We start from the raw sequence: 57,671 nt of genomic DNA on the forward strand, positions 1-57,671 counted from the left end.
GGCGTCTGAATCCGGTTCCGCATCCCATCAGCCGACTCACGCACCGACCCCGAGTCGATCGCCTCCTGGACACTCGCCACGATCAACTGCACGTTGAGCTCGGACACCCGCCGGTCCCGGTAGGCCAGCACCTCCGGGAAGTTGTGCCCCGTGTCCACGTGCATCACCGGGAACGGGATCCGGGCGGGCGCGAACGCCTTCTCGGCGAGCCGCAGCATCACGATCGAATCCTTGCCGCCGGAGAACAGCAGCACCGGCCGCTCGAACTCGGCGACCACCTCACGCATGATGAACAGGCTCTCGGCCTCGAGAGCATCCAGATGGGAGACCCGGTAGGGCGCACGGCCCAACCCCTGATGAGCGGTTACTCCGCTCTGCTTCGTACCGCTCATTTGGGTGGCGGGAACCTTTCAGCTGTTGATCGCGGCCAGCAGTTGCGGCGCCAATGCCTTCCGACACACCACCAGGTCGGGCAGGCGGGGGTCGGGCTGGTTGTATTCCAACGTAGTCCCGTCGATACGGGAAGCATGCAGGCCCGTGGCGAGAGCCACAGCAACGGGCGCGGCGGAGTCCCACTCGTACTGACCGCCGGCGTGAACGTACGCGTCGACGGCCCCGTCGATCACGGCGGCGATCTTGGCGCCGGCCGAGCCCATGGGAACGAGCTCGATCGGAAGCTTCTCCCCCAACGCGCTGAGCAGCGCCGGCGGGCGGCTGCGGCTCGCGGCCAGCCGGATCGGCTCGCCCTGCACGCCCGGCATCGGCGGGAACGGCGGCGGCACGTCGGTGCCGAGCACGCAGTGCTGCGCGGGCAGCGCCACCGCACCGGCGACCAGGCGTCCCGCGTAGAGCGCCACGTGGACGGCCCAGTCGGCGCGCCCCTCCTCGCCGAACTCGCGGGTGCCGTCGAGCGGGTCGACGATCCAGACCCGCTCGGCGCGCAGCCGGGCGGGGTTGTCGGCACCCTCCTCGGAGAGCACCGCGTCGGCCGGGCGCCAGCGTTCGATCAGCTCCATGAGCAGTTCGTGCGACAACCGGTCGCCGGCCTTGCGCAGGGCGTCCGGGTCGGAATGCCCCATCTCCTCGCGCAGCTTGAGCAGCAGATCGCCGGACCGCTGGGCCAGCCAGCGGGCGAACCCGCCGTCGGTGGCGGGTGGTAGGTCGGTCATTCGATACGCTCCAGCCCCTCAGGTCACCGCGCTCGACGTCCGCAGCATGATCACCAGGTCAAGGGACAGCGACTGGTTCTCCACATACTGCGGGTCGAGGCGGACCGCTTCGTCCCACGATAGGTCCGACCGGCCGGGCATCTGCCGAAGACCGGTCATCCCGGGCCGAACGGCCAGCCGGCGCCGGGCGTCGTCCGGATACACGGCGACCTCCTCCGGCAGCGGCGGGCGCGGCCCGACCGGCGACAGCAGAAGCCGCCTGGCGCGGGTCACCCGCGGGTCGTTACGCAGTTTGAACAGCGCGCTGTCGACTTCGTTGAGGTGCCGCAGCTCGGCGAGGCGGGCTTCGGCGCCGATGTGCATGGTACGGACTTGAAGATCACGAACTCGTGACCGTCCTTGCCCACTCTTACCTGACGGAACAGTACCGGGCCGGTGAAGCCCGCGCGAACCACCCGGATGATTCGTTACGGCGGCGTGCTGTGCCTGACGGACCGGGCGGTCAGTCCACGTGGTATCGATTCTGCGCCGGCTCCAGGCCCTGCTCAATGATCACCTCGACCGCGTCCGCGGTCCGGTCGACGAAGTAGTCGAGCTCCTTGCGCTCTACCGCCGAGAAGTCGGACAGGACGAAGTCGGCGGGGTTCTGCCGGCCCGGCGGGCGGCCGATGCCGAAGCGCACCCGCAGGTAGTCCTTGCCGCCCAGCGAGCTCGACATCGAGCGCAGGCCGTTGTGGCCGCCCTCCCCGCCGCCCTGCTTCAGGCGCAGCTGCGTCCACGGGATGTCAAGCTCGTCGTGCACCGCGATGATCTGCTCCCGCGGCACCTTGTAGAACTGCGCCAGGCCGGCGACCGGGCCACCCGACAGGTTCATGAAGGTCAGCGGCTTGACCAGGACCAGCCGGGGCCCACCGACGCGCAGGCGACCCTCGGCCACGTCGGCGACGACCCGGCGGTGCCGGCCGAAGCGCAGCCCGGCGCGCTCGGCGAGTAGGTCGGCGACCATGAAGCCGACGTTGTGGCGGTGGCGCGCGTACTCGGGGCCGGGGTTGCCCAGCCCGACGACGAGCCAGGGCGCGACGTCCGTCACCGGAACCTCCTCATAAGCGAAGGTCGCGGGCCGCCGTTACGGCGATCCGCGACCTTCTCACGAAGTACGGGCTGATCTTGGGCCGATCAGGCCTCGGCCGCCGGCTCCTCGGCCGCGCCCTCGGCCGCGGCCGCCTGGACCGGCGCCGTGGTGACGACCGCGATGACCAGCTCCGGGTCGGCGGCGAGCTCGACGCCCGCCGGCAGCTTGACGTCGGCCGCGGTCACGTGGCTGCCCGCCTCGAGGCCCTCGATCGAGGCCTCGAGGTGCTCCGGCAGCTTGGTGGCGTCGGCCAGCACGGCGAGCGTGGTGCTCTCGTGCATGATGAGCGTGTCCCGGGCCGCCTCGCCGGCCAGCTGGACCGGGATGTCGACGGTGACCTTCTCGCCGCGACGGACCACCAGCAGGTCCACGTGGTCGAAGGTGTCCTTGATCGGGTCGCGCTGGATGGCCTTCGGCAGGGCCAGCGCGGCACTGCCGTCGGAGATCTCGATGTTGAAGACCTGGGTCATGCCGCCGTGGCGGATCGCCGCGGCGAACTCACGGGCGGGGAGGGCGATGTGACGGGGCTTCTCGCCGTGACCGTACAGCACGGCGGGCACCTTGCCGGCCCGGCGCGTGCGACGGGCTCCACCCTTGCCGAACTCGCTGCGGGGCTCGGCGCTGATCTTTACCTCGGACACGACAAACTCCTGATGCGGGTTGTGCGGCGGGCACCGGCCGACGCGACCGGTAACAGTTGTCTTGGTGCGGCGCTCGGGCGAGGGGGGCGCACGGGGCACAGGCCCGGAGCACCGCGTCGATCACGGAGCCCGCTCGGCCGTCATGCCGGTTCCTGTGCGATCGCCGGGGTGCGAACACCCGGCGGTCACACAGGAACCGCATGCCCGGCCCGTGGGAGCACCCTCGCCGTGGCAACCGCACTAGCTTACCCGAGGCGTCGGCACCTTCAGCACCCTCCCCGCCCGTTTGTGCGGATCACGCGCCGGGGTGGCCGAACGGCCAGGCGACCGGCACGGACCGGCGCGTGCTGGTCACGCGCCGGAGCCGGCCGGTCGGCGTACGGTCAGGAAAGGCCGCCGAAGAGGGTCGTGACCGAGCCGTCATCGAAGACCTCGCGAATGGCCCGGGCCAGCAGCGGGGCGATGGACAGCTGGGTGATCTTGTCCACCTTGCGGTCGGCCGGCAGCGGCAGCGTGTTGGTCACCACGACCTCGCTGATCCGGCTAGCGTCCAACCGCTCGCAGGCCGGGTCGGAGAGCACCGGGTGGGTCGCGGCGACCACGACCTCGGCGGCGCCCTCGATGAAGAGGATGTCGGCCGCGCCGACGATCGTGCCGCCGGTGTCGATCATGTCGTCGACGATCAGGCAGACCCGGCCCTCGACCTCGCCGACGACCCGGTTCGCGACCACCTGGTTGGGCTTGCTGGGGTCGCGGGTCTTGTGGATGAAGGCGAGCGGGCAGCCGCCGAGCCGGTCGGTCCACCGCTCGGCGACCCGCACCCGGCCGGAGTCGGGCGCGACGACCGTGATCGGACGGCCCGCGTACTTGGCCTCGATGTGGTCGGCCAGCGCGTTCATCGCGAACAGGTGGTCGACCGGCCCGTCGAAGAAGCCCTGGATCTGGGCCGTGTGCAGGTCGACGGTGAGGATGCGGTTGGCGCCCGCGGTCTTGAGCAGGTCGGCGATCAGGCGGGCCGAGATCGGCTCGCGGCCGCGGTGCTTCTTGTCCTGCCGGGCATACGGGTAGAAGGGCAGGACCACGGTGATGCGCTTCGCGGATCCGCGCTTGAGCGCGTCCACCATAATCAGCGTCTCCATCAGCCAGTCGTTGATCGGCGAGACCATCGACTGGACGACGAACGCGTCGGAACCGCGGACAGACTCACGGTACCGGATGAAGATCTCGCCGCTGGCGAAGTCGTAGGCGTCCATCGGGGTCGGGTCGACCCCGAGCACGGCGCCGATCTCTTCAGCCAGCGCGGGGAATCCCCGGCCGGAGAAGAGCATGAGGTTCTTGCGGTTCTCCGAAGTAATGCTGGCCATGGGGGTCGCCCGCTCCTGATCTCGTCGTTGCGATCATTCTTCGTCGTGGGGCGGGGCTTCGCCCACTTGACCGGCTCCGACGTGGTTTTCTTCACGGCCGGCGGCCTCCCGGGCGGCGCGGGCAGCCTCGGCCGCGGCGGTGCCGACCCGCTTACGCTCCACCCAGCCCTCGATGTTGCGCTGATGGGCCCGGGAGACGCCGAGCGCGCCCGGCGGCACGTCCTTGATGATGATGCTGCCGGCTGCGGTATACGCACCGTCGCCCACCTGGACGGGGGCGACGAACATGTTGTCGGCCCCGGTGCGGGCGTGCGCGCCGATCACCGAGCGCTGCTTGCGCACGCCGTCGTAGTTGACAAAAACGGTGGCCGCGCCGATGTTGGTGTGTTCGCCGATGGTGGCGTCGCCGACGTATGACAGGTGCGGCACCTTCGCGCCCTCGCCCAGCTCGGCGGCCTTGGTCTCCACAAACGTGCCGATCTTCGACTTGCGACCGAGCCGGGAGCCGGGGCGCAGGTAGGCGAACGGCCCGACGGAGGCCTGGGCCCCGATCTCGGAGGACACCGCGTGGGTGCGCACGACCGCCGCGCCCGGGCCGACGACCACGTCGATGAGCGAGGTGTCCGGGCCGACCACCGCGCCCTCGCCAACGCTGGTCGCCCCGCGCAGGTGGGTGTTGGGCTCGACGACCGCGTCGGGCTCGAGCGTTACGGTCACGTCGATCCAGGTGGTGGCCGGGTCGATGATGGCCACCCCGGAGCGCATCCACTCGTCGTTGATCCGGTCGCGCATGATCGCCCGCAGGCCGGCCAGCTCGGCGCGGTCGTTGGCGCCGAGCGTCTCGGTGGCGTCGGGGGCGCGGTGCGCGACGATCGGCGCGCCGGCCGCGGCCAGCAAGCCGATGACGTCGGTGAGATACTCCTCACCCTGGTCGTTGTCCGTGGAGAGCTTGCCGAGCATCTCCCGCAGCGCCGACGCCTCGAAGACGTACGCCCCGGAGTTGATCTCGCGGATGGCCCGCTGGGCCGGCGTCGCGTCCCGCTCTTCCACGATCGCGGCGAACTCGCCGCCCCGGCTGCGCACGATGCGCCCGAGGCCGGTCGGGTCGTCGACCTCGGCGGTCAGCACGGTGGCCGACGCCTTGGTGTTCTCGTGGGTGTGCACCAGCGCGGCGAGCGTGTCGGCGCGCAGCAGCGGGATGTCGCCGTTGAGCACGACCACGGTGCCGCTCAGGTCGGGATTGGCCTCCAGGGCGATGCGCACCGCATGCCCGGTGCCCCGCCGCTCGGCCTGGGTGACGGGTGTCGCCTCGGGCGCGACCCGGGTCAGGTGCTCACGGACCTGATCTCCCCCGTGCCCCACCACCACGGTCACGGTCCCGCTGTCCAGGAACGGCTCCGCGGCGGCCAGCACGTGCCCGAGCAGCGTACGCCCAAGCAGGGGGTGCAGGACCTTGGGAACCGACGACTTCATCCGCTTGCCTTCGCCGGCGGCCAGGATGATCACGTTTCTCACGGAGGGCTCCTCGACGGTGTCGGTGCGCCTCATCGTAGTCAGGTGGCTGGGGTGCCTGGATTCGAACCAGGACTGCGAGGCTCCAAAGGCCTGCGGGCTGCCGTTACCCCACACCCCATTACGCCGCATCCGAAGCCTAACTTGCGCTCGATCCGTTTTGCCCGCAGGGCGCCCCCCTCGATCCGCGCCCGGGTTCGCCCCGGCCGCATTGGGCGACAATCCGATGAAGATCACACCAGACGAGGGGTAATCGGCTTGACACGGGCTTCGTATAGTCAACCTACGCCTCCGTAAGTTACGGTGACGTAGGCGTAGCCCCCGCCGGCGACGATTCCCCTGAGAGGTTCCATGTCCGTATCGGTCCTTGACCCAGCGCCCTTCGAGAGCCCCGACCGCGGGCCGAAGCCGCTCACCGAGGGCAAGCAGCACCCCGGCATCATCGTGGCACTGTGGGGCTTCGTGATCCTGCCGTTCGTCGCGCTGATCGCCGCCGTCCCCGTCGCCTGGGGCTGGGGGCTGAGCTGGCTCGACGTCGTCCTTGGCCTGGTCTTCTACGTCATCGGCGGCCTGGGCATCGGGACCGGTTTCCACCGCTACCTCACCCACGGCTCGTTCAAGGCCAACCGCGGCCTGCGCATCGCGCTGACTCTCGCCGGCAGCACCGCGATCGAGGGCAACCCGACGCAGTGGGTCGCCGACCACCGCCGCCACCACGCCTACTCCGACCGCGAGGGCGACCCGCACTCGCCGTGGCGCTTCGGGGAGTCCTTCGGCGGCCTGGTCAAGGGACTGTTCTACGCGCACGTCGGCTGGCTGTTCTTCCGCGAGCTGTCCAACCGTGAGCGCTTCGCCCCCGACCTGATGGCCGACAAGGACATCCGCATCATCGACAAGCTGTTCCCGGTGATCGTCATCCTGTCGGCGACGCTGCCCGCGCTCATCGCCGGCCTGGTCACCTGGTCGTGGCAGGGCGCGCTGTCCGCGTTCTTCTGGGCCGGCCTGGTCCGCATCGGCCTGCTGCACCACGTCACCTGGTCGATCAACTCGATCTGCCACGTCTACGGCGAGCGCCCGTTCGAGACCCGCGAGGGCGACCGGGCCAGCAACTTCTGGCCGCTGGCGATCCTGTCCTTCGGTGAGAGCTGGCACAACCTGCACCACGCCGACCCCACCTGCGCCCGCCACGGGGTGGACAAGGGCCAGATCGACATCAATGCGCGGCTGATCTGGATCTTCGAAAAGCTGGGCTGGGCGACCGACATCCGCTGGCCAAAGCGAGACCGGCTCGACGCCAAGCGGGTGGCGGCTGGCACGATGAAGGGGTGACCGAGCGCCCGGATGATCTCCAGCAACCGCGGCCACCCGTACCGCCGCCGTCGATCTCGACCAAGTCGCGGGTGCGGATGTCCTCCGCACAGCGCCGTGAGCAGCTGATCTCGATCGGCCGCGCCCTGTTCGCCGAGCGGGGCTTCGACGCCACCTCCATCGAGGAGGTGGCGTCGCGGGCGAAGGTCTCCAAGCCGGTGGTGTATGAGCACTTCGGCGGCAAGGAGGGCCTCTACGCGGTGGTCGTCGACCGGGAGGTCCGCTCGCTGCTCGACCGGATCTCCAACGCGCTCACCGCCGGCCACCCGCACGAACTGCTCGAACAGGCGGCGCTGGCCCTGCTGGACTACATCGAGGCGGAGACCGACGGCTTCCGGGTCCTGGTGCGGGAGTCGCCGGTCATGTCCACGACCGGCAACTTCATGAGCGTGCTCAACGACGTGGCCCACCAGGCCGAGCACATCCTCGGCGCGGAGTTCAAGCGCCGCGGCTTCGACCCGAAGCTCGCCGAGCTGTATTCCCAGGCCCTCGTCGGCATGGTCGCGCTGACCGGCCGCTGGTGGCTGGAGGTACGCAAGCCCAAGAAGGAAGTCGTGGCCGCGCACCTGGTCAACCTGGCGTGGAACGGCCTGTCCAACATGGAGGGCAAGCCCACCCTGGTCACCCGCCACGGGAAGTGAAGAACGGCGCGCGCCGCTGAGATACGAACAGTGCGAGGCCCGGTCCCCAGGGACCGGGCCTCGAAGAGTGTGGCGCCTACGCGGTGCGCGGGCCGTGCCGGAAGTCCTCCTCGGCCTTCGCGGCCGAGGAGGGGCCGACCCGGTCGTAGAGGCTCGCGACGCCGACGACGCCGGACAGGATGAACGTGACGATCACGTTGGTCATCGAGAAGGCGAAGACGTTGGCCTCGGTCTGCAGGACCGCCAGCGACGCCATGCCGACGATCGTCAGGACGATGCCGGCCAGTTGGTTGATCGCGTGCGCCACGTTACGGCCGATGATGTTCGCGCCGAGCACGACCACGCCGGCGACGATCGACAGCAGCGCGAACGCCGGGTTGACGCGCAGGCCGAGCACCCATGCGGTCTCGTCGCGGGTGAAGAACGGGGCACCGGAGGTCTGCACGAAGCCGACCACGCCGAAGACCAGCATGTAGAGGCCCGCCACCCCGGCGAGCAGCCGGTACAGCGGCCGGAGGTGATGGTTGATCGGAAAGTGAGCGGCCATGGGTCAATCCTAAGATGACCTCACCCGGCGATCTCGGCCAGGGCGAGCCATTGCTCCTCGATAACGGCTTTCTCCTGCTGCACCGCGCGCAGCTGAGCGTCCAAATCCGTGATCTTCGCGTAGTCGGTGGCGTGCTCGGCCAGCTGCGCGTGCAGCGCCTCTTCCTTCTGGGTGAGGCGGTCGATGCTGCGCTCCAGCTTGGCCAGCTCCTTCTTCGCCGCGCGCTGGTCCTTCTCGGAGGCGCGCAGGTCCGGCGCCCGATCGGCGAGCGCGGCCCCCGGCCCAGCCTTGGGCTCGGACGCGGCGGCGAAGCCCTCGGAGTCCGACACGTGCGCCAGGTATTCGTCCACGCCACCTGGCAGGTGGACCAGCCGGCCGTCGCCGTACATGCCGTAGACGGTGTCGGCGACCCGCTCGACCAGATACCGGTCGTGACTGGCCACCACGAGCGTGCCCGGCCACGTGTCGAGCAGGTCCTCGAGCGCGGCGAGCGTGTCGATGTCCAGGTCGTTGGTCGGCTCGTCGAGCAGCAGCACGTTGGGCTCGGTGGCCAGCAGCCGCAGCAGCTGCAGCCGGCGCCGCTCGCCACCGGAGAGGTCGGCGACCGGAGTCCAGACCCGCGGGCCGGTGAAGCCGAACACCTCGGCCAGCTGCGCCGCCGACAGCTCGCGGTCGCCGAGCCGGACCCGCTTGGCGACCTCCTCGACCGCCTCCAGCAGCCGCTGCCCGTTGGGCAGCTCGTGCAGCTCCTGGGACAGGAACGCCGGGCGGACCGTGGTGCCGCGCAGCACCCGGCCGCCGTCGGGCTCGCGGAGGTCGGCGAGCACGCGCAGCAGCGTGGTCTTGCCGGCCCCGTTCGCGCCGAGCACGGCGATACGGTCGCCCGGGCCGACGATCCAGTTGGTGCCCTCGAGCAGGGTCCGCTCGCCGGCCTTCAGCCGGACCCCCTCCAGCTCGTACACCCGCTTGCCCAGCCGGGTCACGGCGAGGCGCTGCAGCGACACCGCGTCGCGGGCGGGCGGGACGTCGGCGATGAGCGCGTTGGCCGCGTCGATGCGGAACCTCGGCTTGCTGGTGCGGGCCGGCGGGCCGCGGCGCAGCCAGGCGATCTCCTTGCGCAGCAGGTTCTGCCGGCGCGCCTCGGCCTCGGCGGCGACCCGGACCCGCTCGGCCCGCGCGAGGGTCCAGGCCGCGTAGCCGCCCTCGTAGGAGCGCACGGTCGCGTCGGCGACCTCCCAGGTGGTGGTGCACACCTCGTCGAGGAACCATCGGTCGTGAGTGACCACAATGAGCGCGCCCCGCCGCCGCAGCAGGTGCCGCGCCAGCCAGGAGATGCCGGCCACGTCGAGGTGGTTGGTGGGCTCGTCCAGGATGAGCAGGTCGGCCGGGCGCACCAGCAGCGCGGCCAGCGCGACGCGGCGCCGCTCGCCGCCGGACATCGGGCCGACGGGGGCGTCGAGGCCCAGGTGCGGCATGCCGAGCCCGTTGAGCACCGTGCGCACGCCCGCGTCGCCGGCCCACTCGTGCTCCGCGGCGAATCCGGCGGGCAGCCACGCCGAGCCGATGATGACGTCGCGGACCGTCGCCGCGGGCGGCAGGTCGAGGCGCTGCGGGAGGGCCGCCACGCGCAGGTCGCGCCGGTGGGTGACGCGGCCGGAGTCGGGCTCCTCGGCCTTGGTGAGCATGCGCAGCAGGGTGGTCTTGCCGGCGCCGTTGAGCCCGACGATGCCGATCCGGTCGCTGTCGTCGATGCCGAGCGACACCTCGTCGAAAATGCGGCCCGCGGGGTACGCCTTGGAAACCTTGTCCAGATTGACGATGTTGGCCATTTACAGCACCCTCGCGCCGGGAACGGGGCCGACGGCGGTGCGCACGGCGCGGCAGCACTCGCGCGCCTCAAGTTCGGCGGCGAGCAGCGCGGCGTGGCGGGCGTCCTCGGCCAGGAACACACAGGTCGGACCGGAGCCGGAGATCATGCCGGCCAGCGCACCGGCGTCGAGCCCGGCGTCGAGCACCTGCTGCAGCTCCGGGCGCAGGTGCAGGGCCGCGGCCTGCAGGTCGTTGGCGAGCTGGCCCGCCAGGACCTCGGGGTCACGCTGGCGCAACGCGGCCATCAGCCCGTCGGGCGGGCCGGCGCTGGTGTGCCCGCCGAGCTCGTCGAAGGCCCGGTACACCACCGGCGTGGACAGCCCCTCGTCGGCGACCGCGAGCACCCAGTGCCACGAGTGCCCGCCGGTCAGGATCGGGCTCACCAGCTCGCCCCGGCCGGTGCCCAGCGCGGTGCCACCGAGCACCAGGAACGGGACGTCCGAGCCGAGCGTCGCTGCGATGGTGGCCAGGTCGTCGCGGGAGAGCCCGGTGCCCCACAGCTGGTCGCAGGCCACGAGCGCGGCGGCCGCGTCGGCGCTGCCGCCCGCGAGCCCGGCGGCGACCGGGATCTGCTTCTTCAGGTGCAGCCGGGCATGCGGGTCGTGACCCGTCTCGGTGGCCAGGGCCCGGACCGCGCGCACGACGAGGTTGTCCTCGCCGAGGGACAGCGCGCCGGTGCCCTCGCCCTCCATGGTGAGCGTCAGCGTGTCGCCGCGGCGTGCGGTGATCTCGTCGTAGAGGCCGATCGCGTGATACACCGTGGTCAGCTCGTGATAGCCGTCCGGGCGCGACGGGCCGACGTGCAGATGGAGGTTGATCTTCGCGGGCACGCGGACACGCACCGGTCCATGCGCGGCCAGGCGCGGCCGGTCGAACTCCTCGTCTTCGGAGAAGAGCGGCTCGGTCACTGCTGCACCCTACCCGGACGCCTCCACCCGGCGTCGCTGGCTCGCGATGCGCGTGAAGTCATCCACCGTGAGCTGCTCCCCGCGCAGGCCGGGGTCGACCCCGGCGGCGCGAAGGATCCGTTCGGCCTGCGGCGGTCCCCCGGCCCAGCCGGCGAGCGCCGCGCGCAGCGTCTTGCGCCGCTGGGCGAACGCGGCGTCGACGACGGCGAAGGTATCCGCCCTGTCGGGATTTATCGTATCGTGTACGGCAAATCCGACCAGACCCGACTCGACGTTCGGCACCGGCCAGAAGACCGAGGCGGGCACCCGCCCCGCCTGGCGCGCTGTCGCGTACCAGGCGAGTTTCACGCTCGGCACGCCGTAGGTCCGCGACCCGGGCCCGGCGGTGAGCCGGTCGGCGACCTCCTTCTGCACCATCACCAGCCCGCGCCGCAGCGTGGGCACGGTGGCCAGCAGGTGCAGCACGACCGGGACCGCGACGTTGTACGGCAGGTTGGCCACCAGCGCCGTCGGCCGGAACCCGCCGAGGTCCACCCGCAGCGCGTCCCCGGCCACGACGGTCAGGCGATCGGCGTGATCGGGCGCGTACTTCCCGACCGTCTCCGGCAGCGCCTCGGCCAGCGGCGGATCGATCTCGACCGCGCAGACCGGGTTGCCGTGCTCCAGCAGCGCCAGGGTCAGCGACCCGAGCCCCGGCCCGACCTCCAGCACGACGTCGTCCGGCGCGAGCTCGGCGGCCCGCACGATTCGGCGCACGGTGTTGGGGTCGTGCACGAAGTTCTGCCCGAACTGCTTGGTGGGGCGGATGCCGAGCCGCTCCGCGAGTTGCCGCACATCGGCCGGCCCGAGGAGGGTCATGACCAGCGTCCGAAGGCTCGTTCCCCGTTGGCCGAGATCGCGGCGCAGAGAGCGTCGAGGTCGTGCCCGGTGACCTCGGCCAGCACGCGCACGGTCAGCGGGATGAGATACGAGGCGTTGGGGCGGCCACGATACGGCATGGGCGTGAGAAACGGCGCGTCGGTCTCGACCAGCAGCCCGTCCAGCGGGGTGATCGCGGCCGCCCGGCGCAGGTGCGCGGCGTTGCCGAAGGTGACGGTGCCCGCGAAGCTCAGCAGGAAGCCTCGGTCCAGGCACTCCCGGGCGAACTCCTCGTCGCCGGAGAAGCAGTGCATGACGACCTGATCGGGCGCGCCCTCCTCGTCGAGCACGGCCAGCACGTCGTCGTGGGCGTCGCGATCGTGGATGACCAGCGTCTTGCCGTGCCGCTTGGCGATCGCGACGTGCGCGCGGAAGCTCTCGTGCTGCGCCTTGCGCCCCTCCCCGCCGGTGCGGAAGTAGTCCAGGCCGGTCTCGCCGATGCCACGCACCCGCGGGTGGGCGGCGAGCCGCTCGATCTCGCGCAGCGCGCCGTCGAGGTCGGCCAGCCGCGGCGCCTCGTTGGGGTGCAGGGCCACCGTGGCGAGGACCGCCTGGTGGCGCTCGGCGACCTCGACGCCCCAGCGGGACGACTCGACGTCCACTCCGACCTGCACCAGCCGGTCGATCCCGGCCGCGGTGGCCAGCGCGACGGCGTCCTCGACGGTCGCCGGGCCGCCCGCGCCGTCATCCGCGAGCGTGATGTCGATATGGGTATGGCTGTCCGGCACCGCGACCGGCAGCGGCTCGGGGGCCGGAGGGAACGTGCCCTCACGACTATGTCTTCTCGCACTCATCGGGGTTAAGCATGCCACCCTCGGTTCGTCGTTCACCTTACGTTCACCTTGTGACAACCACCCGGCCCTAGCGTCGCGGAAGTGACAACAATCGGACACGCGGAAGGGTCCGCGACCCGCAGCGTGACGATCGACGGGGTCGCCTATCCGGCCGAGGAGATCGCACAGGGCGCGGCATACGAGGTCTATGCCACGCACGCGGCCCCCGGCTTCCTGCCCAACCCCCGACCGGGCGCCCGCTGGCCGTACCGCCGCTTCGTCCACGCCACGGAGGTCGCCTCGGCCCTCGACGGGCTGGAGGACCAGCCGCTGCTGATGCCGGTCACCCGCACGCTGGACTGGGCGACCGTCCACCGGCTGAGCCAGACCCCGTCGGCCGCCGCCGCACTGGCCCCGATCCGCCACACCGCCCTGGTGCGCCGGGGCACCCGCATGATCAAATTCCTCTCCGGCCGGCAGCTGCAGGGATACCTCAGGGGTTGGCCGATCAGCGGCTTCTGCTACCGCGCCTTCGACGTCGCCCACCTGCGCACCCCGGAAGACCTGGCGATCCTGTCCAGCGATTCCACCGAAGACGTCGTCTTCGCGGTGCGCTGGCGCGCCGTGGACGCCCACGACTACGACGTGCCGCTCGCCGACGCCTACGCCGGGCTCGTCACGATGCCACCGCACGACCGCCTCGGCCCGCCGGTGATCGGCACCGGCTTCGCGCCCAGCGGCCGGCACATCGTCCCCGAGTTCGTCACCGCCGATCTGTCCGAACTGCCGGTGCCGGCGAACACCTCGCTCGTGGCGTACACGGGCGACGGCACCGAGGTCACGCTGTACACGTATCTGCCGGAGCAGCGCGCGTGGACACGCATGCACGGGCCGCAGTGGCGCCACCTGCTGCCGGACCAGTCCGACCAGGAATACTTCCCGGTCAACCCGCCGATGACCCGATACATCGGGACCTATCGCGACAACACCTTCGAGGCGATCGTCGACCCGCCGGGCGAGTTCCGCGTGGCGGCGAAGACCCGGGCCGCGCGGTACCCCCTGGAAACCCTGGCCCGCCGCGTGCCTCGAGCGACCTGGCGCGACGCGCGGTGCACCGTTCTCCGGCAGGAGGGCGACTGGCTGCGGCTACGGTTGTCCCGGCCGGACGGGGACCAGGTCGCGCGTCTCGGGGCGCATTGCGTCGAGCGGGGGCTGTACGAGGCTTGGGCGCCGGCCAGTGAGGTCGTCGACGCTCATGAGAGCGATCACTGGTATCAGCTTTAGCGCGGCGGCGCCCGCGGCCGGCTTTTGTATGGGGAGCGCCTGGCCGGAACTCAGCCGGACCGGCGCTCCCCATATGGGCCTGCGTTGCCGGAGGACTAGGACTGCAGGCGGGCCAGCTCCTCCTCGACGATGGACTCGTCGAGTTTGCGGAAGACGGGAGTCGGCGGGGCCAGCTCGGTGCCGGCGGCGATCGGCGCGTGTTCCCACTTGGCGCCTTGCGTGTAGTCGCCCATCAGGACCGGATACGTCCTGCCGTTGTCCAGGTCTTCGACCTCGCGGATCTCGGGCATCGGGGCGTGCACGCCGGTGCCGCCCAGCAACTCGTGGATGCGCTGCGCGGCGTGGGGCAGGAACGGCGTCAGCAGCGTGTTGCAGTCCTTCACGGCCTGCAGGGCCACATGCAGGACCGTGCCCATGCGGGCCTTGTCGTCCTTGAGTTTCCACGGCGCCTGGTCGGAGAAGTACTTGTTGACCTCGCCGACGACGCGCATCGCCTCGCTGATGGCGGCCTTCTGGCGGTGCTTGGCCAGCAGCTGGCCGACCGAGTCGAAGCCGGACCGCACGCTCGCCAGCAGCGCGGTGTCCTCGGCGGTCAGCTCGCCGGCCGCGGGGATCTCGCCGAAGTTCTTCGCGGCCATCGAGATCGAGCGGTTGACGAGGTTGCCCCAGCCGGCCACGAGCTCGTCGTTGTTGCGCCGGCGGAACTCCGCCCAGGTGAAGTCGGTGTCATTGGACTCGGGGCCGGCCACTGCGATGAAATACCGCAAGGCGTCGGCGTCATAGCGCTCCAGGAAGTCGCGCACGTAGATGACGACCCGGCGGGAGGAGGAGAACTTCCGGCCCTCCATCGTGAGGTACTCCGATGAAACCACCTCGGTGGGCAGGTTGAGCGCGCCCAGCGACTGCGGCTTCGGCCCCGAGTAGCCGAGCAGGATCGACGGCCAGATGACCGAGTGGAAGACGATGTTGTCCTTGCCCATGAAGTAATACCCCTGGGCCTGCGGGTCCTGCCACCACTTGCGCCAGGCCTCGGGGTCGCCGCAGCGGCGGGCCCACTCGATCGAGGCCGACAGGTAGCCGATGACCGCGTCGAACCACACGTAGATCCGCTTGTCGCCGCGGTCCTTCCAGGCCTCGAGCGGGATCGGCACGCCCCACTCAAGGTCCCGGGTGATCGCCCGGGGCTGCAGGTCGTCGATCAGGTTCTGGGAGAACTTCAGCACGTTGGGGCGCCAGCCCTCGCGGGTGTCGAGCCAGGCGCTGAGCTGGTCGGCGAAGGCGGGCAGGTCGAGGAAGAAGTGCTCGGTCTCCACGAACTCCGGCGTCTCGCCGTTGATCTTCGACCGGGGATTGATCAGCTGGTCGGGGTCGAGCTGGTTGCCGCAGTTGTCGCACTGGTCGCCGCGGGCGCTGTCGTAGCCGCAGATCGGGCAGGTGCCCTCGATGTAGCGGTCGGGCAGCGTGCGCCCGGTCGACGGCGAGATCGCGCCGAGCGTGGTCTTGGCGATGATGTAGCCGTTGTCGTACAACCCCTGGAAGAGCTCCTGCACCACCTGGTAGTGGTTGCCGGTGGTGGTGCGGGTGAACAGGTCGTAGGACAGGCCGAGCCCGTGCAGGTCCTCGACGATGACCCGGTTGTACCGATCGACCAGCTCACGCGGGGTCACGCCCTCGGCGTCGGCCTGGACCTGGATCGGCGTGCCGTGCTCGTCGGTGCCCGACACCATCAGCACGTCGTGCCCGGCCATCCGCATGTAGCGGCTGAAGACGTCGGAAGGCACCCCGAATCCGGACACGTGACCGATGTGGCGCGGCCCGTTGGCGTAGGGCCAGGCGACCGCGGCGAGAACACGACTCATGACGTGCAAGCCTAGTGAACCGCCCCGCTGTTCGCGAACAGGATGGTTTCTCCCGACACGCGATCGACGTCCGAAACGTATTCGATCATCCGTTGTCCAATGAAAACGTGAGTGAGCAGCCAGTTCTGCGGGGATGGCGCGGCGAGGCCGCGGGGATTCCGCCGGTCCGCATCCCCGTCCCGTCCGTCGCCGCGGCGCCCACTTCCGCGGCCGGGGCGAGCGCCGAGCCGCCGGACGTCGAGCTGCAGGACGTCGAGCCGCAGGACGTCGAGCCGCAGGACGAGTTTCCGCTGTGGCCCATTACCGGCGCTGTCGCTCTGTACGAGACGCCGGCGCCGACCGGGGCGCCCGCCGTCATCGACGCCCTCGCGCACGAGACGGGCCGGACCGCGGTCCTGGACCACATCGCCGGGCGGCCGGAGCGCGGACGACCCGAATACAGGCGATCAGAGCGCTGGGGGTCGGAGAACGGTCGGCCCGACAACGGACGGGTGGAGCGGTGGCAGCCGCCGGCCATGCGGCCGGTTGGCTGGCCGCGCGACGAGCGCCGGGCCGCACCCGTCCCGCGGCGCTCCCGGCGGATCCGGCCGGCGCGCGGGCCGCTGGCCGGCCTGAGCGCGATGCTGCTCGTGGCGCTGCTGGCCGGCTTCTTCGCGTGGACGAGCGCCGAGCCGTTCTGGCTGGACATGGGCCACGCGGTGCGCGGCACGGCGGAGATCACCTCCTGCCAGGGATCCGGCGTGCTGCGCCACTGCCTGGCCGAGTTCGCCGCGCCGGGGCACGAGCCGGTCGGCGGCGCGCGACTCATGGGCCTCGACGATGTGCCCGGCGCCTCGGTGGCCGCCGCGATGGTGCCCGGCGGCCGCGTCGCCTACGCCGGCGACCCGGCCGGGCTGCGGGTGCGGTGGGCGGTCGGGCTGGGCCTGGTCGCGCTGTGCGGCATCGCTCTGGCATGGCTCACCGGCGCGTGGCGCTTCGCCCGGCTGCGGGACCGCCTGACGGCGTGGACGCTGACCGCCGCCGCGCCCCTGCTCCTGGGCGTGGGCATCGTCCTGGCCGCCTACTGAGCCCCGGCCGGCCGCAGCCAGGCTTGGACCGCCGCCGCCCCTGGTCCTGGGCGTGACCATCGTCCTGGCCGCCTGCTGAGGCCCGGCCGGCCGGTCGCAACCACGTGAGCGGCCAACCGCTACTTGTGGGCGATCACCGCCGCGTAGACGTCCCGCTTGGCCAGGGTGTGGCGCTTGGCCACCTCCAGGGTCGCCTGTTTGCGGTCCACGCCGGCGGCGACCAGGGCGGCCACCTCCGCGGCCAGCGCCGCGTCGGACGGCCGCTCGGCGGCGACCGGCGGCGCGCCCGCCACCACCAGCGTGATCTCGCCGCGGGCCGTCTCGGCGTCGGCGGCCAGCAAGGCCAGCGTGCCGCGGCGGATCTCCTCGTACGTCTTCGTGAGCTCGCGGCACAGCGCGGCCGGGCGGTCATCGCCGAAGGCCAGCGCCATGTCCTGCAGCGTGTCGGCGATGCGGTGCGGCGACTCGAAGAAGACGAGCGTGCGCGGCTCGTCGGCGAGCGAGGCGAGGTAGGCGCGGCGCTCCCCCGGCTTGCGCGGCGGGAAGCCCTCGAAGCAGAACCGGTCGCAGGGCAGGCCGGAGACCGCGAGGGCGGTGACCACCGCGCTCGGGCCGGGGGCCGCGGTCACCGGCACGCCGCGGGCGATCGCCGCGCGGACCAGACGGAAGCCGGGGTCGGAGACGCTCGGCATGCCGCCGTCGGTGACCACGGCAACGGTCAGGCCCTGGGCCAGCAGGTCGGCCAGTTCGGGGGTGCGCCGGTCCTCGTTACCCTCGAAGTAGCTCACCAGCCGGCCGGTGATCTCCACCCCCAGGTGCTGGGCGAGGCGGCCCAGCCGGCGGGTGTCCTCGGCGGCGATCACGTCGGCCGTTTTTAGTGTTTCGCGCAGGCGCGGCGACGCATCGTCGGGATTTCCCAGCGGCGCTCCGAGCAGAATCAATGGCACATGTGCGATGGTGGCATCCCGCACCCTACGATCGCCCAATGACCTCGGGTGTCCTGACGCAAGCTAGCGAGCCGGAGAGCCCCGCCGCCGCACCCGTGCGCGCGGTGCCCGATATCGTCCGCCGCCGGCTCGCCCCGCCGCCGCGCGGGGGCCTCAACTTCTGGCTCGTCGCCGCGCTGATCACCGGCATCGGGCTGCTCGTGCGCATGGTCAACCTCGCGCACCCGAAGGACGTGATCTTCGACGAGGTCTACTACGCCAACGAGGCCTGGGACCTGCTGCAGCGCGGTGTCGAGTGGAACCCCGAGGACAACACCCCGCAATACGTCGTCCACCCGCCGCTGGGCAAATGGATGATCGGGATCGGCGAGCAGATCTTCGGGTACAACTCCTTCGGCTGGCGGATCTCGGCCGTCACGGTCGGCACCATCTCGATCCTGCTGATCATCATCGCCGCGTATCGCTTGTTCCGCTCCCCGATCCTGGCCGGCGTGGCCGGGCTGCTGATGTCGCTGGACGGCATGCACTTCGTGCTCTCGCGTGTGGCCCTGCTGGACATCTTCCTGATGTTCTGGATCGTGGTGGCGTTCTTCTTCCTGGTGCTCGACCGCGAGCAGCGCCGGGCCCGGCTGCTGAAACTGCTGGAGGACGGCTTCGACCCGCAGAAGCCGGGCGCGCGGGTGAAGCTCGGCTTCCGGTGGTACCGCCTGCTGAGCGCCGTCTCGCTCGGCCTCGCCTGCGGCGTCAAGTGGAGCGCCGTCTACTACGTGCTGATCTTCGCCGTCGCGATGGTGCTGTTCGACATGAGCGCCCGCCGCAGCGCCGGGTTCAAGCACTGGGTCGCCGACGGAATCTGGGGCGACGGCGCCGGCTGGTTCCTGGCCACGTTCGCCGTCGCCGGGCTCGTGTACATCAACTGCTGGTGGGGCTGGTTCCTGTCGGACAACGGCTATTTCCGGCACTGGTACGCCGAGACCAACGGCCTGCCGCACGACCGGCTGATCGACCCGCTGGTGAACCTGTGGCACTACCACGTGGAGGCCTACAACTTCCATACCACCTTGGACAAGCCGCACCAGTACCAGTCCTGGCCGTGGCAGTGGCTGCTGCTGGGCCGCCCGGTGGCGTTCTACTGGGACCAGTCCGGGTCGTGCGGCGCGGCCAGCTGCGCCTCGGAGATCCTGCTGCTCGGCACGCCGCTGCTGTGGTGGTCGTTCCTGCCCGCGCTCGTGGCGCTCGGCTGGCTCGGGTTCGCCCGCCGGGACGGCCGCGCCTGGCTGATCATGGCCGGCGCGCTGACCGGCATCCTGCCGTGGTTCAACGAGATGCCCGAGCACCGCACGATGTTCTACTTCTACGCCCTGCCGGCCGAGCCGTTCCTGGTCCTGGCCGTGGTCTACGTGCTCGGCGCGATCATCGGGCCGCCGCGACACCTGAAGCCGGCCAGTGACCACCGGCTGATCGGCTCGATCATCGCCGGGGCGTACGTGCTGCTCGTCGCCTCATGTTTCGCCTATTTCTACCCGATCTACTCAGGTATGGACATTACATATACGGAGTGGTTCTCCAGGATGTGGCTCGGGTCCCGATGGGTGTAGCCGCGGCGGCGGTAGCGGGTATCTCAAAGGTCGGCAAAAGGGCTGCCGCGAGACACGGAGGACAACGTGCGGGCCAGACCCTCACCGCACCCGCCTGGCCACGATGACATGGCCGCCGCGGCGGCGCTGGTCGACGCCGCCGGCCAGGCGCTCGTTCTCGTCACGAACGCGGCCAACGACGACTCGGGCGTGTCCGCGGCGCAGCTGCGGGTGCTCGCCGTGGTCGACCGGGCCGGTTCGGTCAACCTGACCCAGCTCGCCGTCGCCCTGCACACCGCGCCGTCCTCGGCGAGCCGGCTGTGCGACCGGCTGGAGGCCGCGGAGCTGCTGCGGCGCACCGCCGACGAGCGCGATCGCCGCGAGGTGTGGCTCGTGCTGACGCCCACGGCGCGCCGGCTGCTCGACGGACTGAGCCGACGGCGGCAGGCGAGCATCGCCGCGGTGATGCGGCGGATGACCCCCGACGACCGAGCCGCGCTGCTGCAGGGCCTGTCGTCGTTCGCGCGCGCTGCCGGGATCCCGCTCACCGAGGACGGCCCGGCGGCTCAGGTGAGCTGACACCACCCGCCCACCACCGCCCACCACCCCGTCCGCCGACCATTCGCCGCCCTCGACGGTCCCCCGCGCCGCGCGGCGGTCACCGGGACCGTCGGCGGCTGCCGTGCGCTTGATGCGCATCGATCTTCGCCATCATGGGCCCGATTCGCGATCATCGAGTGGTCGTCACCGGGCTGCCCGGCTGGCCGTTTTGCGGGCATATAAGCGTTCTTCATAATTGCAATTTGCAGATTGGCACGTGTTCGAGTAGATGAATGCCGATCTATGAGGAGTTTCACTGATGACAAGCTTGTAATTATAGGCAACTTCTAGCCCGAGCGCGGCCTTGCCCAGAGTAATGATCAGCATTAATCTGAGTAAGATGAGGCAAGACACGCCGAGTGACATCGGTAGCAGAGGCGGTTGCCCACCAGCCGGAGGCCCCCACGGGTGCGTTCATGGGCATGACGGCCGGAGCACGGGCGATGCATGCCGTTGCCATCGTTACGATCCGTAATCGAGAGTCGCTCGACCGCAAGTCATGCCGACAGTAAAACCGGACGAATATCTCCTTTCAGTCCTCGACACGCGTACTCGGCGTTGGCCGCCGGCTTGCGATCAATTGATACATATCGAATGATGTAGCGTTCAACCACCGAACCTGGAGGGTCTTCCACGTCTACCCTGATCGATAATTCTGAATGAAGACCTCCACGAATCGCGGTTCGAGTTCTATGGTGTTCGACGCAGGCAGACGGCCAATCACGCACGGGAAAGGTGCAGACCGGACACGTCGTAGACCCGCGGCTTCGGGAGTGACGGTGCATACCAGCCACCACGGCGAAACCACGCTTGACAGATTGGCGCACAACGACGCCGCCGAGCGGTTCCTCGGCTCGTCCGGCTGGACCGCGACGGTCCGGCCCCTGGAGGTGCGGCCGGCGCCGGCCATGGCGGAACTCGATCACGGGGTTCCGGCGCTGCCTGGAGTACACCTGGAGCGGGGACGGCTGCTCGATCACCTGGACGCGGCGGTGGAGCACCCGGTGACCCTCATCTGTGCGCCCACCGGCTGGGGCAAGACCGTGCTCGCCACGTCGTGGCTGCACGCCGGACGAGCGCTTGGGCGCACCGCCTACGTGCGGTTCGAGCCCAACTGCGGACCGGCCGCCTGGCGGCAGCTCGCCGCCGCGCTCACCGCGGCGGGCATCGCGCTGGACCCGGCCGCCCACGCGTGGAGCGACCGTCTGCCCGGGCGCGCCGTGGTGGTCCTCGACGACCTGCACAACGTCACCAACCGCACGGTGCTGCGCCGGCTCGAGCGCCTGATGACCCGCCTCGGCGAGCGGATCAGCTTCCTGCTGCTGGCCCGCAACGAGCCGCCGCTGTCGCTGTACCGCTGGCGCGTGCGCAGTCAGCTCACCGAGCTGCGCGCCGACCACCTTGCCTTCGCCCAGGCCGAGATCGCCGGGCTCGCCGAGCGCTTCGACGTGCGACTTGCCCAGCACTTCCGGTATGCCCTGTGGCACGTGACCGAGGGCTGGCCCGCTGCGGTCGCGGTGGCGCTGTCGGCGATGGTCGGCCGGCACGAGCCGGAGCGGATCGTCATCGACCTGGTCGCCGGCGAGGCGGGGCTGAACGAGCAGGTCGGCCTGACCGAGTACGTGCAGCGGGAGATCCTCGCGCACATCGACCCGGACGTCTACGACGTCATGCTGCGCACGTCGATCGTCGAGACCGTCTGCCCCGGCCTGGTCGAGGCCCTCACCGGCAGCCGCAACGGCGCCCGGCAGCTGGCCCAGGCCAGCCGGGCCAACGCGCTGGCCACCTTCTACGGCGGCTCGCACTCGTGGTATCGCTACCGCCGGCTGCTGCGCTCGGTGCTGCGCGTCGAGGTGCGCACCACGCTCGCGGCCGAGGAGCGCGGCCTGCACCGGGCGGCGGCCGGCTGGTACGCGGCGAACGGCCTGCCCCGCGACGCCGTCGTGCACGCCGTGCTCGGCGCGGACTGGGTGAGCGCGGAGCGATTATTCCTGCAGTACTGGCCGGAACTGTGCGGGTCGGGACCGTGCGCGATGGCGCCTCGGACCGGCCCGCATCCTCCCGCGGACATCGCCGAGCGCCCGATGCTCGCCTTCGCGCTGGCCATCTGCTGCCGCGACACCGGCGACACGGCCAGCATGTCGACGTTCATCCGGCTGGGCGAGCGCGCGCTGGGCGAGTCGCCGGCGGCGCTCAACGCCGAGATCCTGGCCGCGATGCGGCTCGCGGAGGCGATGACGGTCGAGGACGGGGAGCGCGCGGGCGCCACCGCGATACGGCTGCTGCGGCGCACCGACGAGGCCGACGGCGAACACCTCTACGCCGACGCCGCGGACGCGGCCCGGGCGATCGGCTACCTCGCGCTGTCCCAGTCGTACACCGCCACCGGCCAGCTCGACGGCGCCGACACGGCGCTCGAGCAGGGCGCGGGGCTGGCCCGCAAGTCCGGCTTCAACCTGCTCGTCGTCCAGGCCAACCGGCAGCAGGCGCTGGTACACCTGCACCGCGGGCGGCTGTCGGCGGCTGCGGCCTGCGCGCGGCGGGTGCTCGACGGCAGCCGGGACGCGGGCATCAGCGAGTCGCGCAGCATCAGCTACGCCCGGCAGGTGCTGGCCGCGGTCTGCCGGTTGCGCGGCCAGCTCGACGAGGCCCGCTACCACCTGGACGAGAGCATCACCGCCGAGGTACCACCCGACCCGTACGGCTGGGTAAGCGGCTCGATCAGCCTCGCCCTGCTGCTGCACGACCAGGAGGATCTGGCGGGCGCCGCGGAGGCACTGGAGCCGCTGCTCGGCAGCCGGATCGGCACCATGCCTCCGGTCGCCGAGGTCACCACACGGGTGCTGCACGCCGACCTGTGCCTGGCCGAGGGCCGCCTGGACAAGGCCCGGGCCGTGCTCGACGAGGTCGCCCGCCAGTGGCCGGACGCCCCCGAAGTGGCCCTCGCGAGGGCCCGGCTGAGCATCGCCCAGGGGCGGCCAGCGGCGGCGGCGCGCACGCTCGAGGGCATCCTCAACCGGCAGCCCGACTCCCTCGTGACGGCGGTCGCGGCGGCGGTACTGCTGGCGCAGGCCCTCCGGCAACTCGGCGACCTCGTCGGCGCCACCGAGCAGATCGAGCACGCGCTGCGCCTGGCCGCGCCCGAGGGCATCAGGGGCCCGTTCCTCGGCCACGGCGCGTGGATCACCGAGCTGCTCGAGCCCCCGCCGCAGGTGACACAGGCGCCCGAGGCACACCGGCAGGTCGGGCCGCGCCCGCCCGACCCCCGTTCCGAGTCACCATCCGAGTCACCATCCGAGCCGTCGTCCGAGCCGTCGTCCGAGCCCCTGGCGGCCCCCGCCACGGGGCAGATCACCGAACCGCTGACCGAACGGGAGACGTTGGTGCTGCAATACCTGCGCAGCATGCTCTCGGTCGCCGAGATCGCCACGGTGCTCAGCGTCTCGTCGAACACCGTCAAGACCCACGTCCGGCACGTCTACCGCAAGCTGGGGGTGAGCCGCCGGCGTGACGCGGTGCGCCGGGGAAGGGAGTTGAGCCTCATCTAGGCTCTCACCCGCCTTAGGCGAGCCGCAGGGTGCCCCGGTGGAGACACGATATGCGACATGGCGATGGCGGTGCGGGAGCAGATCAACGGGGTCCGGGTGGGCGTGCGGTACGCCGTCGCGGACCACGCCTCCAACGTCGGGGGCGACTGGTATCTTTCCACCCCGCTGCCCGGCGGGGACGTGATGCTCGCGGTCGGCGACGTGATGGGCCACGGCCGGGCCGCCGCCGCGACGATGCGGCAGTTGCGCGCGGCCATGAGCCGGCTGGCGCTCGCGGGTGACGAGCCCGGTGCGATCCTCGCGGCGCTCAACCGGATGCTGTGCCGACGCCCGAACACCACGCTGGCGACCGCCGTCTGCGGCCGGTTCCGCCCAGCCGACCACTCGCTGACCTGGTCGCGTGCCGGGCACCTGCCGATTCTGCGGGCCACCGCCGCCGGGGTGAGCGCGCTGGCCCAGCCCTCCGGCATGGCGCTGGGCGTCGACCCGGCCGCCCGCTATGCCACGGCCCGCGTCACGGTCGATGCCGGCGACCTGCTGCTGATGTACACCGACGGCGTCGTCGAGCAGCGCGACCGCGCCATCGACCAGGGCGTGCAGAGCCTCGTCGATGACGTCCGGCTCGCCATGCGCACCTCGGCGCCGGGCGAGCGGCTGCGCACCGCGCTCGACTTCGCCCACCGCAGCAACCCCGACGACGACGCCTGCCTGCTGGCCGCCGAGCCCGTGTAGCGCCGCCGGCCGCCGGTCCGCCACCCGGCCCTTCACCCATCGAGGGTGATCCCCATTCACCCGGCTCGCTCGAAAGATGTTCTCAGGCACGACACGTTGCCGACTGAGGCAGGCGCCGATGTCCGGGAACCGGGGAGGCCGGGGGATCCACCCATGTCCGCGGGAGGGATCAACCGATGCCCCGCAACCGGCGCGGAGGGGTCTGCGCCGGTGTCCGGTGCCGCGGGCGGCGGGACCGGACACCACGGGTCGGGCCTGTTCCGGGGGGAACAAGTAACGGGGGATATAGGCCGTGCCGGTCTTCGGTCTTCGACCGGGGACCGGCACGGCCTCACGCATTTCCCGGTGAATCAAGGATTTCCGCAGCTAACGCGAGGGAGAAGACGGGCGGATGCGGGTGACGGAATTTCGGATGTTCGGCACGACGATGCTCACGCTGGTGGGCACGCTGAACGTCTCGCAGGGTCTGCTGGTGGCTTTCGCCAGCGGCGGGGTCGGTTTCAACCGTAACGACGTGGCGTTCACCAGCGCCGGCACCTGGGCCGCGGCCACGGTGACGCTCGGTGTGCTGCTCACGGTCACCGGCCTCGCGCTGAGCGCCCGCAAGCACAGCGCCAAGCTGGCCGCGGTGAGCGTCGTGGCGCTGCACGCGATCTCCCAGCTGGCGATGCTGCGCGCCTACCCGGCGTGGTCGCTGCTGATGGTCACGCTGGACGTGATCATCCTGTTCATCCTCACGATCCCGCGGGGTAGCGTCGTCGCCCCCGAGGACCTCGAGCCCGAGGAGCCTCGCCGCCCGGTCTCGACGGCGAAGCTGGCCCTGCGCCGCAACAGCCGCTCCGACTCCTACCGCGGCCGGCACAAGAGGGGCCACCCGGTGGTGCGTCACAGCGCCGAGCTCAACGACATCATCATGATCGATATCATGGTCGACCCGGACGAGGACGACGTCCCCGTCACCGCGCCCGCCGTCACCGTGCCCTCGATGCAGGACACCGTCGTCGTCACCGCCTCGGTCGGCGCCCCGGTCGACTTCGTCCTGGCCGAGGAGACGATCGAGGCGGAGCTCGTCGGCGACCCGCCCACCACCTGGGTCCGCGCGATCGGCCAGGCGACTGTGCCGGTCGTGCTCGACGACCCGACGGACGAGTCGCGGGTGCCGGTCCAGCGCGCGTCCCTGGAGTCGCTGGACCCGCTGATCGACCCGCTGCCGATGGTCCTCGCGAGCGAGGCGGCGATCGCCCGGGCCGCCGTGGACGGCGAGGGCGAGAAACTGGCCGCGATCGGCGCGCGGCCCTACGTGAACCACTGAGCCACCCGCCCCGCCAGCAGCGGCGGCGTCCTCGTGGAGGACGCCGCCGCTGCTCTTTGTCTTGGCCCCGCTTATCTGCCGCGTCCCGTTCGCAGTGCCACAGCACGAACTGCCACAGCACGAACAAAGGGACAGCACAAAAAGGAGCGCGGCCCGGTTCGGGTCGCGCTCCTTAATCCTTGCGGCTGTTACAGCAGATTGAGCTCACGAGCGCGCTCAATCACCTCCCGCCGCCGACCCACGCCGAGCTTGCGGTAGATGTTCTTCATGTGCGTCTTCACGGTGTTGACGGACACGTAGAGCATCGAGGCGATCTCGCCGGCCGACAGGGTGCCCTGCAGGTAGCGCAGCACCGCCAGCTCCCGCTCGGTCAGCGGCTCGGCGAGCTCGCCGGCGGCCGCGGGCGGGCGGCCGAAGCCGTTGAGCTCCTGGGCGATGTCCTCCGCCAGGCCGCGGTAGCCGCTGCCCGCCGGCAGGTACGTGACGAGCAGCTCGCGCACCGGCTGGCCGCCGGCGACGAAGGGCCAGCGGATCGTCTCGTCGTCGGCGAAGCGCAGGGCCTGCTCCAGCCCCCGGCCGGCCTTGGAGCGGTCGCCCAGCGCGCGCAGGGCGCGGGCACTGGTGAGGTTGGCGTCAACCGTCCACACCAGCGACCCGGTCGTGGGCTCCAGGTAGGGCTGCACCGCGCCGAGGGCCGCCGCCGGGCGGCGCTCCGCGAGGTGGGCCTTGGCGCGCACCACGCCGAGCCAGGGCGCCAGCATCTCGACCGGTTCGAGGGTGAGCAGCCGCTTGGCCGCCTCCACGTCCCCGGCAGCCAGCCGCAGCTCCGCCTCGGCGAGAGTGACACAGTGCTGCATGCGCGGCGTGTATCGCCAGTCGGCGAGCTGCCGGCGGATGGCCGCCAGCTCGGTGCACGCGGCCCGCGCGTCGCCCGCGGCGGCGCGGATGTGCGCCCTCGTCATGGTCGCCACGGCCACCAGCGCCGGGTCGGCGAGCCCGCCCCCGTCCAGCGCACGGTCGAGGTAGTGCTCGGCCGCGCGGACCCGGGCCTGCAGGTAGCAGACCTCGGCGACGGTCAGCTGCGCCCACACCACGTCGCTGCCCTGCGTCTGGCCCTCGCGATCGGCCAGAGCCAGGGTCTCCTTGCCGTACCGCATCGCGGCGGTGAGCCGGCCCCGGGTCGCGTTGAGCTGGGCGAGCTGGCGCAGCGCGGCCAGCTGCGACTGGACCCCGCCACAGCGGCGGGCCAGGTTGAGCGACTCCATCAGCGCGTGCTCGGCCGCGACGAGATCGCCCTGGATGAGCCGCGCGCCGCCGACCGCCACGAGCGCCAGGGCGCGCATGCGCGCGGCGTCCTGGTCGTCGAGGCCGGTGTCCTCGCGCAGGAGGAGCGGGGCCGTCGCGAGGATCAGCTCAGGCTTCTGGCTCTGATGAGCCTCAGCCATCCGAAAGCTGTCCACGATCGGGCGGAGCGCCGCCCGCGCCGAGTCGACCAGGGTGTGCTGCGATCGGTCGACGAGATGCAGGAACGTCTCGGTGCCCTGCGGATCGCTCGCGTCGAGGCGCTCGGCCGCGAAGGCCAGGGCCAGCTTCGGATCGTTGCGGACCTCCTGTGGAGGCGGCGGCACCAGCTCCTTGATGGTGCGCATCCGGGCGCCCGGCACCAGCTCCTGCCAGCTCGCGGCCAGCAGGTCCGAGGCCTGGCTCCAGTTGCGCGCCGCGAGCGCGTGGCGCAGCGCGTCGGCCGGTTGGTCGTGCGAGGCGAACCAGTCCGCCGCCCGCCGGTGCAGCTGGCGCACCTGCTCTGGTCGGCGATGTCGGAGCTCGTCGTACAGCATGAGCCCGAATAGCGGGTGGCACCGGAACATGCCGGCGTTGCCGCTGCCCTGCACCACGAAGAGGTTCGAGTGCTCCAGCTGGGCCAGGATGCGGGCGCCGTCGACGCGGCCGGTGAGCGCCTCGACGAGCTCCGAGCTGACCTGGTCGAGGACCGACGTGCACAGGACGACTTCGCGGACGTCCTCCGGCAGCGTGTCGAAGACCTCGCCGACCAGGTACTCCCCCAGCGCCCGGTCCTGCAATGCGAAGCGGGGCACGAGGCTGTCCGGCTCCGGATGACCCTGCACCGCCAGCGCGGCCAGGCGCAGGCCGGCGGCCCACCCCTTCATCACCGCGTGCAGCTCGACGAGCGCCGACTCGGCCAGCCGCACGCCGTGCGCGTTGAGCATCTGTGCGGTCTCGTCGAGCGTGAACCCGAGCGGCCCGGTCCGCAGCTCGCTCAGCGCGCCGCGGATCCGGAATCGGTACAGCGTAAGCGCCGGATCGGTACGGCACGCGATGACGAGACGCAGGCGTTCACCCGACTGGGAGAGCAGCGTCTCCAGTTCCCCCCATACGCGCGGTACCGAGAGCTCCTGAAGGTCGTCGAGGACCAGGACCACGGGCGGGCCTGCCCGGCGCAGCAGGGTGACGAGCTCTTCCAGGGCCTCACCCGGGCCCTCGCCGGCCTCCTCGGCCGGGTGCTCCCCGGTCGCCTGAGTGACCGCGTCGACCACATGCTCCCAAAAACGTGGGCCGTGGTGTGCCTCGACCGTCAACCACGCGAGCGGCCAGGGCGCTCGCCCTGCCGCCACCCACTCGGCCAGCAGGGTGGTCTTGCCCCACCCCGCCGGAGCGGAGATCAATGTCAAAGGCCCCGCCACGGCGCGATCCAGAGCGTCCAGAAGACGCGGTCGCGGCACGTGATAGCGGGGCGGCTCGGGCACTGCGAAGTGCAGTGCGGGACGGGTGATGGTGTCAACGAGCGTTTTCTGCCCCAACGTATTTCGCCCCCTCCCACCCACCGCAGCACGGCGGATGACCACGGGATTGTGAGGCGACAAAAGGTGATGTCGCCTCACCCGTAGGGGGTGAACAAATGACGGTGCGTGATCACCCGGTTTTCGGGGCTTGCCTGCGCACACAGCGGAAGCCGACATGACAACTGCCGTTGTCGATCGCTTCAGGCTGCCGAGCCGCAGGCCGGAACCGGTGGTCGTAGTCTGTGGAGCACAGATACGAACCGCCCTTCAGCACCCGGCTGGCGAACACCGTAGCGCCGGGCGGCAAGTCTACACGGGGGTTCTCCGGGATCTCACCCTCGAGCTCACCGAACCGCGCGTTGCCCGAGCGATAGTAGTCCGACGTCCACTCCCACACGTTGCCGACGACGTCGAAGAGGCCGTATCCGTTGGCCGCGAACGCGCCGACCGGGCTCGTCCCGTGGCCGTCATCGCTGCGGTCCAGCCAGGGGAAGATCCCATGCCAGATGTTGGCGCGCCCGGGTTCGGGCTTGTCACCCCACGGGTACGGCGCCCCGTCCAGCCCGCCGCGCGCGGCGAACTCCCACTCGGCCTCGGTGGGCAGGTCCTTGCCGGCCCAGCTCGCGTACGCCATGGCGTCCTCGTAGGCGACGTGTACGACCGGGTGGGCGGACCGCTTGCGGATGTCCGAGCCCTCTCCGAACGGGTGACGCCAGGACGCGCCGGGCCGCAGTTCCCACCAGACACGCCAGTCGCGCAGCGGCACCGGACCCGGCGGCTGCACGAATACCATCGAACCCGGCGGTCCCTGATCGGTGGCCCGCTCGGCCACCGTCTGGTATGCGGTCTCCTGCACGAACAAGGCGAACTCCGCGTTCGTCACGGGGTGCGAGTCGATCCAGAAGCCATCGACCGCGACCTTGCGAACCGGCGCCTCTTCCGGATAGAAGCCCTCGGCACCCATTGCGAAGGTGCCACCGGGGATCCAGGCCATCTCCACGAGCGCATTGTGCGGACGGGCGCGGGTGACTAGTCCTCACCCACCCCGGGTGAGGGCCCGGGTCGCAGAACTGCGGGTATCAAGCCCCATTCGATCCCCATTCGAACCCCATTCGACGCTGCCGCGGGGGCTTTCACACGGGCTGGGTGATGCTCGGTCATCCGGGCCGGCCGAACGATCGCATCCAAAAGCACCGGTTCAACGCATTCGCGAGGGAGGGAGGTCGCCACACGAGCTTCGCCGGATTCGGCCGCGGCGCCTCCTCTCTTGTCCGCCGCGGCCGGTCGGCGAATCCGTGACCTCCCGGGATACGTGTGTCGGTTCAGGAAAAAGGGAGACAGAGGTCATGGCTGAGACCGCTACCACCCGCAAGAGCAGCGCCTGGTCCGGCTGGGTCACGTTCGCCGGCGTGCTGCTGGTCGTGCTCGGGGTGCTCAACATCCTCGAGGGCCTGGTCGCGCTGCTGCAGCGGCAGGTCGCCTTCATCGACGGCAGCAGCCTGGTCGTGGTAAACCTGACCGGGCTGGGCATCGTGATGATCGTCTTCGGCGCACTCCTCACCGCGTGCGGGATCGGGCTGCTGGCCCACAACAACGTGGCCCGGATCGCGGCGATCGTGATCGTGTCCCTGCATGCGCTCGCGCAGATCGGCTCGCTCGGCGCCTACCCGGTGTGGTCGCTGCTGATGATCACCCTCGACGTGATCATCCTGTACGCGCTCACCGTGCACTGGGCCCCGCTCGAACTCGAAACGGCGGCGCCACCGCCGGGCGGCGTACACCGGGCCGACCGGGATCAGCAGCGCGAGGCCGTCGCTTTCCCGATGAACCCGGCACGGGGCGGCCCGGCCCATGCCGCGCCGGACACGCCCGACGTTTCGGAGAAGGCCGCCGGGGGCTACGAGGGCCAACCGGCGCAGTATCAGAGCCAGGCCGAGGAGTACCAGGGACCGCGGCGCGGCGAGCACCAGTCGTATCAGCAGCCGGGGTCTGAATACTGATGCAACCGGCAAAGTCCGGCGACTCGCGTTGTCGCCGGACTTTTCGGCTGCTCGGCTACGTGTGGCGGTGGTGGTCCAGCGAGGCGTGGGCATGCGGCGCCGCCGGATCCGGGTGCACCGTGGCGGCCGTCAGGCGGGGCACGGCGTGCAGCAGGCGATGTTCCGCGTCGACCGCGATCGCGTGTGCCTCAGCGAGTGACAGGTTCGGACCTACCACCAGGTCGGTCTCGGCGTGCAGGCGGTGGCCGATCCAGCGCATCCGCAGCGCCGCCACGCGCAGGACCCCCGGCGTGCCGGCCAGCGTGTCCTCCGCCGTGGTCATGAGGGCCGGGTCGACGGCGTCCATCAGCCGCTGATACACCTCGCGCGCCGCGTCCTTCAAAACGAACAGGATCGCGACGGTGATGAGCAGGCCGACCAGCGGATCGGCCCAGCGCCAGCCGATCGCCACACCGCCCGCGCCGAGCAGGACGGCCAGGGACGTGAAGCCGTCGGTGCGAGCGTGCAGGCCGTCGGCGACCAGCGCGGCCGAGCCGATGCGACGGCCGACGCGGATCCGGTGGCGCGCGACGAGCTCGTTACCGGCGAAGCCGATGAGGCCGGCGGCGGCCACGAACGGCAGCCGGGTCACGACGGCAGGATGCACGAGCCGGTCCACGGCCGCGTACGCCGCGAGCGCCGCCGAGGCCGCGATGGTGAGCACGATGGCGATGCCGGCGAGGTCCTCCGCCCGGCCGTAACCGTAGGTGTACCGCCGATTCGCCGGCCGGCGGCCCAGGACGAAGGCCACCCCCAGCGGCACCGCCGTCAGTGCGTCGGCCACATTGTGCAGGGAGTCGCCGAGCAGCGCCACCGAGCCGGACCACACCGCGACGAGCGCCTGCGACGCGGCGGTGGCCCCGAGCACGAGCAGCGAGAACCACAGCGCCCGGATGCCCTCGCGGGAACCTTCCATCGCCGGGTCGACCTTGCCGGCGGCGTCGTGCGAGTGCGTCGCCACGACGTGCCGGAGCCGCCGCAGCAGCGCAGGACGAACGTATTCGTGATGCCCGTGGCCGTGATCATGGCCGTGGAAGTCCCGCGCCATGCGAACACCATCGCAGAAAAGGCGGAAGAATCGCGGACGCGTGCGGCGCCGGCGCGGGCCTGGGAGCGCGCCGGCGCCTAGGCGCCGTCCTGGTGGAGCAGGAACGTCTCAGAACGTGACTTGCGATGGGTGGGCGGCCTCCTCCGGATCAGCCGCCCACCCATCGGCTCCCGCCGCCCTCGCTGAAGATCGACCGGTGCTCAGGACGCGGGCCATACTCACCGCTGCCCCCTGAACCGTTGAGTACCCCCTGCTCAACGGTTTTTCACCGAGCGACCCAGCTAGGTCTGTCGCGCCGGGGACCACCGACGACGCGACGCCCGCGGCTGGCGGGACCGGACGGATCACTGAGGACGATGCAGCAGTCATCGAGTCAGTTCCGTCCGTCGCTTGACTTGTCACGTTAGGAATCCTGTCGTGGCCCGGAGTGATCCGTCGTCACCCGGGACGGGTGAAGCACCTGCCTGATCGACATCATGCGGAAGAGAGGTTGGCCATCTCCTTCTCGGCCATCTCCACCTCGGCCAGGAGCTTGGTGTGCTCCGCGATGAGCCCGTCCAGCAGCCGTCGTGTCACCTGGACACTGTCGTTGCCGACCGAGCGCGTGGTCGCCAGCAGGTTTTCGGCCGCCTCGCGCTGGCGCTGGCGGCGGGCGTCCCACTGGGCACGCCGGTTGGCCTCCGCCCGGGCCTCCTCGGCGCGGCGCTGAGCCAGGGCCGTCTGGAAGTCCCGCATGGTTTCCTCGGCGTGCTTGCGGGCGTCCGCGAGCAAAGCCTCGCCGGCGGAACGCGCGTTCTCGAGGTCCTGCCGGGCCTCGGCGCGCAGGGCTCCCGCCTCCTCCTCGGCGAGGTCGATCATCTGCTGGATGCGCCCGCCTACGACCTTCGCCGACTGGTCGGCGCAGGTGCACTTCTTGAGCTCAGTGCCGAGCTTCTCCACCCGGCCGGTGAGCTGCTGCTCCCGGTAACGCGCCGCGGCGAGCTCAGTCTCCGCCGTCGTCAGACGCATCTGCAACGTCGCGATGTACCTGTCGACCTGGGCCCGATGATAGCCCCGCAGGCTCAACTCGAAGCCGTTCTCGGGGCGAAGCTCGATCTCGCCCGCAACCGCGCTCATGCTGTCTCATCCCCCTCCCCGGCCCGTTCACGTGACGGGCGACAGCGCGAACGCTGCCGAGGACTGTGGTGACCACGCTTCATCCTTTCCGGGTGAGCCTTCGGCGGGTGGCGTGGCGGTGGAATGGTGTCGATGGAACCGTTGGCACGTAAGGGAAATCGCGGTGCCAGGGGCGGGCAGACCACCCAACCAGGGTGAGGCGCCGCAGCGTGCGGCGGTGCTTTGCTCGTCTCGTTTGACCCGGATGAAAGACCAGTGGAAAAACGCGGCCGGGAAAGCGATTTCGGGGGGCACGGGTGTCACAAGCGTTGGTACAGCAGGATCGCCGAGGTTTCGCACCGCCGTCACTGGCGGTGCCGGATCTCCCGCCGGGCTACGTGATGCGGGAGCGGGTGGTCGCCCAGTTGGACACCGCGGTGCGCTCACCGCTGACGCTGGTGACCGCGCCGGCCGGCTGGGGCAAGACCGCCGCGCTCGTCGCGTGGGCGCGCACGGTGCGCATCGGGGACAACGCCGAGATGCCGGTGGTGCGCTGGGTGACGTCGCATTCCGAGCACGGCGCGGACGTCCCCGGCCTGCTGCTCGGCGCGCTGTCGGCCCAGTCCGAGAAGAGCGACGGCGACGATCTCCTGCGCGCGGTGGACGCGCTGCAGCAGCCGCACGTCGTGGTGGTCGACGACGTGCGGGAGATCAGCGACGCCGACGCCCTGGCCGAACTGGAGGCGCTGGTACGCCACGGCATGGGCCGCCTGCGCCTGGTGCTCTCGTGCCGCCGTGACCCCGCGTTGCCGCTGTACCGCTGGCGCGTCAACGGCTCGCTCACCGAGATGCGGACGAACGACCTGTCCCTGACGATCTCCGAGACGGCGCAGCTGCTCGCGGCGCACGACGTGGTGCTGCCGAGCTCGACCCTGTACGCGCTGCACTCGATCACCGAGGGCTGGCCGGCCGGCGTGCGGCTCGCCGCCATGGCGATGCGCGGCCACCCGGAGCCGGAGCGGGTGCTCGACGACGGCGGCGCGTTCAGCACCGCGGTCGGCGACTTCCTCACCGGCGAGGTCATCGACCCGCTGCCGCCGGAGACCCGGCGGCTGCTGCTGGAGACCGCGATCGCGCCGCGGCTCAACGCCGGCCTGGTCGAGGCGATCACCGGCCGCGACGACGGCGCCCGGGTGCTCGCCGAGCTCAAGGGCTCCAACGCCTTCCTGACCCGCAACGCCGGCCCGGGCGGCTGGTACCGCTTCCACCCCCTCTTCGCTCGCACCCTGCACGCGGAGCTGCTTCGCCGCAGCCCGGAGCGGGTCGCCGAGCTGCACCGGCGCGCGGCCGCCTGGCACGGCACATACGGCATCCCGGCCGAGGCGCTGCGCCACGCGCTGCTGGCCGAGGACTGGTCCAGCGCCGTGGAGACGCTCGAGAAGTACTGGCCCGACATCGTCGGCGGGGTCCGCTACGACCGGCCGCACGAGGCCGCACCGCACGCCCCGGCGTCGGAGGAGAGCACCGACCCCCGCCTGCCGCTGGCGTTCGCGGCCGAGCGGCTGCGCGTCGGCGACCTGGAGGGCACGCGCGATTTCCTGCGCCGCTGCGGCGGGGACCGCTCGGCACCGATGTTCCGGGCGTTCACGGCCGCCGAGGCGTGGCTGGCCGGCGACGCCCGCCGGATGATCACCGAGATGTCCGAAATATCGGTCAATACCGATGAATCTCGCGCTTTGGCGCTTCTCGATGAGGGCGAGGCCCGGCTCCGCCTCGGCGAGCTGGGCGCGGCCGGCGCCCCGCTGCACGGCGCGCTGGTGCTGGCGCAGCGGGCCGGCATGGCCCAGGCCCAGGTGTGCGCGGCCAGCCAGCTGGCTGTGCTCGAGTCGCTGCGTGGCCGGCTGCGCGCCGCCGCCCGGCTGGGTCGCCAAGCGCTGGTGACCGCCGACCGGTTCGGCATCACCGACGCCACCGACCTCGGCTGGGTGCGGATGGCCCTGGCCGGCGTGTACGGCGAGTGGGACCGCATCGCGGAGGCCGACCGCCTGCTGGACGAGGCGCTCGACCTCGCCGCCGGCGACCCCGACCTGCTGGTCTCGATCGCCACGGTACGGGCGAAGCTGCGCCACGGCTCGGGCCGGCTCGCGGCCGCCCTCGAAGTGCTGCACACCGCCCGCCGCGAGCTCGGCGGTGCGCCGCTGGCGCCGGCCGTCGAGCGCGCGCTCGCGCTGACCGAGGCCGAGCTGCGCATCAGCGGCGGCGACCTCGGCGCGGCCCGGCGTCTCGTGGCCACCGGCGGCGACCCCGACGTGTTCGCGGGCTGGGCCGCATGCGTGGACGCCTCGGCCGCGCTCATCGAGGGCAAGGCGGCGGCCGCCGCGACGACCGCCGCGCAGTTCGCCACGCCGTCGGTGGACGCCTCGCTGACGTGGACCGTGCAGGCCGCCATCCTCACCAGCCTCGCCGGGCGGGCGCTCGGCGACCGCAACCGGGTGCTGCGCGGCCTGGAGGTGGCCCTCGACATCGCCGAGGAGGAGAGCTTCCGGCGCCCGTTCCTGGTCGGCGGGCACCCGGTGCGCGACCTGCTGGCGAACTTCGCGCCGCTGCTGCCGGTGTACCACCCGCTGGCCGCGGAGCTCGCGGCCGGCTCGTCGCCGCTGGCCGGCGGCTCGCGTAGCGGCACGGACGGCAACCTCGTCGAGCCGCTGACCGAGCGGGAGCTGACGGTGCTGCGCTACCTGCAGGGCACCATGTCGAACCTGGAGATCGCCTCCACGCTCTACGTGTCGGTCAACACGGTGAAGACCCACGTGAAGAACATCTACCGCAAGCTGCACGCCGGTCGTCGGCGCGAGGCCGTCGAGCGCGCCCGGGAACTGCGACTGCTGTGAGCGCTGCGCCGGCGACCCTGGTGAAGGCCGTCGACGCCGGGGCGCGCCCGGGAGCGGCGAGCGCCGCCACCCACCGCGCCCTGTGGGGTGCGCTGGCCGCCGCGGTCGCCTGGCCGGTGCTCAACGTCTGCGGTGTCGCGCACGCGGAGGTCGCGGCGGCCGCGGTCGGCCTGCTCACGGTCCTACCGTGGCTGGGACCCCTGCTGGGGGTGCTGCTCGCGGCGGTCCTCGCGGCGCTGGTGCCGCAGCCGTACGCCCCGCTCGTGGGATTGGCCGCCGCCGCGCTCGTGACGCTGGCCGCGGCGCCGGCCCAGCACCCGCCCGGCTGGCTCGGCCCGCTGTCGATCCCGGTGGCCTCGGCCGCGGTGGTGCTCGGCGGTGCGGTGGGCGGCGTGTTCGGCGCGCTGGCCGCGCTCGTGCTGGCCAGCGCCGGGGTCCGGCTGCGCCGGCGGTTCCGGCCCGGGACCGCTTCATGATCGAATACCTGCGCGGGCTCCGGGTCGGGATACTGCGATGGGGCGGGACCGCCGTCGAGCGCGGCCTCGCGGCCGTCGAGGACGAGACGCCGACCGGGCGCGGCTCCCGCGCTCCCGATGCCGGGCCTTTCTGGCCTGTCGACAAATGGGTCCATGCGCTCTACGCGGCCGGTCTGACGGCCGCCGCCGCGGTCGCGCTCGCGATCAACTGGCTCGGGCCGCCGGCGGTGGTGCGCACGTTCCTGGCGGTCGTCGCGGCGACGATGTTCCTGCTGGTCGGCTACATGCTGGTGCGCACTCCGACCCGCCGGGGACAGGCGATGCGGCGATACCTCACCGACCCTCGCGACCGCACCGAGTTCGAGACCGCGGCCGCGAACGCCGACCGGATCCGGCTGACCTGGCCGGCGCTGGAGCGGCTGGGCGAGCCGTCCGACCCCACGGCGACGCTGGAGCGCGCGCTGTGGGACCTGGCGCAGGCCCTCGCCGAGCGCGGCGAACTGCGCGCCGCCGACCGCGACCTGCGCGCCTCGGTCGGCGACCCGATCGGCGCGGGCAGCCTGTTCAGCGCGGTCACCGACCGGCAGGCGGAGATCGCGGGCCGGCTCACCGAGGTCGACGCGGAGGTGCGCCGCCGCTCCGGACAGTTGCGCAAGCTGGCCGTGCTGTGCCAGGACTTCCTGGACCAGCGCGCCGCGCAGAGTCGCGCCCGGATGCGGGTCACCGCGGCCGACGCGCTGCTGGGCTCGCTGCGCTCGCGCCCGGAGCCGGACCTGGTCGAACGCACCGAGGTGGTACTCGCGGCGTATCAGGAGCTAGCCGACGAATACGGCTGATCCCGGTTGATCGGCTACCCTGCCGAGGTGCGGCAGAGGCTGGTGATCGGGATCGGATGCGTGGTGGCGGCCGTCGGGCTGTTCCTCGCATACCTGCGAATGGCCCGCGCGTTTCCGATCAACGGCGACGGCGCGAGCAACGCCCTGCAGGCCTGGGACATGTTCCACGGCAACCCGCTGTTGAAGGGCTGGGCACTCTCCGACGTGTCCTTCTACCCGACGGAGCTGGTGCAGTACGGCATCGTCCAGTGGTTCACCGGCCTCACCGCCGACCAGGTCCACGTGACCGCCGCCATCACCTACACGATGATCTTCTTCCTGGCGGCCGTGCTGGCGAAGGGCCGGGCCACGGGCGTGGAGGGCTGGCTGCGCATCGGCGTGGCCGTCGCGATCCTGCTGCTGCCGGTGCCGGGCACCGGCTACCAGACGCTGCTGTCCTCGCCGAACCACACCGGCTCGGCGGTGCCGCTGCTGCTGGCCTGGCTCGTCCTGGACCGCTCGCGGCAGCGGGTCTGGACCCCGGTCCTGGTCGCCGCGCTGCTGGGCTGGGGCGCGATGGGCGACCCGCTCATCACGTTCGTCGGCGCGGTACCCCTGATCGTCGTCTGCGCCTACCGCGCCCTGCGTTCCCGGGGCGCCGAGCGCCTCTTCGAGCTGAGCCTGGTGCTGGCCGGCGCGGCGTCGGTGGGCGTGTCGCGCGCGTTCCGCCACCTGCTGGACTCCCTCGGCGCGTTCCAGTCTCCGCACCCGCCGATCGAGCTGGCGCCGCTGTCGGACTGGCCCCACCGCGCGTGGATGACGGCGCGGATGCTCGGCGTCGTCTTCGGAACCCACCGCCCCGGCTGGCACCCGCCGGCGTTCGAGCTGGCGCTCTCGGCGCTGCACCTGATCGGCTTCCTGGTGGCGCTGGCCGCGTTCGCCGTCACGGTCGTACGCGCGCTGCGCGGCACGGCGGACCGGGTCGACTCGGTCATGATCGCCGCGATCACGTGCAACCTGGGCGCGGAGGTCGTCTCCACGATCTCGGTGGACCTGATGGCGGCCCGGGAGATCGCCCCGGTCCTGCCGATGGGCGCGGTACTGGCCGCGCGCCTGGCCGGCCCCTGGCTCGCCGCGCGCCACCCGGTCCCGGCCGCCGCCTCGCACTCCGGCCCTGGCGCCGCCTCCCGCGCAGCCCTGGACGCCGCAAGAACCGCAGGCGATGGTTCGCGAATACCCGCGAAGGCGCCTCGCCCGGTGTGGATCGGGCGCGGGGTGCTCGCCGGCGTGCTGGCCGTCTTCGCGATCACGCTGGTCGCCTACGCACCGCCGCGGGCCGAGCCGTCCGAGGCCCAGGAGGCCGCCGACTACCTGCGCTCACGGGGCCTGAGCTACGGCCTGGGCGCGTACTGGGCCTCGAACAACATCACCGTCACCACCGAGCGCGGGGTCACCGTCGCGCCCGTGGTCGGCGGCGGCGACCGGCTCGTCCCGTTCTGCTGGCAGTCGAAGGCCGCCATGTACGACGCCGGCGCGCACGACGCACGGTTCGTCGTCTTCGAGAAGGACCGCCCGTTCTACGGCACGCCCGAGCAGGCCGAACACATGTGGGGCCCGCCCGTGCAGCGGCACGACGTCGGCAAGTACGCGATCCTGCTGTACAACGTCAATCTCCTGGACGGCTTCCCACCGCATTGCGGGTAGCGATCCGTCGATACGATCGCAGCTGTGCGCAAGTTCGTCGTCTGGGGTGACAACGCACTGGCTCGCCGGCTCGTCGGCGAGCTGATCAACACGTACTCGGCACAGGTCACGGTCATCGTGCCGGACCTGACCGCCAACCAGGCGCCGGAGATCGCCGACATCCACGCCGACGACGATCCCGCCTCCCGGCCGGTCGTGATCGCCGCGCGGAAGCTCACCCGGGCCGTGTTCGAGACGGCCGACCTGACCGACGCCGACGCGATCGCGTTCGTCGACACCGACGACGTGGCCAACGTCGACGCCGCGCTCATCGCCCGCGAGGTCGACCCGACGATCCGGGTCGTGCTGCGCATGTTCAACACCGTTCTCGGCGCCGGCGTCGTCGAGCGGCTGTCCAACTGCGCGGTGCTGTCGGCTTCCGAGATCGCCGCCCCCGCGTTCGTCGCCGCCGCGCTCGGCGACAGCAACCCGGCGACGATCCGGCTCTCCGACGGCCAGCAGCTGATGGCCGTCGACCGGTCGTCGGCCAGCCCCGCCGACATTCGCTGCGGCCTGGCCGTCACGGCGCAAGCGCAGAGCCTGCCCGCCGACGAGGACCGCGCCGACCTGGTGCTCACCAGCGTCTACGGCCAGCGAACGATCGAGCGGCGCCGCCCGCGCCGCCATCCGCTGCGCGCGTCGCGGCTGCTGCTCGGCGGCGGGCTCCGGCGAATCCTGGCCGCCTCGGTCGCGATCCTGGCCCTGGGCACGGTCGCGGTGGCGGCCGCGCGCCACGTCGGGGCGTGGAAGGCGTTGTACCTCGCCGTCCTCACCGCCCTCGGCGGCGCCAATCCCGACGCCGACGCCCCCGTGTCGGCGCAGGCAGTGGACCTCGTGCTGGTCGTCGCGGGCGTCGCGATCATCCCGGCCCTCACCGCGGCCGTCGTCGGCATCGTGGTCAAGGCCCGGCTGGCGATCGCCGCCGGCGGGCTCAGCGAGCCGGTCTCCGGCCACGTCGTGGTGGCCGGCCTGGGCAACGTCGGCACCCGAGTGCTGCGCGAGCTGCACGACCTCGGCATCGACGTGGTCGCGGTCGACCGCGACGAACAGGCCCGCGGCGTGCAGGTGGGCCGGGACCTCGGCCTGCCGGTGATCATCGGGGACGTCACCAACCCGGACACCCTGCGGGCCGCCTCGGTGGCGACCGCGCGCTGCCTGGTCGTGGTCACCACCGCGGATGTGACCAACCTGGAGGCCGCGCTGCTGGGCCGCGACCTGGCCCGCCGCGCCGACCCGGACATCCAGCTGCGGGTCGTGCTGCGGCTGTTCGAGGAGGACTTCGCCCGCCGGATCAAGACGGCGTTCGACATCAACCTGTCCCGCAGCGTGTCGTACCTCGCCGCGCCCGCCTTCGCCGCCTCCATGGTGGGCAACGAGGTCATCGACACGATCCCGGTCGGCCGCCGGGTGCTGCTCGTGGCCGAGGTGCCGGTCGGGGCCGGCTCGCAGCTGGAGGGCAAGTACTTCCGCGAGGTCAGCAAGCCGGGCCTGGTCCGCCTGGTCGCGGTGCAAACGGGGCGCGCCGGGCTGGGCGTGGGGGTGCAGACGTTCTGGGCTCCGGAGCGCAACCGCTGGCGCACCCTGGACCGCACCCACACGATGGTCGTCGTGGCCACCCGGGCCGGCCTGGTGGCGCTGCTGGAGCGGGCCGCGGGCGTGGACGACCCGCCGCCGTTCCATCCGCCGTCGGCGCCGCCCCTGCTGAAGCCGCAACCCCGGGAGTGATATCGGTCACGACCGACGTCGCCGGGCGACACCGTGGCATGAGTGTGCGGGTGATCCGGCGGCGGCGCATGAAGGACCCGGCCCGGGGTACGCACGGCGAATGAACGAAGAGCGGTTCCGCGCCGTGGTGCGGCGCGAGGCGGGCGGCGACCCCGCCACGGTCACGCGCACCGTGCTCGAGACGCTCGCGGAGCGGCTGATGCCGGGGCTCGTCCACGCGCTGCGCGACCGGCTGCCCGCCGGGATCGCACGCGAGCTGATCACCGGGGTGTCGCACGAGACGTTCGGCGCGGACGAGTTCGTGCTGCGGGTCGCCGTGCGGGCCGGCGTGGACCGGGAGAGAGCCGAGCGCTACGCCCGGGCCGTATTCACGGCGCTCAGCCGCGCGCTGGAGCCGGCGGACCTGGCGGTGGCCCTGGCCGAGCTGCCGCGCGACTACCGGCCGCTGACCGAGGGGGCCACGCGGTCGGCGCGGGAGCTGGACGAGTTCGTGCGGCGGGTCGCCGACCGCGCCGGCGCCACCCCCGAGCGGGCCCGCAGGGCGAGCGAGGCGGCGATGGAGACGCTGGCCGAGCGCATCAGCGGCGGCGAGGTCGACGACCTGATCAGGGAGCTGCCGCTCGAGCTGCGCCCCGTGCTCGAGCGGGGCAGGGCGCGCTCCGGCGGCCGGGGCCGCCGGATGAACCTGGAGGAGTTCCTGCGCCTCGTCGCCGAGCGCGCGGACGCGGGCCCGGACGAGGCCCGCGACCTGACGCGGGCCGTGCTGGTCACGGTCCACGACGCCGTCACCGACAAGGAGTTCGGCGACCTCCTCGCGCAGCTGCCGAGGGAGTACGCCGAGCTGGCGCACGCCTGACCTAACGGCTGTAGAACTCCACGATCAGCTGCTCTTCGCACAGGACCGGGATTTCCCGGCGCAGCGGCAGGCGGATCAGACGCGTCCGCAGGCCGGGCAGGTCCGTGTCCAGGTAGGGCGCGGTGCGCTCGCCTGCGTGGGCGCCCGCGGCGGCGACGACGAACGGCGTCTTCGTGCGGCTGCGCTCGGCGACCTCGATGACGTCGCCCGGGCGCACGCGCGCGGACGGGCGGTCGACGCGCCTGCCGTTCACGTTCACGTGCTGGTGGGTGACGACCTGGCGGGCCTGGTAGATGGTGCGCGCGAAGCCCGCCCGCAGGACCAGGGCGTCGAGGCGGGTCTCGAGGTCGACGATGAGCTCCTCGCCGGTCTTGCCCGGGCGGCGCACGGCGCGGTCGAACGCGGCGCGCAACTGCTTCTCGCGCACGTTGTACTGCGCCTTCAGCCGCTGCTTCTCCAGCAGGCGCACCTTGTAGTCGCTCACCTTGGGCCGGCTGCGGCCGTGCTGTCCGGGCGGGAACGGGCGGCGCTCGAAGTACTTGACGTCCTTGGGGGTCAGCGGGATGCCCAGCGCGCGCGAGCGCCGGACCTTGGGGCGTGACTGGTTCACTTTGCTCCTTTCAACTAAGGTAAGGCTAACCTTAGGAGGTCGGATGTCAAAGCTGCCCACCCCGGCCGAGCGGCTGCGCTCGCTGATCGCCACCGCCGGCTCACTGACCCTGCACGTCCCCGGCGGCCGGTGCGACCTGATCGGCGCCCACCGGGTCGAGGCCGGTCGCATCCTTCTGGACAGGCCGGATGTCGTACCGCTGGAGCCGGAGGTCGCCGCCGTGCTGGAGCTCACCGACATCGTGCCGACCCCGGCCCGCACCCGGGTGCGGGCGAGGGCGACCTTCGCCGGCTGGCTGGGCGAGTGCGACGGCGGCACGATGGCGCTCGATCTGGCGGAGGCGACGCTGCAGGATCCGGCGTACGGCGCCGACAGCGAGATCTCCGTCGACCCCGACGACTTCGCCGCCGCGGCGCCCGATCCGCTGGCCGAGCTCGAGGCCGACCTGCTGTGCCACCTCGACGCGTCGCACCCGGGCGCGATCGACCGGCTGGCGCGCCTGATCCCGCCGCACCACCTGCACGGCGTGCGCCGGATCGTGCCCGTCCGGCTGGACCGCTACGGCGTGGTCCTGCGGCTGGAGTTCGCCGCGCGGGCCCGGGACGTACGACTCCCGTTTCCGACCCCGCTCGACAAGGCCGAGCAGGCCGGCGAGCGGATGCAGGAGCTCTACGCCCGGGCCCGCTGCTGCCGGGGCGGCCACTGAGCCGCACGCACGGCGAGGGCCGCCGCCCGACTGACCTACGGGCGGCGGCCCTCCGTACCGGTGCGGCTCAGCAGGCGCCGTTGTCGGTCCAGACGTTCTGCGAGTTGTTGCCGGGGATGTCGCCCTGGGTCCACCACTTGGCGGTCCACTTGTGGCCGTTGTACGACACCGTCGCGCCGCCGTTGTAGGCGGTCGACGACGACCAGGCGGGCGGGCAGGTCGGCGGCTGGGTCGTCCCGCCGCCGCAGGTGCCCTGGTCGACCCAGACACCCGCGGTGCCGGGCGTCTCGCCCTGGGTCCACCACTGGGCCCGCCAGGTGTGGCCGTTGTACGACACGAGGGCACCGCCGGTGTAGGCGATGGACGACGACCAGGCCGCGGCGCTGCACACACCCGTCGACGGCGACGGCGAGGCCGAGGTCGGCGGGATGCTGGTGGGCGGCGTCGCGCCGGCGAAGCGGGCCGTGTACTTCGTGAACTCCCACGCCGTCTGCGGCACGCTGCTGCAGGTGCCCGACGTGGTGCTCTGGTTCGGGTCGGCACACTGGCGGTCACGGTTGACCGACCAGTACGTGTAGCGGGCCAGGCGGTGCGAGGTCGCGTAGTCGAGGACGGTCTGGAAGTCGGCCTGGCGGAAGTACTCGCCGGCGTCGCTGCGTCCGTTCATCATCGACACGCCCTCGTGGGCGTACGCGGTGGCGCTGTCCCAGCCGAACGTGTTCATCAGGATGCCGTGGAACGCCTCCAGCGCGCTGGTCTGCGCCGACGCGCCGTTGAAGCCCCCGTCGAACGGCATGATCGAGTAGTTGTTCGGCGTGAAGCCCAGGCTCTTGGCGTCGTTGAGCATCTGCTGGCCGAACCAGCCGGTGCCGGCGGCGGTGCCCGCCGTGGTCACCGAGATGTACAGGCCGGGGTTGTTCTGCTGCAGGATCTGCGCGGCACCGAGCTCGTTGTGCACCGCCGCGGCGTTCTCGTACTCCGGCTCCTCGAGGTCGAAGTCGATCGCCTTCAGGCCGTACTTCGTGACCACCTGCTGGTAGGCGGCGGCGGTCGCGGCCGGCGTGCCGCAGGTCTGTCCGAGCTTGGTGCCGCCGTACCCACCGATGGAGACGCTCACGTCGCCGCCGTTGGCGCGGATGCGCGCGATGACGTTGGCCGCGTCGGTGTCGGAGGAGACCGCTCGGGTGCCGTCCCACGTCGGGGTACATCCGCCGCCGTTGGGCGCCAGGATGAACGCGAGCTGGAACGCCTTCTGCCCGGTCGCGTTCATGACCTCGATGGGGTCGGGCGGGCTGTTGTCGAACGGCATGAGGTAGGGGGCCGAGGCATACCAGTTGCTGGTAAGCGCGGCGTTGGCGGACTGGGCGCTGATCACGCCGAGGGTCGTCGCGCCCAGGGTGGCGGCGGCGGTCAGCGCGAGGGGGATCAGGGATTTGCGTTTCATGGACCCCTCCACGAACACGTGCGGACGTGACGCTAACTGTTAACAAAGTTAAGCGTTGAAGGGAACGTACAACTTCATCGATGTCCGTGCAAGTGCTCTTAAGGCTCCGCTCACCTATCGGCGCGGCGCCCACGGCGTTGCGGAAATGCCGGTCGCCTGCCCGCTACGCCCGGCCCCTCGCCAACGCGTCCACCCTCCGCAGCGCGTCAGGCAACCGATACGCCCCGCCCATCCGGAGCACATACGCGGCGGCGGTGGCGAGCGGGAGGCCGGCGGCGGTGACGTACAGCGGCTTCGCGGCGCCGCCCCGGCGGACCTCGGCGGCGTGGGTCGCGGTGCGGAAGGCCGTCTTCGCCACGCCGATCACCGGCAGGCCCAACTCGGCGTGAACGTGCGCGCCGAGGCCGGGGCGGCCCGCCGGGTCGAGGTCGACGTACCCGTCGACGACCAGCAACTCCACGGGCTCGACGCCGGCCAGGACGGCGCGGATCGCGGGCAGCTCTCGCTTGTAGAAGCTGCCCGGCTCGTATGCGGCCACGTCGTCCAGCCAGCACACACGCTCCTGCAGGATCGACGGGAACGTGGGCGCCCCGCCGACGACGAGCGCCGCCCGGGCGCCGCCGGTGTCCGGATAGTGCACGTCGACGGCCCCGGTCCGATCCATGACGACCAAAATAGCGACCCCGAGTTCCCGGAGCCGCATGCGCTACGCCACGCGGCTCGCCGTCTGCTTCCTGCCAGCACTCTCGGCCCTGTTCTCAGCGGTGGCCTCGGCCAGCCTGGACAGGTCGAGGTCGAGCACCCGGGCGAGCGCGGCGACCGTGAAGAACGCCGGGGTGACGATCGCCCCGCGCTCGATCTTGCGCAGCGTGTCGAGCGAGATCCCGGCCTCCAGCGCGACCGCCGCCGCGCTGCGCGGCCCGCGCGCCTCCTGCAGCAGCCGGCCCAGCACCAGCCCCCGGTGCCGCTCGTCATCGGTCAGCGGGTTGCGCACCATGCGAACGATGATAATCCTGGTATGAGAATATTCGGCATGGTGGCACCGAAGAGTGCGGCGGAACTCGCGACGATGCGCGAGGCCGGCCGGACGGTGGCCCAGACCCTCAAGGCCGCGAGCGAGGCCGCGGCGCCCGGCGTGACCCCGCCGAGTTGGACGACCTGGCCCGCGAGATGCTCGCCGCGAATGGCGCGAAGTCGTCGTTCCCGCACTGCCACCTGAAAAGCTAGGTTGCATTTCGATAGAATGCATTTTTACAAAAAGCGGATTGCCGTACTCGGGTGTTACCGCGCAGCGTGAGCAGTGCGGCGAACGCGATCGCGCTCGGCCGCGCGACGCGGCAGGAAGCCCTTAGTCAGCGTTCGGGCTGACAGGGCTACCGGTGATTGGTGAACAGAAAAAATAGGCGTTTCAGACGGGTATCGAACATCCGCCGTACAGCCGAGTGAAATTCGACCGGGCACACCAATAAGATCTCCGCGCCCCATTCAGAACAGGGGTCACCCCCCTTTTTCGCAGGAGGCCAGGATTTGAACTCCCGGTTGCCCAGGTACGCCCTGTTCGCCGCGACAGCGGCGACGACCGTCGTGGCGGGCGCAGCACTCGCGCCCGTGGCCGCGATGGCCGAAACGGCCGGCCCCAACCTCAGCTACGTCGTCAACGCGGTGAGCAAGGAGCGGACGGCGGACGCCGCCGCCGCTGTCACCGCGGCCGGCGGCACGGTGACGGTGTCGTACGCCCAGATCGGCGTGGTCATCGCACGCTCCACGAATCCCTCCTTCGTCCAGGCGGTGAAGGGCGCCGCCCACGGCGACGCCGTGCACTCCGTGGGCGCGACCCGGACCGCGGCCCTGCCCGCCATGGCCGAGGACACCGAGGCCGTCGAGGCCGCCGATGCCTACACGCCGGACGCGATGGAGAACGCGACGCGCCAGAGCGACATGATCCTCATCGGTGCGCGCGCGGCGCACGAGGTCAGCCTCGGCAGTGCGACCGTCACGGTCGGTGTCCTCGACGACGGCATCGACGCCAACCACCAGGACCTCGCGCCGGTGGTCGACCAGTCGAAGTCCGTCAGCTGCGTCGGTACCGGCGCTCCCGACACGACGCCGGGCGCGTGGCGACCCACCAGCCTGACCGCCGACTACCACGGGACGCACGTGGCCGGGACCATCGCCTCGGCCAAGAACGGCGTCGGCATCGTCGGCGTCGCGCCCGGCGTGAAGCTGGCCTCCATCAAGGTGGTCAACTCCGACGGCTTCATCTACCCCGAGTACGCGATCTGCGGCTTCGTCTGGGCGGCGGAGCACGGCATCCAGATTACGAACAACAGCTACTACATCGACCCGTGGCTGTACTGGTGCGAGAGCCAGTCCGACCAGGCGCCGGTCGTCGAGGCGGTCCGTCGAGCGGTGGGCTACACCACCGCCAACGGCGTCCTCAACATCGCGGCGGCGGGCAACGAGAACCACGACCTCGCCAACAAGACGGTGGACACGACGAGCCCCGACGACACCAAACCGGTGCGCCGCACGCTCGACCCGAGCTGCCTCAACCTACCGGGCGAGATGCCCGGTGTGGTGACGGTCTCCTCCACGACCCAGCCGACCGCTCCGGCGGCGGCCGTCGGGCCGTGGGCGCCGGGCCTGACCACGCAGCCGGCCCGGTCGTCCTTCTCGAGCTTCGGTCTCGGGGTCGTGGACGTCACGGCACCCGGCTCGAGCATCTACTCCACCTCCCCGTCGACCGGGGTCAGCAGCTACCGGACGCTCTCGGGCACCTCGATGGCGTCGCCGCACGTCGCGGGCGTCGCCGCGCTGCTGGCGTCCAAGCACCCGGGTGCGACCCCCGACTACATCGCGGAACTGCTGCGCAAGCAGGCGATCCCGCTCGCCTGCCCCACCTCCGGCACCGACTTCACCCAGGGCCGGTGCAAGGTGGATCCCGCCAACCCGTCCGTCAACGGCTTCTTCGGATACGGGATGGTCAACGCCTACAAGGCCGTCACCGAGGCGGAAGACGTGACCCCACCGACCGTGGCGGTCACCGGCGTCGCCCAGGGCCAGCAGATCACACTGGGCACGCCCGTGGCGCCCTCCTGCACGACGACCGACGGTGACAGTGGCGTGGCGAAGCCCGCGACCCTGTCTGTTACCGGCGGTCCGAAGGTCGGCTACTTCACCGCCACGTGCGCCGGCGGCCGTGACCGCGCCGGCAACACGGCGGCTCCGGTCAGCGTCACCTACCAGGTGGTGTTCGGCTGGCGCGACTTCGGCTCGCCGATCAACGTCGACAAGCTCAACGTCGTGAAGGCCGGCAGCGCGGTCCCGGTGAAGTTCGGCCTCTCCGGCAACCAGGGTCTGGACATCCTCGCCGGCGGCGCCCCGTCGATGCAGACGGTGGTGTGCGACACGTCCGCACCGCAGGACCCGGTGGAGGCGACGGTCACGGCGGGGTCGAGCTCGCTGACCTACGACGCCACGTCCGACCAGTACAACTACGTCTGGAAGACGCAGAAGACCCAGGCGAAGACGTGCGGGCGGCTCGTCGTCACGCTGATCGACGGCACCACCCACACCGCGAATTTCATGTTCAACTGACAGCTGACTGAAAAGCGGCGGCCCGGAGGCACATGCCTCCGGGCCGCCGTCGTCAGGACAGCGGGGTGTTCATCACCGTCTGGACCTCGGCCTGGGTCAGCGCGCGGTTGTACACCCGAGCCTCGTCGATGAGGCCCTTGAAGTACTCGCCGTACGGGCCGTTGCCGCCGATCGACAGCGGGTTGGAGGTCTGCTGCAGCGCGCCTGCGATCGGCTTCGTCGAGACCTGGACTCCGTTGACGTACAGGCGCAGGTCCGTGCCGTCATAGGTGAGCGCGATGTGCGTCCACGCGTTCACCGGGCTGGCCGAGGTGCCGGAGCAGTACGACGAGGCGCCGGTGCTGGTGGTGATGCCGCCGGCCGGGTAGAGCGCCCCCGTGGTGTTGCTGGCGTTGAGGAACCAGGCGTCGTTCTCCTTCTGCATGACCGTGCGCCAGCCGTTCTGCGCGGCCGTTGGCTGGATCCATGCGGCCAGCGTCAGGCCGGTGCTCGGCAGCAGCGTCGACGAGGCGGGGATGCGCACGATGTCGCTGGTGCCGTTGAAGGACAGCGCGCTGCCGTACTTGCCGGTGACCCACGTGGCGCCGGTGATCGTGCCGGCGTTGCCGTTGCCGGACAGGTCGGCGACCGTGGTACCGCTGCCCGCGTCGAAGTTGTAGCCGGCGATCAGCCCGGTCGGCTGGGTCGGCGCGTTCGTGGTCGTCGCGGACGCGGTCGGCGACCAGCCGCTGACGTTGCCCGATGGGTCGACGGCGGCCACCCGGTACAGGTACGTGGTGTTCGCGACCAGGCCGGCGTCGGTGTACGCGTTCGTCGTCGGCGTCGCCACCTGCGCGAAGTCGGTGCAGCCGGAGCCGGTGCAGCGCTGGACGCGATACCCGGCGACGCTCACGTTGTCGGTCGAGGCGGGCCAGGACAGCGCCACCTGGGTGCCGTTCGGCGTCGCCGTCAGGGAGGCGGGCGTCGACGGCGGGGTCGAGTCGGGCAGGGCCGGCGTGGTGGCCGACACGACCGACGAGTAGGCGCTGAGGTTCCCGGCGGCGTCGGTCGCGCGGACGCGGTACCGGTACGTCGTGCTTGGCGAGCGCCCGGTGTCCGACCACGTGGTGCCGGTCGGCTGCGCGACCTCGGCGTAGCTCGTGCAGCTGGCACCGGTGCAGCGCTCGACGCGGTACCCGGTGACGCCCACGTTGTCCGTCGACGCCGTCCAGGAGAGGTCGACCTGCGTGGGGCCGGCCGCGGTCGCGCTCAGGGCGGTCGGCGCGGTCGGCTTGGTCGTGTCGGTGGCCGTGGTCGTCGCCGAAGCGACGTTGGAGTACGCGGACAGGTTGCCCGCGGCGTCGGCGGCCCGCACCCGGAACTGGTAGGCGGTGCCGGCGGTCAGGCCGGTGTTCGCGTACGTCGGCGTGGTCGCCGTCGCCACCTGCGCGAAGTTCGTGCAGCCGGCGCCGGAGCAGCGTTCGATGCGGTACTGCGTCACCCCCACGTCGTCCGTCGAGCCGGTCCACGTCAGGTTGATCTGCGTGTTGCCGGCGACGGACGCGGTCAGGCCGGCGGGCGCGCTCGGCGCCGTGGTGTCGGCCGCGGCCGCCGTCGTCGCGCTCGCCGCCGGCGACCAGCCGCCGAGGTTGCCCGCGGCGTCGGTGGCGCGCACCCGGTAGGTGTAGGTGGTGCTGGCCGTCAGAGCACCGTCGGCGTATGAGGTCGTGCCGACGGTGCCGACCGCGGCGAAGTTCGTGCAACCGGCGCCCTGGCAGCGCTCCAGCTGGTAGCCGGAGACGGCGACGTTGTCGCTCGCCGCCGGCCACGACAGGTTCACCTGGGCCGCGCCGTTGGCGGTCGCGGTCAAGGCCGTGACCGTGGACGGGGGCGTGGTGTCGGCGACCGGTGGCACCAGTGGCGAGTTCATGATCGTCTGTAGCTCGGTGTCGCTCAGCGCGCGGTTGTACACCCGCACGTCGTCGAGCAGGCCGGCGAAGTACTCCCCGTAGGGCGTGTTCCCGCCGATGGACAGCGGGTTGGACGTCTGCTGCAGCGCGCCGCTCTTCGGGTTCGTCGCGACCTGCGTGCCGTTGACGTACAGCTTCAGCGCGGTCCCGTTGTAGGTCATCGCCACGTGGGTCCACTGGTTCAGTGGGCTCGCCGTCGGCCCGGTCACGATCGCGTTGGTGTTGTTGGCACCGGTCACCCCGCCGGCTGGCCGGAGCGGCCCGGCGCCGCTGCTGGCGTCGAGGAACCAGGCCTCGTTCTCCTTCTGCATGATCGTGCGCCAGCCCTGCTGCGACGCCGCCGGCTTGACCCACGCCGCCAGGGTGAGCTCGGCGGAGAGGTTCAGCGACGCCGACGACGGGACCTTCACCGCGTCGCTCGACCCGTTGAACTTCAGGGCACCGCCGAATCGGCCGCCGGCGTCCCACGTCGCCCCGCTGATCGTGCCCGTGTTGCCGTTGCCCGACACGTCGGTCACGGTGGTGCCGGTGCCGGCGTCGAAGGTGTAGCCGGCGACCAGCCCGGACGGCTGCGCGGGCGCCGCGCTGATGGTCACGGTGGCGGTGTTGGAGTACGCGCTGACGTTGCCCGACGGGTCGGCCGCCGCCACCCGGTACTGGTACGTGGTGCCCGGAGCCAGCCCGGGATCGGTGGCCGTGGCGCCGGTCGGGGTGGCGATCTGCGCGAAGTTCGTGCAGTCCGCGCCCTGGCAGCGCTCCAGGCGGTAGCCGCTGACCTTGATGTTGTCGGTCGAGGCGGCCCAGTTCAGGCTCACGTTCGAACCGTTGGCCGTCGCCGTGAGGTTGGCCGGGGCGGTCGGCGGCGAGGTGTCGGAGCCGACCGGCAGTAGCACGCTGGTGCTGGAACTCAGGCCGCTGCTGTCCGTGGCGGTCAGGATCACCTCGTAGGAGAACGTGCCGATCGGGCCGTGGTCCTCGACCACGAAGCTGCCGTTCGCTCCGGTGCCTCCGACGAACTTGTGGATGTGCGTGTCATGGTGCAGCAGTACCGTCCAGGACAGTGCGCTGGCCGGGAGGGGGCCCTGGTCGGGGTCGGTGGCGGAGCCGGCGTAGTTGATCGTCTGGCCCGGCAGCACGGCGGTGTTGTTCAGCGGTGCGCTGATCGTCGGCACCGGTGGCGAGCTGCCGACCGTCACCGTCGTGGTCGCCGTCGAGGTCAGCCCCCCGGCACCGGTGACGGTCAGCTTCGCCGTGAAGGTCTGCACGCCGGCGGCGGTGTAGGTGTGCGTCGGGTTGGCGGCCGTCGACGTCGTGCCGTCGCCGAAGTCCCACAGGTACGACAGGGTGCCGCCGCCGGCGTCGACCGAGCCGGCGCTGGAGAAGGCCACCTGCAGCGGCGAGTAGCCGTACTGCGGGGTCGCCGTCGCATGCGCGGACGGGCCGTTGAAGCGGATCCGGCGGACCTGGCCGGTGGTGAACGACAGGTAGTAGATCATCCCGTCGGGACCGACGACGAGCGAGACGGGCGCGTCGACGTTCGTGGCGAACGGCTGCACGCCGATCGGGTTGTTGTTGCCGTCGAAGACGACCCGCTTGATGTAGTTGCCCGAGTAGTCGGCGAAGAAGAAGTTGTTCTTGTACTGCGCCGGGTACACGTCGGCGGTGTAGAACGGACCGCCGATCACGGCCGAGCCGACGGTGTGGTTGTAGGTGTAGTACGGCGCGGTGACGGAGGAGGCGGCCAGGGCCTGGCACTGCGAGTACTGCTGCTGGAACGTCGGCTGGGGGTTGGTGCCCTCGTAGCACGGCCAGCCGTAGTTGGCGCCGGGCACGCCGTCGTTGATCTCCTCCCACGTGTTCCACCCGACGTCGCCGAACCAGAGGTGGCCGGTGCCAGGCTGCAGCGCGAACCGGAACGGGTTGCGCACGCCGTAAAGGAACACCTTGGACTTGACGCTGTTGGTGCCGTCGTAGAACGGGTTGTCGGCGGGGGCCGTGCCGTCCTTGTTGATCCGCAGGATCTTGCCCCGGTAGCTGTTGAGGTCCTGCGCGCCCAACGAGAGCGCGTTGGCCTCGGCGCCGTCGCCGTTACCCAGGAACAGTTTGCCGTCGGGGCCGAACAGCAGCCCGCCGATCGAGTGGCTGCCGCCGTCGGCCGGGATGCAGTCCGCACCGGCGGGCTGGTTGCTGCACGGCGCGGTGCCGACACTGCCCAGGATCACCGTCTCACTACCGGGCAGCGCCACGTCGGGGTTGTTCGGGTCGGCCGTCACCCGCACCAGGCGGGAGGTCTTCGGCCCGGCGGCGTCGGGGTTGGCGGTGTTCTCGTAGACGTAGGTCAGGTAGACGTAGCCGTTGGTGGCGAAGTCGGGGTCGAGCGCGAAGCCCCACATGCCACGGTCGTCGTAGGTGTTCACCTTGCCGGTCAGGTCCAGGAACGGCGTGGGCAGCAGCTGGCCGTTCTTGACGATCCGCACCACGCCCGGCTTGGTCCACACGAACATCCGCCCGTCGGGCGCGAACGCCGTACCGACGACCGAGTACTGCGGGAGCGTCGCGACCACCTCGGTGGTGAACCCGGCGGCCGCGAAGGTGTCGGCCACGGCCGGCGCGGGCTGTGCAACCAACACGAACAGGCCCGACAGCAGCGAAACGACGACGCCTATCGCCCGATTCTTGCGCTTCCTGGACATCAGCATGCCCTACCTCCGCTTCGGCTGGCGGGGACTGTATCCACCTGTCCGCCAGCAAGGAATCAACCAAACGAGCGAACGCATGCCCATACATGAGTGTCTGTCAGGTTTCCGCACCATTTGTCCGGCCCGTTACGTCGGCAATCAGTCACGCCGCTTCGCTCGTCGCGGAGTCGACGTCCGTGGCGCCGGTCCGCGGGCCGGGCGATCGGCGGGCGCGTACGGTTGCCCGGTGGGTTTTGCGGAAACGGGGATCGTGGCCTCCCTGGAGGTCGTCGCCGGGCTGGGCGAGGCGGCGTGGCGCGCCACCCTGGAAGGCGCACCGGTCGTCACCGCGGAGCGGCTCGCCGACGTGTTCCTCGGGCGGCTCGGTGCGTCCGACATCCGCTGGCAGGTCGCGCCCGGGTTCGGGGCCTCGGGAGAGGCGGTGCCGGGCGAGGCCGAGGAAGAGGTCGACGCGACGCTGCGGCTCGGCGAGTGGCTCGCGCGCGGGCGTTCCCGGCGGCCGATCGGCGCGCCCGTCTGGGACGAGCGGGTGCGGGTCGCGTTGGGGCGGGCCCTCGCGGCGGCCGCCGAGGGGGACATCCGGTACGTCGGGTTCAAGCTGACGCTGCGCTCGCTCCTCGCCGAGTGCGACTCGCCCGGGGAGTGGATGGAGTTCGTCCGGCGCTTCCACCTCCGCCCCGACGAGGAGTTCCTCGCCGACGGCACGCCGGACGCGGCGATCTGCCTCGCGGTGCTCAAGGCCGCCGGGCTGGTCGTCGGGCCCGTGCTCGGGTTCGAGCGTGGTCCGGCCGTGAAGACCGCGGCCTGGGCGGGCCGGCGCCGCGGGAGCGACCCGATGGAGTCGGCGCTGCGCGACGAGGCGACCAGGCAGGCGGTCCGCGGGGGCTGCGCGCTGGTCGGGCAGGCGCACCTGGTGATGGCGATGTGCGCGCTCGACTGCGCGCTGGAGCGGACCGGCAACCGGTTCGCCGCGGCACCGCCCAACGGCGGGGCGCGGGCCCTGGCGCGGCTGGGACTCGGGTACGCCCAGGTGAAGGACTTCGCCGAGGACCTCTCCACCGAGCCGGCCGAGAACGCGAAGGGCCCGTACGCGGCGGACCTGGTGCGGGCGTTCGACGAGGCGGCGCGGCTGGCGGCCGACCTCGGACAGGGGCGCGCCGGCACCTCGCACCTGCTGTACGTGATCGCGGCGGACCACGAGGGCACCGGCGTTCGCATGCTGCGCTCGTTCGGGGTCGACCCCGGCACCCTCGCCCGGTCGCTCGGCGGCGAACTGGCGCTGTAGTCCGGTGGCCGGGCTCGCATAGGCTTCAAGGGTGAGCGGGCGACTGCTGGGTATCAGCGATCTTCATGTCAGCTATGCGGAAAACCGGGCGCTCGTCGAGCAGATGCGGCCCACCCACGACGAGGACTGGCTCATCGTGGCCGGCGACGTGGCGGATCAGTTCGCCGACGTCACCTGGGCACTGCGCACGCTCGCCGAGCGGTTCGCCAAGGTGATCTGGGTGCCCGGCAACCACGAGCTGTGGACGCCGCCCAAGGACCCGGAGCAGGCGCGCGGCGTGGCGCGGTACGACCTGCTCGTCGCCGCCTGCCGCGAACTCGGCGTGGTCACACCCGAGGACCCGTACCCGCTCTGGGCGGGCCGGGTCACGATCGCGCCGCTGTTCGTGCTGTACGACTACTCGTTCTGGCCGAAGGGGGCGACCTCCACCGAGGAGGCCCTGGCCAAGGCGCACGCGGCCGGCATCGTCGGGACCGACGAGATGCTGCTGCACCCGGACCCCTACCCGGGGCGCGCGGACTGGTGCCGCGCGCGCGTCGCGCTGACCGAGCAGCGCCTGGCCGCCGTCGGCGGGCCGACCGTGCTGGTCAACCACTTCCCGGTGGTCCGTGAACCGACCGACGTGCTGTGGTACCCGGAGTTCGCGCTCTGGTGCGGCACCACCCGCACCGCCGACTGGCCCACCCGCTTCAACGCCGAGGCGGTCGTCTACGGCCACCTGCACATCCCGCGCACGACCTGGCACGACGGGATCCGGCACGAGGAGGTGTCGGTCGGCTACCCCCGGGAGTGGAGCGCCCGCTCGGTCCCGCCCGCGCAGCTGCGCCAGGTGCTGCCGCCGCCCGCGTAACCTCGGCGAACACGTCACTCCCGCTCGGGTCACTCGGGCCAGGCGCTGTTCTGGATGACGTCGACGAAGTTCCCGCGCTTGAAGGCGGGGTCGAAGTGCGCGAGTACGTCGTCGTTCACAGTGCCGAAGGTGGTGCCGGGACGGTCGGCCATACCGTCGTAGAAGCGCCGAAGGATCTGGTTCTTGAAGTCAGGGCGTGGGTGCGCGGCGATCACGGCGGCGCGGTCGGCGGGGCTGATCTGGTCCAGATAGAAGCCGAGGACGTCGGTCTCGACGCCGAGGGTGACGACGGCGACTTCCGGGGCGAGGTGGAGGGGCACCTCGGGGGTGGTGTGCAACGCGATGGCGAGCCAGACGTTGGTGGCTTCTTCCTCGGTGCGGCCGTGGTCGCGCAGGAAGGATTTGGCGGCGTCGGCACCGTCGATCTCGAAGCGCTGGCCGGTGGTGCGATACGCCGCTGTGAGGCCGAGGTCGTGGAACATGCCGCCGACGTACGCGAGCTCGGGATCGACCTGCAGGCCTCGAGCCCGCGCCTTGAGCGATCCCCACAGGAAGACCCGGCGAGAGTGGTCGTACAACGTGTCGTCGGCGGCCTCCCGCACAAAAGCGGTGGCTTCGTGAATGAGCGCGGTGTCAGGAACCTCAACGGTCCCAATCGTCTCCGGCACAGGGTCCTCCTTACTCGTTCCCGGACAGTCGCCCAGGTCCTTCCACAAGGCTGACCGCGCTGCCTGCCCTTCGGACCCTCCGCCCGGGACGGATATCGCAAGGATGCGGACGAGTTCCGCGGTGACCCGTTCGCGCGGCCGCCAGGTCGCCTTCGCCTGCGACTCGGTCCGGGGAGGAGTCGTCGCGAAACGGGCGCGATACTGGCTCGGTGACACTCCGAGCCGAGCGACGAACAGTCGTCGCATCGACTCGGCCATGCTGTGCCCGGCGGCGCCGGCCCGCCGCTACGTGCCCACCACCGCCGAGTCGGACCTGGCAGTCGCCTGGCAGCGCTGCACCGCGGAGTCGGGCCTCAGCACCACCCTGCAGCCGATGGCCCGCGACGCCCAGATGGCGGCGGTGCTCAAGCACGAGGACCAACTCACCGAGTACGCCACCCGCACCGCCGAAGCCGCACGCCGCCTGGCTGCGATCGGCTGACATCCAGCCTGGAGAGACCCGCCATGACGAGAACCCGCAGCCGGGCGCTGCTGGCCGGCCTGACCGCCGTCGTCGTCGCCGCGACCGGCTACGCAGTGCACGACCGAATCCAGGAGTCCGGCCTGCACTTCGCGGACCTGGCCGGACAGGCCCACGTCCGGCTGACCGCCGACTTCTCCTCGGCGGACGTGACGACGCTGGCCGACCTGCCGGACACTGACCGGGCCGAGTGCAACGAAACGGTCTACGAGGTCGACGTCGCCGGGCCGAAGGGGACGTACCCGCGCGCGACCGCGGTCACCGCCACCGAGGACGAGCGGCTGCGCGCGTTCCAGCTGCGCACCGGCCGCATGCCGGCCGGCGACGCCGAGGTGCTGCTCGACGAGGGCACGGTGAGCAGCCAGGGCCTGCAGCTCGGCGACCGGCTGACGCTGAGCCACGGCAGGCGTAAGCTGACCGCCACCCTCGTCGGCAGCGCCAGCCGACCGGACACCCGCGCGGTCGGCCCGAACGAGACGGTGGTGATGCTGCCAACCGCCGCGATGGCGAAGGTGACTGGCGGCGACCCGGGCGGCTGCGCCCAGATGCTGGTCCGGCTGCGTGACCCCGGCCATGCCCTCGCCTACCGCGATGCGGTGCTAAAGGCGCTTGGCTTCAACCCGGGCCTCACGTTCGACGAGGACCTGCGCAAGCACATCTGACGCACCGCCAGGGGTTCGTTCTTCGACCGCGGCCTGCTCTAGGACCCACGGGAACGCGGGTCGTCGGCGCGGCGAACCCGGAAATGCTCGCCCCGGCGTGGGCCGGGTAGACGCCCGCGATGGCGCCGAGCAGCAGGCCGATGGCCGGCGCCATCGCGGCCGGGTTGTTCGAGGGCATCTCCCCGGCCTGCGGTGGGTCTTCGCCACCAGGAAGTGGATGCTCTCCGGGTTGCCGCAGATCTCCTTGCCGGCAAAGTCATTCGCCGGGTCGCAGAAGCGGACCCAGTCGCCACCTCAACCAGTTGGTCCCGCATCAGATTCGCCAGGTCATGCAGCCACGGCGCCTCGTCGGCACCGCAGTTGCTCGCCGCGGACTGAGCCTGTGAACAGATTGCGCCAATTGGTGGAGGTAACGCTCGCTTACTTGAACCCTTGATCGATGAACACAAATCAGCTTCAGGATAGTAGCCATGTGGCCCTATACTGGACTCGTGCTTACCCGCCGGACCAGGACTCAACAGGCCAGCGATGACCTGGCGGCCGGTACCATGAGGCGATCGAGACTGCAGAAGGGCAGGCACGACATGACAGTCGCATCGAACCTGCCCGACCGGCCGCTCACCCTGGACGACGTCACCCGCCTCGCCGAAGCCGACAGCAACCACCGCTTCGAGTTGAGCGAAGGGAACCTCGTCGTCATGCCGCCAGGCACGTGGCGCCACCAAGAGATCAGCCTGCTGATGAGCGCGTGGCTTCTCAACCATGGCTATCGAGGGCGCGTGAATGTCGCGCCCGGCGTGCGTACCGCAGCCGACGACCTCAACGGCCGGATCCCGGACCTCGTGGTCACCAAGGGCCCCGTGCCGGACGAGACAGTCTGGCTCGACCCGGCATCGGTCGCACTCGCTGTGGAGATCGTCTCCAAGGGCTCAGAACGCATGGACCGCTGGCTGAAGCCGGTCGAATACGCCGAAGCCGGCATCCCGCTCTTCTGGCGCGTCGAGCCCAACGACATCGTTGTGCAGTTCCGCCTGAACGGCACCCGCTACGCCGAGTACGGCTCAGTACCGTTGGAAACCCTGCTCGAAGGCACAGTGCCCGATCTCGGCTGACTAGCGCGAGCGCGACCCACGCCACACCAAACATCCTGACCACATCCACATACCAATGGTCGGCCGTCCCGAGAAGCGTGGGAATACCGACTTGGTGTTCGACCTTGCGTACCGACCTACGGTCCGACTCGTGCCTCACCAGGGCGAACAACAGCCATCGAACCGATCGGCCCCATTAATTGCGACGGCCGAGTGTGGCGGGCGGCCTCGGCGACGGGCCAGCCCGCCGCGCCAGGTCAGCCCGTCAAGCGCAAGGCAGCCTGCCAAGCGCTGGCGGAGGCGGCATCGTAATAGCGAGTGAAGCCGCAGGTC

47 protein-coding genes, 1 tRNA gene and 1 pseudogene (1 of these 49 running past the window's edge) are annotated in these 57,671 nt (G+C 71.3%); 23 read left to right on the forward strand and 26 right to left on the reverse strand.

What is annotated here, in order from left to right; translation table 11 throughout:
- The 8 genes and pseudogenes from AB0367_RS12855 to AB0367_RS12890 form a co-directional block, all read right to left on the reverse strand.
- Window positions 1-392, reverse strand: a 392-nt coding sequence (locus tag AB0367_RS12855; RefSeq protein WP_366226443.1) for a phosphoadenosine phosphosulfate reductase family protein, incomplete at its 3' end; no start/stop codon positions are given.
- Window positions 393-410: 18 nt separating this feature from the next.
- Window positions 411-1,169 (reverse strand): 3'(2'),5'-bisphosphate nucleotidase CysQ, encoded by a 759-nt coding sequence (locus tag AB0367_RS12860; RefSeq protein WP_366226444.1) that lies wholly within the window; start codon window positions 1,167-1,169, stop codon window positions 411-413.
- Window positions 1,170-1,187: 18 nt separating this feature from the next.
- Window positions 1,188-1,603, reverse strand: a pseudogene (locus AB0367_RS12865) (sugar transferase); the annotation flags it as partial.
- Window positions 1,604-1,671: 68 nt separating this feature from the next.
- Entirely contained in the window at window positions 1,672-2,259 is a 588-nt protein-coding gene (gene pth / locus AB0367_RS12870) for an aminoacyl-tRNA hydrolase (protein WP_366226445.1), read from the reverse strand.
- 86 nt (window positions 2,260-2,345) lie between these two features.
- A complete protein-coding gene (locus AB0367_RS12875; RefSeq protein ID WP_366226446.1) occupies window positions 2,346-2,942 on the reverse strand; it encodes a 50S ribosomal protein L25/general stress protein Ctc in 597 nt (198 codons plus the stop codon).
- Between the two features lie 383 nt (window positions 2,943-3,325).
- The gene (locus AB0367_RS12880) at window positions 3,326-4,306 is read right to left on the reverse strand and encodes a ribose-phosphate diphosphokinase (RefSeq protein WP_366226447.1); all 981 of its coding nucleotides are present in this window, start codon (window positions 4,304-4,306) and stop codon (window positions 3,326-3,328) included.
- 33 nt (window positions 4,307-4,339) lie between these two features.
- On the reverse strand, window positions 4,340-5,854 hold the full coding sequence (gene glmU, locus AB0367_RS12885; RefSeq protein WP_366226448.1) for a bifunctional UDP-N-acetylglucosamine diphosphorylase/glucosamine-1-phosphate N-acetyltransferase GlmU: 1,515 nt from the start codon (window positions 5,852-5,854) through the stop codon (window positions 4,340-4,342).
- Between the two features lie 10 nt (window positions 5,855-5,864).
- A tRNA-Gln gene (locus tag AB0367_RS12890) sits at window positions 5,865-5,939 on the reverse strand.
- Between the two features lie 230 nt (window positions 5,940-6,169).
- On the opposite strand from AB0367_RS12890, the gene AB0367_RS12895 reads away from it, so the two are divergent.
- Window positions 6,170-7,147 carry an acyl-CoA desaturase gene (locus tag AB0367_RS12895; RefSeq protein WP_366226449.1) on the forward strand — a complete coding sequence of 326 codons (978 nt, stop codon included), beginning with the start codon at window positions 6,170-6,172 and terminating at the stop codon, window positions 7,145-7,147.
- 77 nt (window positions 7,148-7,224) lie between these two features.
- Window positions 7,225-7,827, forward strand: a complete 603-nt coding sequence (locus AB0367_RS12900) for a TetR/AcrR family transcriptional regulator (protein WP_366226789.1) — start codon at window positions 7,225-7,227, stop codon at window positions 7,825-7,827.
- Window positions 7,828-7,903: 76 nt separating this feature from the next.
- On the opposite strand, the gene AB0367_RS12905 is transcribed toward AB0367_RS12900, so the two are convergent.
- From AB0367_RS12905 to AB0367_RS12925, 5 genes are read right to left on the reverse strand one after another with little or no spacing between them, the layout of a single operon-like run.
- The gene (locus AB0367_RS12905; protein ID WP_366226450.1) at window positions 7,904-8,374 is read right to left on the reverse strand and encodes a DUF4383 domain-containing protein; all 471 of its coding nucleotides are present in this window, start codon (window positions 8,372-8,374) and stop codon (window positions 7,904-7,906) included.
- Window positions 8,375-8,394: 20 nt separating this feature from the next.
- Window positions 8,395-10,203, reverse strand: coding sequence for an ABC-F family ATP-binding cassette domain-containing protein (locus AB0367_RS12910; protein ID WP_366226451.1), 1,809 nt, complete (start codon window positions 10,201-10,203; stop codon window positions 8,395-8,397).
- Complete coding sequence (locus tag AB0367_RS12915; RefSeq protein WP_366226452.1) at window positions 10,204-11,151, reverse strand: 4-(cytidine 5'-diphospho)-2-C-methyl-D-erythritol kinase; 948 nt, start codon at window positions 11,149-11,151, stop codon at window positions 10,204-10,206. It lies immediately after the preceding gene.
- 9 nt (window positions 11,152-11,160) lie between these two features.
- Window positions 11,161-12,009, reverse strand: a complete 849-nt coding sequence (gene rsmA, locus AB0367_RS12920) for a 16S rRNA (adenine(1518)-N(6)/adenine(1519)-N(6))-dimethyltransferase RsmA (protein ID WP_366226453.1) — start codon at window positions 12,007-12,009, stop codon at window positions 11,161-11,163.
- On the reverse strand, window positions 12,006-12,863 hold the full coding sequence (locus AB0367_RS12925) for a TatD family hydrolase (protein WP_366226454.1): 858 nt from the start codon (window positions 12,861-12,863) through the stop codon (window positions 12,006-12,008). Before AB0367_RS12925 ends, rsmA begins: the two co-directional genes overlap by 4 nt.
- A gap of 81 nt (window positions 12,864-12,944) precedes the next feature.
- Between AB0367_RS12925 and AB0367_RS12930 the strand changes: the two genes are divergently transcribed.
- The gene (locus AB0367_RS12930) at window positions 12,945-14,126 is read left to right on the forward strand and encodes a hypothetical protein (RefSeq protein ID WP_366226455.1); all 1,182 of its coding nucleotides are present in this window, start codon (window positions 12,945-12,947) and stop codon (window positions 14,124-14,126) included.
- A gap of 95 nt (window positions 14,127-14,221) precedes the next feature.
- Here AB0367_RS12930 and metG read toward each other — a convergent pair whose 3' ends face one another.
- Window positions 14,222-15,985, reverse strand: coding sequence for a methionine--tRNA ligase (metG, locus tag AB0367_RS12935; protein ID WP_366226456.1), 1,764 nt, complete (start codon window positions 15,983-15,985; stop codon window positions 14,222-14,224).
- A gap of 107 nt (window positions 15,986-16,092) precedes the next feature.
- Here metG and AB0367_RS12940 point away from each other — a divergent pair, with 107 nt between their 5' ends.
- Complete coding sequence (locus tag AB0367_RS12940; RefSeq protein ID WP_366226457.1) at window positions 16,093-17,052, forward strand: hypothetical protein; 960 nt, start codon at window positions 16,093-16,095, stop codon at window positions 17,050-17,052.
- Window positions 17,053-17,171: 119 nt separating this feature from the next.
- Here the strand turns inward: AB0367_RS12940 and rsmI are convergent, their stop codons facing one another.
- Entirely contained in the window at window positions 17,172-18,008 is an 837-nt protein-coding gene (rsmI, locus tag AB0367_RS12945) for a 16S rRNA (cytidine(1402)-2'-O)-methyltransferase (RefSeq protein ID WP_366226790.1), read from the reverse strand.
- 29 nt (window positions 18,009-18,037) lie between these two features.
- Between rsmI and AB0367_RS12950 the strand changes: the two genes are divergently transcribed.
- From AB0367_RS12950 to AB0367_RS12970, 5 genes are all read left to right on the forward strand, one after another.
- Complete coding sequence (locus AB0367_RS12950; RefSeq protein ID WP_366226458.1) at window positions 18,038-19,597, forward strand: phospholipid carrier-dependent glycosyltransferase; 1,560 nt, start codon at window positions 18,038-18,040, stop codon at window positions 19,595-19,597.
- Between the two features lie 66 nt (window positions 19,598-19,663).
- Entirely contained in the window at window positions 19,664-20,155 is a 492-nt protein-coding gene (locus tag AB0367_RS12955) for a MarR family transcriptional regulator (protein ID WP_366226459.1), read from the forward strand.
- An 839-nt stretch (window positions 20,156-20,994) separates the two neighbouring features.
- The gene (locus tag AB0367_RS12960; RefSeq protein WP_366226460.1) at window positions 20,995-23,724 is read left to right on the forward strand and encodes a LuxR C-terminal-related transcriptional regulator; all 2,730 of its coding nucleotides are present in this window, start codon (window positions 20,995-20,997) and stop codon (window positions 23,722-23,724) included.
- Between the two features lie 57 nt (window positions 23,725-23,781).
- Entirely contained in the window at window positions 23,782-24,456 is a 675-nt protein-coding gene (locus tag AB0367_RS12965) for a PP2C family protein-serine/threonine phosphatase (protein ID WP_366226461.1), read from the forward strand.
- 391 nt (window positions 24,457-24,847) lie between these two features.
- A complete protein-coding gene (locus AB0367_RS12970) occupies window positions 24,848-25,768 on the forward strand; it encodes a hypothetical protein (RefSeq protein ID WP_366226462.1) in 921 nt (306 codons plus the stop codon).
- Window positions 25,769-25,956: 188 nt separating this feature from the next.
- Here AB0367_RS12970 and AB0367_RS12975 read toward each other — a convergent pair whose 3' ends face one another.
- Entirely contained in the window at window positions 25,957-28,746 is a 2,790-nt protein-coding gene (locus tag AB0367_RS12975) for a LuxR C-terminal-related transcriptional regulator (RefSeq protein ID WP_366226463.1), read from the reverse strand.
- The gene (locus tag AB0367_RS12980) at window positions 28,700-29,563 is read right to left on the reverse strand and encodes a formylglycine-generating enzyme family protein (RefSeq protein ID WP_366226791.1); all 864 of its coding nucleotides are present in this window, start codon (window positions 29,561-29,563) and stop codon (window positions 28,700-28,702) included. The genes AB0367_RS12975 and AB0367_RS12980 overlap by 47 nt, the downstream gene beginning before the upstream one ends.
- Window positions 29,564-29,915: 352 nt before the next feature.
- On the opposite strand from AB0367_RS12980, the gene AB0367_RS12985 reads away from it, so the two are divergent.
- Complete coding sequence (locus AB0367_RS12985) at window positions 29,916-30,569, forward strand: hypothetical protein (protein WP_366226464.1); 654 nt, start codon at window positions 29,916-29,918, stop codon at window positions 30,567-30,569.
- Window positions 30,570-30,624: 55 nt separating this feature from the next.
- Here the strand turns inward: AB0367_RS12985 and AB0367_RS12990 are convergent, their stop codons facing one another.
- Complete coding sequence (locus AB0367_RS12990; RefSeq protein WP_366226465.1) at window positions 30,625-31,656, reverse strand: cation diffusion facilitator family transporter; 1,032 nt, start codon at window positions 31,654-31,656, stop codon at window positions 30,625-30,627.
- A gap of 474 nt (window positions 31,657-32,130) precedes the next feature.
- Window positions 32,131-32,772: a hypothetical protein gene (locus tag AB0367_RS12995; RefSeq protein ID WP_366226466.1), complete on the reverse strand. Its 642-nt coding sequence runs from the start codon at window positions 32,770-32,772 to the stop codon at window positions 32,131-32,133.
- Between the two features lie 353 nt (window positions 32,773-33,125).
- Here AB0367_RS12995 and AB0367_RS13000 point away from each other — a divergent pair, with 353 nt between their 5' ends.
- The 6 genes from AB0367_RS13000 (at window position 33,126) to AB0367_RS13025 (ending at window position 41,257) form a co-directional block, all read left to right on the forward strand.
- Window positions 33,126-35,642 carry a LuxR C-terminal-related transcriptional regulator gene (locus AB0367_RS13000; protein ID WP_366226467.1) on the forward strand — a complete coding sequence of 839 codons (2,517 nt, stop codon included), beginning with the start codon at window positions 33,126-33,128 and terminating at the stop codon, window positions 35,640-35,642.
- A complete protein-coding gene (locus AB0367_RS13005; RefSeq protein ID WP_366226468.1) occupies window positions 35,639-36,118 on the forward strand; it encodes a hypothetical protein in 480 nt (159 codons plus the stop codon). The genes AB0367_RS13000 and AB0367_RS13005 overlap by 4 nt, the downstream gene beginning before the upstream one ends.
- Entirely contained in the window at window positions 36,115-36,954 is an 840-nt protein-coding gene (locus AB0367_RS13010) for a hypothetical protein (RefSeq protein ID WP_366226469.1), read from the forward strand. The genes AB0367_RS13005 and AB0367_RS13010 overlap by 4 nt, the downstream gene beginning before the upstream one ends.
- 27 nt (window positions 36,955-36,981) lie before the next feature.
- Window positions 36,982-38,637 (forward strand): hypothetical protein, encoded by a 1,656-nt coding sequence (locus AB0367_RS13015; RefSeq protein ID WP_366226470.1) that lies wholly within the window; start codon window positions 36,982-36,984, stop codon window positions 38,635-38,637.
- A 24-nt stretch (window positions 38,638-38,661) separates the two neighbouring features.
- The gene (locus AB0367_RS13020) at window positions 38,662-40,401 is read left to right on the forward strand and encodes an NAD-binding protein (protein WP_366226471.1); all 1,740 of its coding nucleotides are present in this window, start codon (window positions 38,662-38,664) and stop codon (window positions 40,399-40,401) included.
- Between the two features lie 100 nt (window positions 40,402-40,501).
- Window positions 40,502-41,257: a DUF2267 domain-containing protein gene (locus AB0367_RS13025; protein WP_366226473.1), complete on the forward strand. Its 756-nt coding sequence runs from the start codon at window positions 40,502-40,504 to the stop codon at window positions 41,255-41,257.
- A gap of 1 nt (window position 41,258) precedes the next feature.
- On the opposite strand, the gene rpsD is transcribed toward AB0367_RS13025, so the two are convergent.
- Window positions 41,259-41,867: a 30S ribosomal protein S4 gene (gene rpsD / locus AB0367_RS13030; RefSeq protein ID WP_366226474.1), complete on the reverse strand. Its 609-nt coding sequence runs from the start codon at window positions 41,865-41,867 to the stop codon at window positions 41,259-41,261.
- A gap of 43 nt (window positions 41,868-41,910) precedes the next feature.
- Here rpsD and AB0367_RS13035 point away from each other — a divergent pair, with 43 nt between their 5' ends.
- Entirely contained in the window at window positions 41,911-42,573 is a 663-nt protein-coding gene (locus tag AB0367_RS13035) for a DUF2470 domain-containing protein (protein ID WP_366226475.1), read from the forward strand.
- A 67-nt stretch (window positions 42,574-42,640) separates the two neighbouring features.
- Here the strand turns inward: AB0367_RS13035 and AB0367_RS13040 are convergent, their stop codons facing one another.
- The 3 genes from AB0367_RS13040 to AB0367_RS13050 all read right to left on the reverse strand — a co-directional run bounded on the left by AB0367_RS13040 (window position 42,641) and on the right by AB0367_RS13050 (window position 45,014).
- On the reverse strand, window positions 42,641-44,017 hold the full coding sequence (locus tag AB0367_RS13040; protein WP_366226476.1) for a chitinase: 1,377 nt from the start codon (window positions 44,015-44,017) through the stop codon (window positions 42,641-42,643).
- 163 nt (window positions 44,018-44,180) lie between these two features.
- Window positions 44,181-44,681, reverse strand: coding sequence for an endonuclease V (locus AB0367_RS13045; RefSeq protein ID WP_366226477.1), 501 nt, complete (start codon window positions 44,679-44,681; stop codon window positions 44,181-44,183).
- A 42-nt stretch (window positions 44,682-44,723) separates the two neighbouring features.
- Complete coding sequence (locus AB0367_RS13050; protein ID WP_366226478.1) at window positions 44,724-45,014, reverse strand: helix-turn-helix transcriptional regulator; 291 nt, start codon at window positions 45,012-45,014, stop codon at window positions 44,724-44,726.
- Window positions 45,015-45,544: 530 nt separating this feature from the next.
- Between AB0367_RS13050 and AB0367_RS13055 the strand changes: the two genes are divergently transcribed.
- Window positions 45,545-47,614, forward strand: a complete 2,070-nt coding sequence (locus AB0367_RS13055; protein WP_366226479.1) for a S8 family serine peptidase — start codon at window positions 45,545-45,547, stop codon at window positions 47,612-47,614.
- Between the two features lie 52 nt (window positions 47,615-47,666).
- On the opposite strand, the gene AB0367_RS13060 is transcribed toward AB0367_RS13055, so the two are convergent.
- On the reverse strand, window positions 47,667-52,262 hold the full coding sequence (locus AB0367_RS13060; protein WP_366226480.1) for a LamG-like jellyroll fold domain-containing protein: 4,596 nt from the start codon (window positions 52,260-52,262) through the stop codon (window positions 47,667-47,669).
- Between the two features lie 226 nt (window positions 52,263-52,488).
- On the opposite strand from AB0367_RS13060, the gene AB0367_RS13065 reads away from it, so the two are divergent.
- Together AB0367_RS13065 and AB0367_RS13070 are read left to right on the forward strand one after the other, a co-directional pair.
- The gene (locus tag AB0367_RS13065; RefSeq protein ID WP_366226481.1) at window positions 52,489-53,547 is read left to right on the forward strand and encodes a Clp protease N-terminal domain-containing protein; all 1,059 of its coding nucleotides are present in this window, start codon (window positions 52,489-52,491) and stop codon (window positions 53,545-53,547) included.
- A 31-nt stretch (window positions 53,548-53,578) separates the two neighbouring features.
- Window positions 53,579-54,397 (forward strand): metallophosphoesterase, encoded by an 819-nt coding sequence (locus tag AB0367_RS13070; protein WP_366226482.1) that lies wholly within the window; start codon window positions 53,579-53,581, stop codon window positions 54,395-54,397.
- A 29-nt stretch (window positions 54,398-54,426) separates the two neighbouring features.
- Here the strand turns inward: AB0367_RS13070 and AB0367_RS13075 are convergent, their stop codons facing one another.
- On the reverse strand, window positions 54,427-55,065 hold the full coding sequence (locus tag AB0367_RS13075) for an HD domain-containing protein (RefSeq protein ID WP_366226483.1): 639 nt from the start codon (window positions 55,063-55,065) through the stop codon (window positions 54,427-54,429).
- A 121-nt stretch (window positions 55,066-55,186) separates the two neighbouring features.
- Between AB0367_RS13075 and AB0367_RS13080 the strand changes: the two genes are divergently transcribed.
- From AB0367_RS13080 to AB0367_RS13090, 3 genes are all read left to right on the forward strand, one after another.
- Window positions 55,187-55,546, forward strand: coding sequence for a hypothetical protein (locus AB0367_RS13080; RefSeq protein ID WP_366226484.1), 360 nt, complete (start codon window positions 55,187-55,189; stop codon window positions 55,544-55,546).
- Between the two features lie 23 nt (window positions 55,547-55,569).
- A complete protein-coding gene (locus AB0367_RS13085) occupies window positions 55,570-56,247 on the forward strand; it encodes a hypothetical protein (RefSeq protein WP_366226485.1) in 678 nt (225 codons plus the stop codon).
- A gap of 491 nt (window positions 56,248-56,738) precedes the next feature.
- Window positions 56,739-57,359: a Uma2 family endonuclease gene (locus AB0367_RS13090; RefSeq protein WP_366226486.1), complete on the forward strand. Its 621-nt coding sequence runs from the start codon at window positions 56,739-56,741 to the stop codon at window positions 57,357-57,359.
- Window positions 57,360-57,595: 236 nt separating this feature from the next.
- On the opposite strand, the gene AB0367_RS13095 is transcribed toward AB0367_RS13090, so the two are convergent.
- On the reverse strand, window positions 57,596-57,671 hold the 3' portion of the coding sequence (locus tag AB0367_RS13095) for a hypothetical protein (protein ID WP_366226487.1). It continues 629 nt past the right edge of the window; the window shows 76 of its 705 coding nt (coding positions 630-705); its start codon lies beyond the right edge, outside the window — the gene reads right to left on this strand; the stop codon is at window positions 57,596-57,598.

It is taken from the genome of Dactylosporangium sp. NPDC051484 (assembly GCF_040689395.1).
GTDB lineage: Bacteria > Actinomycetota > Actinomycetes > Mycobacteriales > Micromonosporaceae > Dactylosporangium.

Excerpts from the sequence above, each read along its gene's own strand:
- AB0367_RS12860 (WP_366226444.1), bottom strand. The coding sequence starts at position 1,169 with ATGACCGACCTACCACCCGCCACCGACGGCGGGTTCGCCCGCTGGCTG.
- AB0367_RS12880 (WP_366226447.1), bottom strand. The coding sequence starts at position 4,306 with ATGGCCAGCATTACTTCGGAGAACCGCAAGAACCTCATGCTCTTCTCC.
- glmU (WP_366226448.1), bottom strand. The coding sequence starts at position 5,854 with ATGAGGCGCACCGACACCGTCGAGGAGCCCTCCGTGAGAAACGTGATC.
- AB0367_RS12895 (WP_366226449.1), top strand. The coding sequence starts at position 6,170 with ATGTCCGTATCGGTCCTTGACCCAGCGCCCTTCGAGAGCCCCGACCGC.
- AB0367_RS12900 (WP_366226789.1), top strand. The coding sequence starts at position 7,225 with ATGTCCTCCGCACAGCGCCGTGAGCAGCTGATCTCGATCGGCCGCGCC.
- AB0367_RS12905 (WP_366226450.1), bottom strand. The coding sequence starts at position 8,374 with ATGGCCGCTCACTTTCCGATCAACCATCACCTCCGGCCGCTGTACCGG.
- AB0367_RS12910 (WP_366226451.1), bottom strand. The coding sequence starts at position 10,203 with ATGGCCAACATCGTCAATCTGGACAAGGTTTCCAAGGCGTACCCCGCG.
- rsmA (WP_366226453.1), bottom strand. The coding sequence starts at position 12,009 with ATGACCCTCCTCGGGCCGGCCGATGTGCGGCAACTCGCGGAGCGGCTC.
- AB0367_RS12925 (WP_366226454.1), bottom strand. The coding sequence starts at position 12,863 with ATGAGTGCGAGAAGACATAGTCGTGAGGGCACGTTCCCTCCGGCCCCC.
- metG (WP_366226456.1), bottom strand. The coding sequence starts at position 15,985 with ATGAGTCGTGTTCTCGCCGCGGTCGCCTGGCCCTACGCCAACGGGCCG.
- AB0367_RS12950 (WP_366226458.1), top strand. The coding sequence starts at position 18,038 with ATGACCTCGGGTGTCCTGACGCAAGCTAGCGAGCCGGAGAGCCCCGCC.
- AB0367_RS12965 (WP_366226461.1), top strand. The coding sequence starts at position 23,782 with ATGGCGATGGCGGTGCGGGAGCAGATCAACGGGGTCCGGGTGGGCGTG.
- AB0367_RS12970 (WP_366226462.1), top strand. The coding sequence starts at position 24,848 with ATGCGGGTGACGGAATTTCGGATGTTCGGCACGACGATGCTCACGCTG.
- AB0367_RS12975 (WP_366226463.1), bottom strand. The coding sequence starts at position 28,746 with ATGTCGGCTTCCGCTGTGTGCGCAGGCAAGCCCCGAAAACCGGGTGAT.
- AB0367_RS12980 (WP_366226791.1), bottom strand. The coding sequence starts at position 29,563 with ATGGCCTGGATCCCCGGTGGCACCTTCGCAATGGGTGCCGAGGGCTTC.
- AB0367_RS12985 (WP_366226464.1), top strand. The coding sequence starts at position 29,916 with ATGGCTGAGACCGCTACCACCCGCAAGAGCAGCGCCTGGTCCGGCTGG.
- AB0367_RS12990 (WP_366226465.1), bottom strand. The coding sequence starts at position 31,656 with ATGGCGCGGGACTTCCACGGCCATGATCACGGCCACGGGCATCACGAA.
- AB0367_RS12995 (WP_366226466.1), bottom strand. The coding sequence starts at position 32,772 with ATGAGCGCGGTTGCGGGCGAGATCGAGCTTCGCCCCGAGAACGGCTTC.
- AB0367_RS13010 (WP_366226469.1), top strand. The coding sequence starts at position 36,115 with ATGATCGAATACCTGCGCGGGCTCCGGGTCGGGATACTGCGATGGGGC.
- AB0367_RS13025 (WP_366226473.1), top strand. The coding sequence starts at position 40,502 with ATGAACGAAGAGCGGTTCCGCGCCGTGGTGCGGCGCGAGGCGGGCGGC.
- AB0367_RS13035 (WP_366226475.1), top strand. The coding sequence starts at position 41,911 with ATGTCAAAGCTGCCCACCCCGGCCGAGCGGCTGCGCTCGCTGATCGCC.
- AB0367_RS13040 (WP_366226476.1), bottom strand. The coding sequence starts at position 44,017 with ATGAAACGCAAATCCCTGATCCCCCTCGCGCTGACCGCCGCCGCCACC.
- AB0367_RS13045 (WP_366226477.1), bottom strand. The coding sequence starts at position 44,681 with ATGGATCGGACCGGGGCCGTCGACGTGCACTATCCGGACACCGGCGGC.
- AB0367_RS13050 (WP_366226478.1), bottom strand. The coding sequence starts at position 45,014 with ATGGTGCGCAACCCGCTGACCGATGACGAGCGGCACCGGGGGCTGGTG.
- AB0367_RS13060 (WP_366226480.1), bottom strand. The coding sequence starts at position 52,262 with ATGCTGATGTCCAGGAAGCGCAAGAATCGGGCGATAGGCGTCGTCGTT.
- AB0367_RS13085 (WP_366226485.1), top strand. The coding sequence starts at position 55,570 with ATGACGAGAACCCGCAGCCGGGCGCTGCTGGCCGGCCTGACCGCCGTC.